The organism is Saliphagus infecundisoli, from assembly GCF_020177375.1.
GTDB lineage: Archaea > Halobacteriota > Halobacteria > Halobacteriales > Natrialbaceae > Saliphagus > Saliphagus infecundisoli.
The window spans coordinates 1-57,671 of sequence record NZ_JAIWHV010000021.1 but is presented as its reverse complement, the minus strand read 5'-3'; the positions used below and the strand labels follow the sequence as shown (position 1 = coordinate 57,671).

41 protein-coding genes and 1 pseudogene (1 of these 42 running past the window's edge) are annotated in these 57,671 nt (G+C 57.0%); 29 read left to right on the top strand and 13 right to left on the bottom strand.

The annotated features are described in order from the left end of the window. The 5 genes from LCF40_RS17550 to LCF40_RS23575 form a co-directional block, all read left to right on the top strand. Positions 1-1,148: the 3' portion of an ABC transporter substrate-binding protein gene (locus tag LCF40_RS17550; protein ID WP_224829494.1), read on the top strand. Its footprint begins 754 nt before the window's first position; the window shows 1,148 of its 1,902 coding nt (coding positions 755-1,902); its start codon lies beyond the left edge, outside the window; its stop codon occupies positions 1,146-1,148. 239 nt (positions 1,149-1,387) lie between these two features. After that, on the top strand, positions 1,388-2,404 hold the full coding sequence (locus tag LCF40_RS17545) for an ABC transporter permease (RefSeq protein ID WP_224829493.1): 1,017 nt from the start codon (positions 1,388-1,390) through the stop codon (positions 2,402-2,404). Next, on the top strand, positions 2,401-3,372 hold the full coding sequence (locus LCF40_RS17540) for an ABC transporter permease (protein ID WP_224829492.1): 972 nt from the start codon (positions 2,401-2,403) through the stop codon (positions 3,370-3,372). The genes LCF40_RS17545 and LCF40_RS17540 overlap by 4 nt, the downstream gene beginning before the upstream one ends. A gap of 1,144 nt (positions 3,373-4,516) precedes the next feature. Then, on the top strand, positions 4,517-4,927 hold the full coding sequence (locus LCF40_RS17535; RefSeq protein ID WP_224829491.1) for a helix-turn-helix domain-containing protein: 411 nt from the start codon (positions 4,517-4,519) through the stop codon (positions 4,925-4,927). After that, positions 4,912-5,034: a winged helix-turn-helix domain-containing protein gene (locus LCF40_RS23575; protein ID WP_345777860.1), complete on the top strand. Its 123-nt coding sequence runs from the start codon at positions 4,912-4,914 to the stop codon at positions 5,032-5,034. Before LCF40_RS17535 ends, LCF40_RS23575 begins: the two co-directional genes overlap by 16 nt. A 315-nt stretch (positions 5,035-5,349) precedes the next feature. Here the strand turns inward: LCF40_RS23575 and gfo6 are convergent, their stop codons facing one another. Further along, positions 5,350-6,396: a D-xylose 1-dehydrogenase Gfo6 gene (gene gfo6 / locus LCF40_RS17525; protein ID WP_224829490.1), complete on the bottom strand. Its 1,047-nt coding sequence runs from the start codon at positions 6,394-6,396 to the stop codon at positions 5,350-5,352. A gap of 160 nt (positions 6,397-6,556) precedes the next feature. Further along, complete coding sequence (locus LCF40_RS23785) at positions 6,557-6,739, bottom strand: IclR family transcriptional regulator C-terminal domain-containing protein (RefSeq protein ID WP_224829496.1); 183 nt, start codon at positions 6,737-6,739, stop codon at positions 6,557-6,559. Positions 6,740-7,163: 424 nt separating this feature from the next. Between LCF40_RS23785 and LCF40_RS17515 the strand changes: the two genes are divergently transcribed. Then, positions 7,164-7,940 (top strand): IclR family transcriptional regulator, encoded by a 777-nt coding sequence (locus tag LCF40_RS17515; protein WP_224829489.1) that lies wholly within the window; start codon positions 7,164-7,166, stop codon positions 7,938-7,940. A gap of 182 nt (positions 7,941-8,122) precedes the next feature. On the opposite strand, the gene LCF40_RS17510 is transcribed toward LCF40_RS17515, so the two are convergent. From LCF40_RS17510 to dgoD, 4 genes and pseudogenes are all read right to left on the bottom strand, one after another. Beyond that, positions 8,123-10,258 carry an alpha-L-arabinofuranosidase C-terminal domain-containing protein gene (locus LCF40_RS17510; RefSeq protein WP_224829488.1) on the bottom strand — a complete coding sequence of 712 codons (2,136 nt, stop codon included), beginning with the start codon at positions 10,256-10,258 and terminating at the stop codon, positions 8,123-8,125. A gap of 394 nt (positions 10,259-10,652) precedes the next feature. Further along, on the bottom strand, positions 10,653-12,806 hold the full coding sequence (locus tag LCF40_RS17505) for a hypothetical protein (RefSeq protein ID WP_224829487.1): 2,154 nt from the start codon (positions 12,804-12,806) through the stop codon (positions 10,653-10,655). Between the two features lie 55 nt (positions 12,807-12,861). Beyond that, entirely contained in the window at positions 12,862-14,778 is a 1,917-nt protein-coding gene (locus tag LCF40_RS23310) for a beta-L-arabinofuranosidase domain-containing protein (protein ID WP_343230308.1), read from the bottom strand. Continuing rightward, a pseudogene (gene dgoD / locus LCF40_RS23570) lies at positions 14,764-15,910 on the bottom strand (galactonate dehydratase); the annotation flags it as partial. The gene LCF40_RS23310 and the pseudogene dgoD, both read right to left, overlap by 15 nt. 230 nt (positions 15,911-16,140) lie before the next feature. Between dgoD and LCF40_RS17495 the strand changes: the two are divergent. Next, positions 16,141-18,759 carry a glycoside hydrolase family 2 protein gene (locus LCF40_RS17495; RefSeq protein WP_224829486.1) on the top strand — a complete coding sequence of 873 codons (2,619 nt, stop codon included), beginning with the start codon at positions 16,141-16,143 and terminating at the stop codon, positions 18,757-18,759. 513 nt (positions 18,760-19,272) lie between these two features. Here the strand turns inward: LCF40_RS17495 and LCF40_RS17490 are convergent. Then, the gene (locus LCF40_RS17490; RefSeq protein ID WP_224829485.1) at positions 19,273-22,314 is read right to left on the bottom strand and encodes a LamG-like jellyroll fold domain-containing protein; all 3,042 of its coding nucleotides are present in this window, start codon (positions 22,312-22,314) and stop codon (positions 19,273-19,275) included. 824 nt (positions 22,315-23,138) lie between these two features. On the opposite strand from LCF40_RS17490, the gene LCF40_RS17485 reads away from it, so the two are divergent. Further along, a complete protein-coding gene (locus LCF40_RS17485; protein ID WP_224829484.1) occupies positions 23,139-23,897 on the top strand; it encodes an IclR family transcriptional regulator in 759 nt (252 codons plus the stop codon). A gap of 480 nt (positions 23,898-24,377) precedes the next feature. Here LCF40_RS17485 and LCF40_RS17480 read toward each other — a convergent pair whose 3' ends face one another. From LCF40_RS17480 to LCF40_RS17465, 4 genes are all read right to left on the bottom strand, one after another. Then, positions 24,378-25,715: a transposase gene (locus LCF40_RS17480; protein WP_224829483.1), complete on the bottom strand. Its 1,338-nt coding sequence runs from the start codon at positions 25,713-25,715 to the stop codon at positions 24,378-24,380. Positions 25,716-26,465: 750 nt separating this feature from the next. After that, positions 26,466-28,010, bottom strand: a complete 1,545-nt coding sequence (locus LCF40_RS17475; protein WP_224829482.1) for a DnaJ domain-containing protein — start codon at positions 28,008-28,010, stop codon at positions 26,466-26,468. 30 nt (positions 28,011-28,040) lie between these two features. Then, positions 28,041-29,666 carry an Hsp70 family protein gene (locus LCF40_RS17470; protein WP_224829481.1) on the bottom strand — a complete coding sequence of 542 codons (1,626 nt, stop codon included), beginning with the start codon at positions 29,664-29,666 and terminating at the stop codon, positions 28,041-28,043. Positions 29,667-29,688: 22 nt separating this feature from the next. After that, positions 29,689-30,066, bottom strand: a complete 378-nt coding sequence (locus tag LCF40_RS17465; protein WP_224829480.1) for a hypothetical protein — start codon at positions 30,064-30,066, stop codon at positions 29,689-29,691. Between the two features lie 125 nt (positions 30,067-30,191). On the opposite strand from LCF40_RS17465, the gene LCF40_RS23300 reads away from it, so the two are divergent. The 4 genes from LCF40_RS23300 (at position 30,192) to LCF40_RS17450 (ending at position 32,924) form a co-directional block, all read left to right on the top strand. Next, positions 30,192-30,323 (top strand): hypothetical protein, encoded by a 132-nt coding sequence (locus tag LCF40_RS23300; protein WP_263623711.1) that lies wholly within the window; start codon positions 30,192-30,194, stop codon positions 30,321-30,323. Beyond that, on the top strand, positions 30,320-30,985 hold the full coding sequence (locus tag LCF40_RS17460) for an HNH endonuclease (protein WP_224829479.1): 666 nt from the start codon (positions 30,320-30,322) through the stop codon (positions 30,983-30,985). The genes LCF40_RS23300 and LCF40_RS17460 overlap by 4 nt, the downstream gene beginning before the upstream one ends. An 80-nt stretch (positions 30,986-31,065) precedes the next feature. Then, positions 31,066-31,947 carry a DUF8159 domain-containing protein gene (locus LCF40_RS17455; RefSeq protein WP_224829478.1) on the top strand — a complete coding sequence of 294 codons (882 nt, stop codon included), beginning with the start codon at positions 31,066-31,068 and terminating at the stop codon, positions 31,945-31,947. Positions 31,948-31,964: 17 nt separating this feature from the next. Then, the gene (locus tag LCF40_RS17450; protein ID WP_224829477.1) at positions 31,965-32,924 is read left to right on the top strand and encodes a DNA polymerase V family protein; all 960 of its coding nucleotides are present in this window, start codon (positions 31,965-31,967) and stop codon (positions 32,922-32,924) included. 30 nt (positions 32,925-32,954) lie between these two features. On the opposite strand, the gene LCF40_RS17445 is transcribed toward LCF40_RS17450, so the two are convergent. Then, positions 32,955-33,932 carry a hypothetical protein gene (locus tag LCF40_RS17445; protein ID WP_224829476.1) on the bottom strand — a complete coding sequence of 326 codons (978 nt, stop codon included), beginning with the start codon at positions 33,930-33,932 and terminating at the stop codon, positions 32,955-32,957. A 679-nt stretch (positions 33,933-34,611) separates the two neighbouring features. Between LCF40_RS17445 and LCF40_RS17440 the strand changes: the two genes are divergently transcribed. From LCF40_RS17440 to LCF40_RS17385, 12 genes are all read left to right on the top strand, one after another. Beyond that, positions 34,612-35,058, top strand: coding sequence for a hypothetical protein (locus tag LCF40_RS17440; RefSeq protein ID WP_224829475.1), 447 nt, complete (start codon positions 34,612-34,614; stop codon positions 35,056-35,058). Positions 35,059-35,154: 96 nt separating this feature from the next. Then, entirely contained in the window at positions 35,155-36,723 is a 1,569-nt protein-coding gene (locus LCF40_RS17435) for a TrbL/VirB6 family protein (protein WP_224829474.1), read from the top strand. A 12-nt stretch (positions 36,724-36,735) separates the two neighbouring features. Next, the gene (locus LCF40_RS17430) at positions 36,736-40,956 is read left to right on the top strand and encodes a TraC-like domain-containing protein (RefSeq protein WP_486669426.1); all 4,221 of its coding nucleotides are present in this window, start codon (positions 36,736-36,738) and stop codon (positions 40,954-40,956) included. 673 nt (positions 40,957-41,629) lie between these two features. Continuing rightward, positions 41,630-45,694, top strand: a complete 4,065-nt coding sequence (locus LCF40_RS17425; RefSeq protein WP_224829472.1) for an ATP-binding protein — start codon at positions 41,630-41,632, stop codon at positions 45,692-45,694. Beyond that, positions 45,694-46,005, top strand: coding sequence for a hypothetical protein (locus tag LCF40_RS17420; RefSeq protein ID WP_224829471.1), 312 nt, complete (start codon positions 45,694-45,696; stop codon positions 46,003-46,005). Before LCF40_RS17425 ends, LCF40_RS17420 begins: the two co-directional genes overlap by 1 nt. After that, on the top strand, positions 46,002-46,907 hold the full coding sequence (locus tag LCF40_RS17415; protein ID WP_224829470.1) for a bifunctional DNA primase/polymerase: 906 nt from the start codon (positions 46,002-46,004) through the stop codon (positions 46,905-46,907). The genes LCF40_RS17420 and LCF40_RS17415 overlap by 4 nt, the downstream gene beginning before the upstream one ends. Positions 46,908-46,912: 5 nt before the next feature. Then, complete coding sequence (locus LCF40_RS17410) at positions 46,913-48,439, top strand: primase-associated protein (protein WP_224829469.1); 1,527 nt, start codon at positions 46,913-46,915, stop codon at positions 48,437-48,439. A gap of 1,059 nt (positions 48,440-49,498) precedes the next feature. After that, a complete protein-coding gene (locus LCF40_RS17405; RefSeq protein WP_224829468.1) occupies positions 49,499-50,050 on the top strand; it encodes a hypothetical protein in 552 nt (183 codons plus the stop codon). Positions 50,051-50,435: 385 nt separating this feature from the next. Continuing rightward, positions 50,436-50,648, top strand: a complete 213-nt coding sequence (locus LCF40_RS17400; RefSeq protein WP_224829467.1) for a hypothetical protein — start codon at positions 50,436-50,438, stop codon at positions 50,646-50,648. 838 nt (positions 50,649-51,486) lie between these two features. Beyond that, entirely contained in the window at positions 51,487-52,347 is an 861-nt protein-coding gene (locus LCF40_RS17395) for a DNA-binding protein (protein ID WP_224829466.1), read from the top strand. A 337-nt stretch (positions 52,348-52,684) separates the two neighbouring features. Further along, positions 52,685-52,978, top strand: coding sequence for a DUF433 domain-containing protein (locus LCF40_RS17390; RefSeq protein ID WP_224829465.1), 294 nt, complete (start codon positions 52,685-52,687; stop codon positions 52,976-52,978). Between the two features lie 17 nt (positions 52,979-52,995). Further along, entirely contained in the window at positions 52,996-53,301 is a 306-nt protein-coding gene (locus tag LCF40_RS17385; RefSeq protein WP_224926099.1) for a DUF5615 family PIN-like protein, read from the top strand. 147 nt (positions 53,302-53,448) lie between these two features. Here the strand turns inward: LCF40_RS17385 and LCF40_RS17380 are convergent, their stop codons facing one another. Further along, the gene (locus LCF40_RS17380; RefSeq protein WP_224829463.1) at positions 53,449-53,757 is read right to left on the bottom strand and encodes a DUF433 domain-containing protein; all 309 of its coding nucleotides are present in this window, start codon (positions 53,755-53,757) and stop codon (positions 53,449-53,451) included. A gap of 289 nt (positions 53,758-54,046) precedes the next feature. Here LCF40_RS17380 and LCF40_RS17375 point away from each other — a divergent pair, with 289 nt between their 5' ends. The 5 genes from LCF40_RS17375 to LCF40_RS17355 all read left to right on the top strand — a co-directional run. Then, positions 54,047-55,162 (top strand): transcription initiation factor IIB family protein, encoded by a 1,116-nt coding sequence (locus LCF40_RS17375; RefSeq protein WP_224829462.1) that lies wholly within the window; start codon positions 54,047-54,049, stop codon positions 55,160-55,162. A gap of 1,017 nt (positions 55,163-56,179) precedes the next feature. After that, positions 56,180-56,647, top strand: a complete 468-nt coding sequence (locus LCF40_RS17370; RefSeq protein ID WP_224829461.1) for a hypothetical protein — start codon at positions 56,180-56,182, stop codon at positions 56,645-56,647. Positions 56,648-56,859: 212 nt separating this feature from the next. Further along, the gene (locus LCF40_RS23565) at positions 56,860-57,195 is read left to right on the top strand and encodes an HVO_A0114 family putative DNA-binding protein (RefSeq protein ID WP_224829460.1); all 336 of its coding nucleotides are present in this window, start codon (positions 56,860-56,862) and stop codon (positions 57,193-57,195) included. A 75-nt stretch (positions 57,196-57,270) separates the two neighbouring features. After that, a complete protein-coding gene (locus tag LCF40_RS17360; protein WP_224829459.1) occupies positions 57,271-57,495 on the top strand; it encodes a hypothetical protein in 225 nt (74 codons plus the stop codon). After that, positions 57,467-57,671 (top strand): hypothetical protein (locus tag LCF40_RS17355; RefSeq protein WP_224829458.1); only part of this gene is annotated, 205 nt, incomplete at its 3' end. The genes LCF40_RS17360 and LCF40_RS17355, both read left to right, overlap by 29 nt.

Genomic DNA, 57,671 nt, shown 5'->3' with positions numbered 1-57,671 from the left:
CTTGGACCTACGCCGTCGATAGTGGTCAACCGGCCGCTAACGGTCCGCTTGTACTGTCCGAACGGCAGTCGGACAGGTGGATCTTCGAGCAGAACGAACATTGGCCTTACGAGTATAATATCCCCGAGTACGAGTTCCGCCAAGTGACTAGCGACAACGGGATCTGGCAAATGTCGATCTCAGACGAGATGGACATGGCAACCCATCACTCAGTCACCGAAGATACGAAGAACCAGTACCCGGAGCACATGGAACACTTCACGCTCCCAGCTAACGAATGTATCGCGCCTGTGATCAACCATGAACACCCGGTCTGGGGACAACGAAACGCGCGCAAAGCGCTGGCATATCTCATTGATAGAGAACGCCTCATCCGGAATATGAACCCACGCCATAGTCTTCTGGGGCAGGTATCGGGATACACCGATGTCCTCGCCGAGGACCTCCTCAGCGAGGACGCTCGAGGGCAACTCGAAGAATACGGCGTTAGTTCTCAGCCCGAGAAAGCTGCTGAAATGATGCGTGAAGCCGGACTTGAACAAGTTGATGGCATGTGGCAAACATCGGACGGCGAAACTGTTTCGTTCGAGTGGATGGGTGCCAGCTGGCCCGACGCAACAGGAATCGCGACGACGTTAGGTACCCACTTCGAAGAATTCGGTGTGGACTTCACTGACACCACCGTCTCGACTAGTTCGTGGTCCCAGCGAAAGTCACAAGGTAATTATACGATGACGTGGCACGTCACTGCCGGGCCTGGACATCCCTGGTTCTACACCACAAACGTCCTCAATCCCCAGATCATCGCTGAAGTCGGGGTTCCACAGGAGACAGTGGAACTACCACCGTTTGGTGAACCTGATGGAGAGACCGAAGAAGTCGACTTGCGACAGTTGCAGAGCGACCTAGCGGTCGCCCAGGAAGACGAACTTACGGAATACGCACAGCAGTTCGCCTGGTTTATCAACCAGGCGCTACCTGTAATGCCCATTACCAACGCTGGACTCTCCTCTCTCATTACAACCGATCACTGGGAATTCCCGGAACCAGATGCAGACATCATGGGCATTCAGTTCCCACCCTCCCAGCTCCTTAAGGAAACCCGAGAGGACTCTAATAAAACGATCCTGCAAGCGAAAACAGAATAATTGAATCGCCGGACTACGATGGTTAGATCGAAAGGAAAACATAACTAATAAATAGTTAACATTTGATTGTATAGAAGGCAACTAGCCGCTCACAGTAAGATATAAGTAATAAACTGATCCATACTGACTATGTGCTCGCATGTTAAAGCAACCCGCTACAGAGATTCTCAAGGCACCGGCCAACAGTCACTGCTAAGCGGCACCTTTTTAGGTAGTATTGATGCTGATGAGGTGATATCATGAACGTCCGATGGGTGGGTAAACGGATTCTCCAAGGTATGTTCACAGCATATCTCGTTATCACTTTCACGTTTGTCCTCATCAGACAGATGCCTGGAGGGCCTGTTGAATATCTCAAAGCCCAACTTATTACCTCACAAGGCAGTCTCACTGAACAGGAACGACAGCGACTTAATCAGCTTGCCGAGACGTATATCAATATCAATCCCGATAAACCAGTCTGGCAACAGTACGTTGAATACATGATTTCAATTGTGCAGGGGGATCTTGGAGAATCTATCTGGTATAACCAGCCGGTCGCAGAACTTATTGGCGAAGCAATGCCATGGACGCTTCTCGTCACGGCGAGTTCGATCCTGCTGTCGTTTGTGATCGGCATCACGATCGGTGCGTGGATGGCTTACAACGAGGGGAATAGGATCGACATCGGGCTCAGCTCGTTTGCGACGTTTTTAACCTCAATTCCGTACTACGTCATCGGCGTACTTTCTGTGTATATTCTTGGCTATCAGTTGGGCTGGTTCCCAACAAGCGGATATACCAGCGGCGAGATTGAAGCTAGCCTCTCCATCGCATATATCTCTGACGTCCTCTATCATGCGGCTCTACCAATTATCTCGTTCACCATTCCGGCAGCATTCGGGCAATCACTATCAATGCGCGGTAACAGCGTCCGAATTTTGGGCGAGGACTACCTTCGGGTCGCGTCACTTCGTGGCCTCTCGAATACCCGAATTGCCCTGCATTATGTTGGCCGGAATGCAATCCTGCCAATGTACACGAGCTTACTGCTTGCTATCGGGACCGTTTTCGGTGGTGCGGTCATTTTGGAGGAGATATTCACGTATCGAGGTGCCGGACTATTACTACTCAAGGCAATCAACAATCGTGACTACCCCCTCATGATGGGAATGTTCCTGATCATCACGATCGGCGTTATCTGTGGCATGATAATTGCCGATCTAACCTATGGAAAGCTGGATCCACGAATAGATAGTGGGGAGGGGAGCCGATGAGTTCCTCTGAACCCCACAGCCAGGTATCTTCGTTTGATACAGTCTCAGATATCGAACGCTCTCGAAAAGATAGATATCAAGACTGGCTGTCTGCAAATATTGTAACCCCCATGCAGATACTCTTGTCAGATCGCAGAGGGGCAGTGGGACTGTCAATCCTTACTTTTTACCTGCTAATGGGTACGGTCGGGATCGCACTCATCCCTGAACCTGAGAACACGGGGCCGGTCCTACAACCAGCGTTTCAGAATTTCGAGCATCCGCTGGGGACAAACCGGTACGGCGCTGACATCCTTAGTCAGATCGTCCACGCGACCCCGGGAATGTTGCAAATGATGCTCGGCGGAGCCGTCTTCTCAATGACGGTCGCCATCGCTATCGGGACCCTATCGGGGTACTCGGGCGGCCGGATAGATCAGGCCTTGATGACGCTCACTGACTCGGTGATCGCAATTCCCGGTCTCCCACTGATCATCGTTCTGTCTATCGTATTCACACCGCGTGAACCATTCATTGTTGGCGTCGTCATTAGTCTTCCAGCATGGGCAGGACTCGCGCGAGCGCTGCGTTCGGAAGTGTTGAGCCTCCGTGAAGAGTCGTTCATTGAGGCGTCACAGATTGTGGGTCTAAATACTCGCACGATCTTACTCCGCGAGATCATTCCGAATCTCATGCCCTATATTGTTATTAACACCGTCAACGCTGCGCGTGGCGTAATTTTTGGATCGATCGGGCTGTACTTCCTTGGCATCCTACCCCAGACGTTTCCGAACTGGGGGCTGATGATGCAGCGGGCTTACAACGCGGGGTCCCTTTACACGTGGGACACGGCCCACTGGCTTATTCTCCCGATGGCAGCCGTCGTAATCCTCTCGTATGGCCTCATTATGCTCGGACAGGCCGCAGACAAGATCTTTAATCCTCGACTGAAGGCCCGGTACGTCAACTCCACGGCTGAAGAAAACTGACACCGCGCTTCTTCATTTAACTCAAATAATCTGCGCTCATCCCTTCTAAGCTCTGTAGCCCGGACCTCTATCTAATTGTCATTTTCACATCCAAACTGTGAGCGGTGCCGTCCCGCGCTATGTTGAATAGCCTCATTTGAAGGCGAAGAGCGTTAGTGGTAGTTGGCTAGCTATCTGGTCAGTTGTCATCAGTTGAGTCGAATGTTATTTCCTCACGTGCAGCACACCGATGGGCAATGAACCCGTACACGACCAATGAAATCACGACAATAATCAATGTCATAAGTGCCGCGATAAAGGGGCCGCTACCGGGATCAGTGTACAGAAACGAGAAGGAGAGAAGTACCAGTACCACTGCGTCGATGAGTGCCAGTATTCGAAACCACGGTAACATCCCACAAATCGTGTCCCAAAAGACATTGTCCATACATCGACTACATCGTATTACCGGTTGAACGTTTCTATCTCTGCTTACGGGGACCAATGGTGTTCAATTTTCACGACCGGTGCCGGTGGCAGTAATAGTGTGAACTGATCGTTAGCGTCAACGACCGGCTGAAATCGTCGAACTTAGGCTAGTCGGCACATCCCAATTTGGTTGAATCGTAAAGGGGACGAGACGTGGAAGCGCGGTTCACCGTTGAGGTAGGCGCAGTCGTTGCTCCGATATCGAACGTGAGGGCGGCATGGCGGTTGTCAGTCGCGACCGTGGCCCCATCGATTGGTTCGCTGTCCAGGCTCGCTATTACATATTCGTGGTTCATAGCGCTTGATCCCCGACAGCGCGGATTCGACCGGATAGGGTGCTAGAATCCGCTCATTGAGGTCCCGGCCGACGGGCGGGGATTCTCCCTCTGTGGCCGGGGCGAACTGGCAGGCGCCGTTAAGGTTCTGCCAGTCTTCGCGGGCCAACTGGGTCGCGGATACTCAGGATGTGCGTTGTCGGGCCCGACCTCGTCGGTCCACAGTGTGTCCAATGGCGGATCCTTGAGTTCCCAGCCGGATTCCGAGGAATTGGTCGATTGAGCGGAGATTTCGTCAACGAGCAGCTCCGACCCTATAGTACCTACTCTCCCGGTGACGGCCAGTCCTCTCATAGGGATCGGCTGACTAGTTCATATCTCTTGGGCGCATAGAGAGACTCATGACGACATGGGGCGGGAAGTTAGATGATGTCGATGAGGAGCAGTTGCGCCAGCAACTGCGAACGAAGACGGATGCGAAAGCGATCAAACGCCTCACGAGTGCTCTGCTGTATCGACAGGGAAAGTCACTGGCAGAGATCGAACAGCTGCTTGGATTCCCCGAACAAACAGTGTACGATTGGCTCGAGACCGTCGCCGAGCGCGAACCAACCGCGCTCGGCGACCTCCCTCGTCCCAGCCAATCCACTCGTCTCACTGACGACCAGTGGACAGAACTGACGGCGACGCCGCCAGCGTCGCCGTCAGAGGCAGGCTACGATCAACCAACATGGACACCAGCTCTCGTCCGTGAGTACATCGCTGAGACGTTCGACGTCAATATTCGCTGGTACACATGTATCGTGTCATGAAGCGGTCGGGTCTGTCTTACCAGACAGCCCGCCCGCGTCACTACAAAGCAAATCCCGCTGAACAACAGCGCTGGCGTGAGGAGTTCAAAAAAAGTGGCCGGCGCTGAAGGCAACAGGCCGTCGAATCGTTGTCATCGATCAGCACACGCAAGTGATCAAGACCACGCAATAACGAGCATGGTTTCCGGTGAACTCCCGCCCGAGACTGCCGGTCTCGGGCGGTCAAGCGTCGATCAATCTGTTAGGCGCGGTCAGCGATGACGGTGACCACTTCATCTCAGCCTACACCAGCGTATCTACCGCAAACCGGGGCGAGAGACGCTCAAAACCATCCTCGAAACCCACTCTGACTCATCAACAATCACCTACCCAAGAGCATCCATGGAATCAACGTGCGCGCTGTCTCCTTGATGTACGGAAATTTAGAGGGGAATGGTCTCGTCCATCATCACCGACTTGTAGATCGCGTCGACGATCTCGAGGTCGCGAATGCCTTCATCCCCGTCAGGTGCAGGATTCGTCCCCGTCTCAAGGCAATGGGCGAAGTAGTCAAATTCCTCGATGACTTCGTGACCCCAGTTGGTTTCTAACTCAGTCATCTGGCCGTCTTTATGGATCTCCACCGTGCGGTCCTGCGCAACGCTGAACGCCGGCGAGAAACTCACCGTCGCGGCAGTCCCAACTAGCTGAAACTCCGTCTTCGGTTGAGCCTCGAAACTTGCCTGACCGTGGGCGGTGACACCCTTGGGGAACGAGAGCTGGAAGGCGACGTGCTCGTCAACCTCGATCTCGCGCGGACTTGCCGTTTGGGCCGTCACGGTGGTCGGTTCCGCGTCAAGGACGAACCGGGACGTGTTAAGAGGGTAGATACCGATGTCCATCATCGCTCCGCCGCCAGCGAGGGTCTCGTCGAACCGCCACTGATCGGTCGGCACGTCGATGTCGAGACTCCCGCGGACAGCGACGATATCACCAAGTTCCCCGTCGCGAACCCATTCACGGAGACGTCTGGTCACCGGTTCGAGTTGCATCCGGTAGGCTGTCATCAGGGTCACACCTGCTTCATTGCACGCGTCGCGGAGTCGACGCGCGCGTTCCGTCGTCGCTTCGAGGGGTTTCTCACAGAGAACGGGCTTGCCCAAGTCAGCTGCCGACTCGGCGTACTCGAGGTGGAGCGCGTTCGGCGTGCAGACGTACACTGCATCGTAGTCGTCGACCCCCTCACCATCGTGGAACTCGTCGTACGAGAGGACGCGCTTCAGGTTGTACTCGTCGGCGAGGCGTTCGCCTGTCTCCGGCGTTCCAGTAATGCCGACGGTCGCTGTACAGTAGTCAGTCTCTTGGATCGCTGAGAGTACGACGCCCTCCGTGAAGCCGCCAAGCCCGACGAGCGCAAACCTGACAGTCGTATTGATCCCGGAGTCCCAGTCGCGGCGCGCCATTTCGTCGCGGGCCAAGTTCTGCAACATGGTCGGCTATTCTGGAGCAGAGTATAAAGCGCTAGTTGAGGCGGCGATCTCTCGCTGGGATTCACGGTTGCGTGCTGGAACAAACGAGACCGTCAGTCAGCGGTGTTCTCGTTATAATTCGACATTTTCGATGGAAGTCTGCACCAGTTCTAGGACTGTGCTAATCCTTTTTGACCCCTGCCTGGCCTGAGACACTGATAGATTCCTCTTCATCGTTGATCGTGTATCCCTGGTCTTGAACGGTCTTGATTACCTCTCTGTAGGTTTCCTTGTCGGTGATGATATGTTCAGTGAAAGGTTCGAACTCTCTATTCGACAATATCGAATTGAGTTGATCCCTGATAACGTGTTACAAGGTTCTCCTTTCACGTTCTGAACTACGGATGTCGACGTCGCTGTCGGAGTAATCCCCGCGCTAATGTCCCAGTCGGTCCTCGAGAAGTCGGCGAGGAACATGTTAGAGCCATTGTGTTTCTTAAAATTCGACGCAGTCCCTTTGATTCCGTAGCGACTGCTCAGCAGTATCAACGATCTCCTATGAAGAGCATCAGAGACTTTCATCTCATTACTGCTCGCTTATGGATGCTGATTACAAACATATGATTGTAATCCTTTCCCGCCGGTGCATGGAACTCTCAGTCAGCCACTGAGCTAGATGGGAAATGAAAACAGAACAAGGATGTAAACTACCGTTCCTTCTTAGATACACCATTGACAGGAACAGTTCCGAGTGATTTATAAGTATGGACTTGTGACGCCCATATGTGATGACATCTCAACCAAATCGAAAAATTAAAACTGTTCAAAGAGTGTTCGATATTATCGATTTTCTACATGAAAACGGCCAATCGAAACTAAGTACAATTGCTGAAGAGGTAGGTCTTGCAAGAAGCACTACACACGATTACCTGCAAACGTTTCGCAGTCTTGGCTTAATCAAACAGGACGAAGATGGCTACTACCTAAGTCTGAGAATCCTCCGGTATGGCGGCCAAGCGCGCCGGCGACATGCCGTGTACGAAGAGTCTATGCCCGAAATTAATCGCTTGACGAATAAACTACGCACAACGGTGAGTGAACATGGATTAACGTCACATCTTGCAATTCTCGAAGGAGACGAAGTGTTCTTGGTGGACTTTTCGAAGACAGACTGGGAAATCAGCACAGGGAATTACTCAGGAGGAGATGTCGATATCCACAGCTCAGAATTGGGGAAGGCTATCTTGGCACACGTTAATGAGGATCATCTTGATTCGATATTGTCGAATTCAAACTTTGAGCCTATCACTAAGAAGACAATTACTGACAAGCGAATCTACCGCGAGGAACTCGAAGATGTCCTCGACCGAGGGTATGCGATTAACGATGAGGAGGAATTCAGTCATATCAAGGGAATTGGGCTGCCAATCGTGTTTGAGGACAACGTATTGGGCTCTATCAGCGTCTCAGGCCCGAAGGCAGGAATCGAACAGAATCAAGAAGAAATCTTGGAATTACTTCACGCCACTGTTGAAAATATCGAACTTCGGCTTGAACACCACTAACACACGGTCTGCTATTTCTTAGACTATGAATGTGAAGTTCTCAATGATAAATCGTTGGTTCGGCAAGAATTACATGCATCATCTTAGAATCTAAGATCAGGTTGCAGGTATGAAAACTGCTCGATAAAATTTCGTCCCTCGTGAGTAATGCGTAGAACAATGAGTGAACCTAGGGTTGCGAGTTACACCTGCTCGAAGTCGATGCGAGCCATCGAGTACGAGGGAAGGTCGAATACTGCACCGTCGCTGACGGTGATTGTGTCGACGTCCGGCGTCACCTTCTCCGGGTCCTCGCGAGTATTCTTGTCGTACAGTTCGTCACTTCCGAGTGTGGTGAGCGTCGCCTCGTTTTTAGGCTCAAACCCATCTATCTCTAGGGTAACTGATACTGGATCATCTTGACTCGTGCGATTCACGACGATAACGTTGAGAATCCCGCCGTTGATGGTTGCCATCGCGTCAACTAGGGGCACGTCAACGGGTTGGATCTCGCGGAAGGTCGACTCAGTAGTGATCGAGTCGCACTCAAGCTCAACGGCGACTGGAGTCGCACCTGCCTGCACTGTCCCGATCGAGCGCCCGTAGTGGCACGGATCCGCCCAGACACGCTCGCCTTCTTTCTGCAGCCCGCCGCCGTGATTAACCGTCGCTGAATGGGTAAGGAGTTCAGTAAATTCACCGAGCCGGATCAAGTCGTGGCGCATACAGGCGTCGTAGATTGCCTCACTGATCGTCGTCGGCGTCGGCATGGTCTCTGGCGTAAGCGAGGCGCCTTCGTCACTGGAGCTACCGCCATCTTTGCGGCCGACGCCCTCCGCACCGGCGTTGAAACTGGCGAACAGCTGGAGTTCCGTGACGTTGAGTTTCGGATTTTCGACACCCGCCTCGTGCATCTGCGTTTTGAGGTCTGCGTACTGGTCCGTGAGCTGGTCGGAGTAGCCCATGAACGCGTGGTACAGCTCGTCCGGATCGGTCTCCTCGTCGACCTGCCCTCCGGCAAGCGGGTGTGAGGAGATAGCGCGGACGTCCTTACTGCATTCGTCCAATAAGACCTGGTTCCAGGGACGTTCCTCATTGGCCACGACGCCACAGGCCGTGACCAAGATATCGGAATCGGCCTCAAGCATGGCCTCGCGGAACTGTCGGTAACGGTCGGCGTTACCTTTTGGCGTCGTCCAGTGGACCTGCCATTTGCCCCAGAGCTCGTTTCCGATCTCCCAGTAGGTAATATCAAATGGCTCTGGGTGACCGTGTTCGGCGCGGAGTTGGCCCATTTCTGTATCCGTCGAGCCGTTGCAGTACTCAACCCACTTTGCGGCCTCTTCGGGGGTCCCGTCCCCTGCGTTAACACAGATAGAGGGTTCACAGCCGACATGCCCACAGAGCGTGACAAACTCGGCGGTACCGAAGAGATTCGGTTCGAGCCCGTCCCACGCCGGATTGATGCGCTCCGGTCGCTCGTCGACAGGACCGATCCCGTCACGCCAGTCGTAGCCAGAGACGAAGTTGCCGCCGGGCCATCGAAGCAGCGGCAGGTCTGACTCTTGTAGGTACTCAACGACCTCGGGATCAGCATAGTCAATGTGGTCACCGGGATACAACAACAGCCGCTCAACGACAAGGTCGGTCGTGTCATCGGCGGTGAGCAACACCTCGTAGACGGCATCAGGATCGACATCGTCTGGTACTTCGAGCGTCCCCTCCACCGTCTTCCACTCCGTACCGATGTCGAGTATCGACTCGTCACAGAGAGTCTCGTCGGTTCGAATGGAGATGCGAGCAGTAGTGGACGCTGTGGCCCGGATCTGTGTCCTGAACTCGTACTCGCTCACCCGGTGTAAGGGGAGTCGCGTCTCCTGAAATACACCGGCACCGGTTTCGTCAACCTGGAGCCGCTGGGCACGGTTACCGTTCGGGCCAGTGTCAGGACTGGTCAGTACATCACCTGCGGGCTGCCAGCCAAAAGCCAGTGCGTCCTCGTAGGCCCCGAGCAGCGCGTCGGGATCAGACTCGGGTGGATACGCCAGGGGCCTGCCGTGGTCCCGGACCCGTTCTTCGATCCGTTCGCGATCGCTCTCGCTGACGAAGCCTCCACTGGGTCGGCGTTCGACACCTCGGAAGTGCCACTCACCGAATGTCGGGTTGAACAATATCTGGGCTTCCTTCCCTTGGTATATGTTATTGCCGAGGTGCTCACAGAACTTCCCATAGAGCTTTGGCTCTACATGGAAATCGGCTCGCTGGTTTGCGTCAACGGTGATATGCGCCATCGACGTGTCGTCGGTCTCAGAGTGAACTAACAGGTCGCTATCGACCATATCTATCGATCAAAGTCGACCGTGAAATAGGTTTCCCTGGGAATCCTATCGATTATCTAATTGTCGTACGATAAATAGCTATGTTTAACCGGTACTGATAGATTGAAATTGAACTGAACGGAGTTCGCCGGTGGAGGTGGAAAATACTCTTCGAGAACCCCACGTGGACATCACGGATTCCTCTGATGTGAAGTTTTTGGAATACACCGTTTAGCTAAATTTGATCTAGGTTGATATCTATTCTGATTGGTGTCATTATGGCTGATTCTCCCCTTTTTCTATTGAAATATAGTATAATTATGTATTTTCTGCCGGATTTCGACTGTAGGGACAACAGACGAAAAATTCGCCGTTTGAAGCCCGTCGATCCAGCTATCTAAGTTTCAGATCAGTCTCAGATCTGCCGCGTGAGCTTCATGAACGATGCCGGCGGGAGCTCAACATATCCATCCTCGAGGGTAAACGTCTCGATCTCAAAGGCGTCTGGTTTATTCCGGGACTCTTGAACCAAGAATGGATCGTCGTCGACCGGACGGTACAGCGTAACCTCAGTGCTGCCGCCGCCGTCGTCGAACTCAACGCTCGTTTCATACGTCTCGCAGAGCGAACCATTGGTCGCAAACGTGTGAGTGGTGCCGTCATCACTGACGATCGTCACGGCGTCAACGAGCGCTATATTATCAGCTGGCAGGCTCCAATTACCGGTTTGGAGGAAGGGGCGGTCTGGACTTTCGACGTTCGTATCAGCGACTGCCCACTTGGCGTCGCTCTCCAGAAGGGGTTCGGCCATCTCACGCTGGATATACGCGCCGGGATGGGGTGGCGCCGGTCCGTGCGGATCGGGGTGGGGGTATAGAGTGTAATCAGTCCAGTGCCCCATCTGGACATACTCTCCATGGCGGATGAACGTCTGGAAGGTTTTCGCAGCGTAGGCGGCATGAGCCATAGTCCCCGTCTGCGCAGCCGGCCAATCTTCGTTGACCGCTGGCCCGAGGTTCCACTCACCGATCGTTAGGCGGCAATTGGGTGATCCGTTCTCAACGGCGAGATCCTCAACGTCCGACAATAGACGGTCGTAGACCTGTGGAAAGTTAACAAGTATTTCGTTGTATCCGATGGGGTCCTCGCTGTGTTCCTCACACCAGGTCTCACGCGCTTCCGTGTTGTTACCCTTAATCCCGGCAGTGTAACGGTGGAGGTCAATCCCCTCAATGGCATCACCAGCCTTCTCGAAGAGTACCTCATTCCAGATTGGTGGTTCGCTCTCATGACTGTCCGCTGAGGCACCATCGTAGACGCTGGTGAACCAGGGGTCAATTGCACTCGCGTCGACTTCGATATCCGGATCAACTTCTCGCATTGCGTCGCGATACTCGACATACCCTTCGGCATAGGTCGCGGCATCGGTATTTCCGACCTGCCAGTGGCCCCAAACTTCGTTTCCGACGCCCCAGTATGTTACATCCCACGGCTCTTCATAACCGTGTTCGGCTCGAAGCGCACCCAGCTTGCTCTCTTCAGGGTCGCCGTTAATGTACTCAACCCAGTCAGCCGCCTCTTCTGGCCCCGTTGCGGACCAGAACGGCACTGTGATATAGGGTTCAACATCAGCCAGTTCGCAGAAGCGGAGCCACTCGTTAGTCCCGAGATAGTTGGGTTCTAGGCCGCCCCAGTTGACGATCGGGACAACCGGCCGCTCCTCAACGGGGCCGATCGTGTCCCGCCAATGGACTTGACTAGCGTAGTTTCCACCAGGCCAGCGGATCGTCGTCACGTCGAAGTCCCGCAGTAGGTTGATCGTCGCGGGGTTGTAGATTCCCTCAACGGCGTCTCCGGGGATCAGGGTCGACCAGTCAAGGTCCAGGTGGCCCGGTCCGTCGGCCGTGATCGTCAGATCGTACGTGCCGTACTGGGGCTCTGCGTAGCGCTCGTCGATCGCAGCGTCGAGTTCGAGTTCAACCTCCACACACTCCCACGAGCCCGTCACTGGGACCATCGCTGACACTAGGGCATCGCCGTCGGGCGCGGTTAGCGCGACGGTGCACTCGTCGATGCCCTCGCTGCGGACGGTCACCGTTACGTTGAACATCCGGGCGCGTTCGTCAGGGAGCGCGACGCGCTGGAAGACGCCCCCCTCGTCACTATTCTCGAACGAGAGCCGCTGGAACCGTGGCTCCGTTACTTCCTGGGGTACGGGGTAGCACTCCTCAGGAACCTCCGGGCCGCCGTCGAGCGCGTCGTCGCGGTGGCGCCCGTGGATCCCGCCGGTCACCTGTTCATACGTCGCCCCATCACCGGTTGGCTGCCAGGGGTAGGCGATCCCGTCGTGCTCAGCAATATCATCGAAGACGATGCCGGCCATGGGCCCCCCACCGGAGGCGTTCCACACCTCGAAGGAGCCGTTCCGGAGGTAGTCCTCGTAGACGCCCGGGTAGATGGCGCTGTCGAGGTGTTCCTGGAATTTGCCGAACAGCAGCGGTGAAACGGACCACTCGCTCGCGTCGTCAGTATCGACGGCTATCGAGACAGTAGATTCTTCTCGACTCATGCGCTAACTGTTGTCGACCCTTCTCTTAATTGTACCGGCGATAAAGAGAGCCAGCTTATTGGACCCAAGGAAACTCGGTGACGCGGAGATTCGTACAGCCGTAGGGAATCAGCGTCAGCGACTCGCTGTCTCCACCCCCCCTGACGACGCCGCTAGGGACGGTGTCCGCCCAAGCGTAGTCGGAGTCCATACCCCAGTCGGCGACGAGCTGGCCGTCGACGCTTGCCGTGACCGGCGCGCTCTCGGGCGAGAAGGGGACGTTGCCAGGCTCGTTGAAAGCGACCGACACCGATGACGCGGGGTCGTCGAGGTTGAGTTCGAGGCCGTAGTTCCACGGCTCTGTCGGATAGAACTCCCAGTCGGCGTGGGGAATCTTGCCGCCGATCTGCTTGCGTTCGGCGTCAATTGGGAACGAGAACGTCAGCGGGCCACGGTGGATCGTGACCGCACCGTGGTAGCGGCGCTCGACGCGTGTCGGCGTCTCGAAAGCCACCTTAACCGCGTCGCCGTCAGTCCACCTTCGCTCGACAGTATGATAATCGGCCGTCGCCTCAATCGTCTCGGTCCCGTGATCGGGCGTTGTGACTGTGGTGGTCTCGACCCACCACGGAAGCCGGATTGAAAGCGCGAAGGTCGCTGGCTCATCCGTCTCGACGGTGAAGACGACTGACTCCCCGAAGGGATAGTTGGTTTCCTCACTGACCGTAATTTGCTGGCCGTCGAGGTCTGTCGTCACCGCGTTCGGTGCGAAGGCGATCGTGGCGAGTTCATCGCCGTCACGCATCCAGAGGTGAGACGCGAATTTCGGCCAGCCCTGGTGCATATTGGCGGTACAGCAGCCGAAGTTCGGCGCCAGTCCGAAGACATTGGCCTCCGGGTCGTTGAACCAGTCCTTCTCTGCGACGTTGCAGATCACCTGGTTCGCTTGCTGGTCGTACTGCTGGGTCCACATGTCGGGCGTGAACGTCGCTGGGAGGCCGTTGAAGGCGAGGCGTTCAAGGCGGTCGCCGAAGCGGGCGTTGCCATGGATAGAGGCGAGAACTTCCAGAGAGTACATGTACTCGACAACGCCGCACAGTTCGGTGCCGCGCGAGGGGTGCTTGCCACCGAAGAACTCGTCACCCGAATACAGGCCCGTCGCCTGGCCATGGTACCTATCGAGCGCGTTGATAGCCTGCGCCGAGCCGACCCGGTCGTCGGTCTTGCCGGTCAACAGGTAGCGGACGCCGGGCGCCTTGATCCCCATCGCGTTATTGACGACGTGTGCGGCGTGGTCTGTTTCGTCGCGTTTGGTCGTATGGGGTCTGCGGAACCCATGAAGGCCATCGAAGTGGTTGCCCCATTCAAAGCCCTGTTCCGCGGCTGTCCTAGCCAGGTTGAGTAGCCACGGCTCGTCAGTGCGCTCGGACAGCCACAGGACGCTCACGACGAGATCAGCCCAGCGGTAGTGACCCCAGCTCTCGAGGGGGTTGTCGTCCAGTGCCGTTGAAAGATACTCGCAGAACGACAGCATAGCGTTGAGAATCCGTTCCTCTCCACTCACCTCGTAGTATTGCCTGAGCACCTTTAGGACGACGAAGCGTGGCCAGGGGTCGTACTCGTACCCCTGGTCGCGGGCCTGCTCGGCGGGTCCGATCCAGCCGTCGTCGTCCTGGCTGTCAAGGAAGGCCTCGACCCACATCTCGGACTTCTTGATCAGTGCCTCGTCGTTGAGGAGATGGGCGAGCGGGAGGAGGCCATCGACGTAGTAGGGGCCCCGTTCCCAGCCGCCACGCTCGCCGCCGAGCCACTGACTATCGCCTATATCGGACCAGCATTCGTCGAGGTGGCCAGTGAGGCCGTTGGCCTGAATCTCGAGTTGCTGCCGTAACCAGCCGCGCGGTTCGATAGCACCCAACGGGAGTAAGTCGTACGCACGTTCGACCGGCCGTATTCGGGTAGCACTCATCTGTTCCCACCACTCCGCGACAATGTTGTCGCCATGACGCCAGACCGGGTTGTGCCAGTCCACGTTCGCTTCGGTCTGTTCGCGGACGTGGACTTCGTCGATCTCCACCCCCGAGCCAAGATCACTAGGCAACTCGATGTAGCCCTCGCCGTACTTAAAGGCAGCAGGATTGCCGAGGTAGTCGAGAACGTTGTTGGTCTCGTAGTAGTGGATGTCGAGGCTCTGCTCCTGAATGAACGCGTTCGGCGAGCAGGCATCGACCTGGAGACATGACGCGAGCGCGATGAAACCGAGCCGACAGTGCGCTGGTAGCGCACTGTCGTAGGCCTCGACCATTGTGATGATCTTCTTCGCTTTGATGATCCCGCCCGCGTGACTGAAATCGGCTGGATCACGTCGACAGTCCCCTGCTCGAAGACCTGTTTGTATTCCCAGGGCGAGTACATTCACCCGCTCGTCGCAACCGATGTCGTCGCGTGCTGGGCAATGTATGGCAGAGCATTGTTCTGTGCCGACAAGACTGACTCTTCGATGAAGAAGGGTGAGTGCGATTCGAGCGCCGCGATGAGGCATTTGGCCACTGACTTGTCGACCCAGCCGTGAAAGTCCACACCGATGACGACCTCGTTACCGACGGTCTCGCGGACGATCCGGAGCCGCTCGCCCACTGCTTCGACCGCCTGCGAGGTTTTGACGCGGCGGAATTCGGCGTCGTATTCATCTTGAGAGTGGTGAAGCCGTCAACAACCTTCTCCCGGGCCTGCTCGGCAATGTCGGCTGGCCGGTCGCGCCGATCTACTGGTAGACTCGCATCCGATCGCATGCGGCCCCGCCCAACAGTTGCGTGGACGGGCGCACCGAACTGCTTGTCCTTGATGTCCCATAGCGCCTGGTCGATGCCGGCGATGGTGCTCATCAGGGCCAGCCCACCGCGATCGAAGCTGCCGCTGTAGATTGCCTGCCAGTGATCCTCAACATCGGCGGGGTCCGTACCGGGCAAGTAGTTGTCCAGCAGTTCCTTGACCGCCGTCTGGACCGTCTTCGCCCGGCCCTCAACGGCCGGCTCGCCCCAGCCAACGAGTCCGTCGTTGGTTTCGAGAGGGAGGAACAGCCATTGGACCAGAAATTTGTAGAGTTCGAAGTCAGAAATTGTCATTACCTGGGACCCTCGACTAAACGTCTTCCCGCCCTCGATATAATTGTTTTGCCAACCGGAATGCTTGTGAGGAGACGACTCAGCTGAACTGGGACACGCGGTCCTGATTCGTCCCGCCTCACGGGCTACCCAGCCGCCCGCTCAGACCCCGGAACCTGCGGACACTGCGATGGCTGCATCGGCTGCCTCGACCAGTAAACTCAAGTAATCGGTTCCTATCTTTCTCGTATATGGTTACGACCCCGGAAAATCGGGATCCAGAGTTATCGCTGACAGGAGACTGGGAGTTCGCTACGGACGAGAGCGGCGACGTGGATCGCCTCGATCCAGCGGGAGATTGGGACGATGCTCGGATGGTGTCGATTCCCCACTCCTGGCAGGAGGAAGACGACCTGCGCGAGTACACCGGGACCGCTTGGTACCGACAGGTGTTCTCCATCGACGGCGTCGACGAAAACGAGCGGCTGTTGCTCACCTTTGGCGCGGTTGACTTCGAAGCGACTGTGTGGATCAATGGCAAGCGCGTCGGCGAACACTGCGGTGGCTACCTCCCCTTCACGCTCGATGCCACAGACGCGGTCGAGGCCGGCGGGAACACCGTCGTCCTCCGGGTCCACGACCCAGAGGATCTCTCCGAGATCCCGCATGGCAAGCAGGGTACGCCGTGGTACACCCGCGTCAGCGGTCCGTGGCAGCGCGTCGACCTCTTTACCGTTCCCGAGACACGGGTCGACGATGTCCGCGTCAAGCCCGACTTGTCCGACGACACCGCGACCGTCGACCTGACCATCGTCGGCGGCGCACCCGTCCCAGAAGCGCGCATCGAGATTGAACGCGAGGGCTCCACCGTCGCCTCCTCTGCTGTCACGGTCGAGGATGGCGCGGCCTCAGTCACGTTTTCAATCCCTGACGCAGAGTACTGGCGGCCCGACTCCCCGGCCCTGTACGACCTGACGATCAAACTGGATGGCGGGGAGACGGTCGACACCTACGAGGACTACTTCGGTATGCGCAGTGTCTCGTTCGAGGATGGCGAACTCTTTCTCAACGGTGAGCTGTTCACGATGCGGGGAGCACTCGATCAGGCGTTCTACCCGGACACATACTACCGACCGGCCGAATTGGAAACCTTCGAGCAGGAGATCGAGGCTGCGAAGGAACTCGGGTTCAACCTCCTACGCAAGCACATCAAACCTGCCCATCCCAAATTCGTTGAGCTGGCCGACCGTATGGGGATGCTCGTCTGGGAGGAACCCGCCAACCCTATCCGCTACACTGACCGCTCGAAAGAACTCGTACGCGAACAACTCCGCGGGATGATCGACCGCGACTTCAACAACCCCAGCGTGATCATCTGGTCGCTTTACAACGAAGAATGGGGCGTCGGCGGTCACGAGGACGACGAGTTTCTGTGGACTGATGAGGAGAAACAGGACTATATCGAGTCGCTGTATCACGAGACAAAGGACTACGATCCGACGCGGCTAGTCTGTGACAACTCGGGATGGGCGCACGTCGCGACAGACCTCAACGACTACCACGAGTACTTCGTCGTGCCCGACCGCGTCGATCCGTGGCGCGACCGACTGGGTGAGATCGTTGAGAACCCCGCGGGCAACTATGGCGATGTCCGAACCGATCCCGAAGAGGCACCGCTGCTCGTCTCCGAGTTCGGGACGTGGGGACTCCCGGACGTGCCGAAACTCCTTGAGGCCTCAGATGGTGAGCCCCACTGGTTTGAGCACGACTTCCTCGAGGGCATGAAACGGCCAGGTGATGTCCAGGCGAAGTTTGACGCCAGCCACTTGGCCGACGTGTTCGACTCGTTCGAAGCGCTCGGAGACGCCTGGCAGCGCCGGGAGTTCCAGAGCATCGAGACAATCATCGCTGACATGCGTGCCCACAAAGGGGTCAGCGGCTACGTGATCACCGAGCTCACCGACATCGAGTGGGAGTTCAACGGGATCCTCGACTACGAACGCCAGGAGAAGGCCATCTACGACGACTTCTCACGGATCAACGCCCCTGTTATGCTCCACCTCGAACCATCGACGCCCGTCGCCTGGAACGGAAACCGTATTACGGCGGATCTGCTCCTCGTCAATGACCGGACTGAGGCGGTCGACGTGACGGTGACCGTCGACGCTAGCGTCCCCAGCAGCGACACCAAGCGGACGTACGAGCTCTCGGTCGACGCTCACGACGCGATCCGTGTCGCGGACGTGCTGGCCTTCGACGCACCGGTGACGAACGACCTCCGGCAGTTCGAACTCACCGCAGAGGCCCCGGATCTCGATCAGCGCGTCGCGCGTTCGGTGACTGTCGGCCCGAGCGCCGAACCGGCTGACACCCCTGCCGTGTACGCGGAATCCGGCCGGCTCGCCTCCGCCCTCGCCGAACGGGGTTACGAGGTCGCTAACACGGCGACGGATGCAGATGTTTCGCTTGTCACCGACGAGTCCGTGGCCAACGGCCCCACGCTTGTCGTTCCGGACGCAGACGGCCGGGTGCCCGTGGACAGCGGCGGCTCGTTCCAGTATCGCGGACTCGACGAGGGCGACAGCTGGAACCTCTGTGCGTCGTTGCTCTACCAAGACCTCCTGCCGGAGATCAGTAGCGTTCCTGGCTGGGCGTTTGAGGAACTCTATCCGTACGGCTACGTCACCGATACCGGACCCGACGACGACGTGTCTATCGGCTACACGGAAGGTTGGCTCGAGAACGGCGGCGCGGTCGTAATGACGCGGGAGGATCGCACCATCTGCACGCTCAGGGTCACCGACAGGTACGGGAGTCACCCTGTTGCGACGGCGATCGTCGACCGCCTAGTCGCCGAATTAGCCGAGTAACTATAAACGCGGCTCGGTGATGACCACGGCGTCGCGTCAGTCGACGACTACCGAGCAAGAAGAGAGATGCAACGACCGGCCGCTGCCGATCAGTTTTCGTTATAGCTCAGCTTTGGACGTTGGATTCTCATATATGAGGGGTCGAAAAGGGACGAGAAACCGGCGTTTTCACACGTATTCGGAAAGTTAGCCGAATCTTATTCCTTTTACTGGAGCCGCACTGACTTGAAAACTAGCTCGTTCTTTACACTGAAGATCGACTCACTGGCTCGCCGAATATTTGAAATCACCAGAATACCGCTTCTCGTGCCCGTTTTTGCGATACACATGTAACCTCTAATTGAAAAAGCTGAGCTACGGAAGACTCTTCTGGCATAGGCACCACGAACTCTATCGCCTCGGTTCTTCAATCTGTAATCTGAAGGGTGTCACCCCGGCTGTCTGCAGTCGTGCGATCGGGGCACGGGAAAGGGCCAGCAACACGATTCGGGGCAGGAAAGCCCGGGCGATTCGCTATTGACTCGATTCGTAGAGGTCGCGGACAGTCGCATCATCGAGCGACGACTGGTAAACGCGGACCTCGTCGATCGTCCCATTCCAGAAGTCGACGGCATTCCCGTCGACCGTTGCGCGCCCGACGAGCAAGTTGCCGCTGCTGGCCGTCGGCTCGCGGTCGATAGCAGCGACCCGTTCGCCATCAACGTAGAGCTTTGCCCTGCCCTCGTAAGTGTCGTGGACGGCGGCGAGGTGGTACCACTGCCCGGCTTCGACGGTGGGGCCGCCGAATGCGCGGCCGCCGAAAAAGCTGAAGCTGAACTTCCCTTCGGCGCCGAGGTATTGGAGGAAGAAGGCGGTGCCATCGCCCATCACCTGGCTCACGGCCGTCTGAAATCCGCTGGCATCATCGAGTTTGACCCACGCCGCAACGCTGTAGTCCCAGGTGGTATCCAGGACGTTCGTATTCGCGTCGACGTAATCGCCGTTCCCATCGAAGGCGAGCGCCGAACCGGCTTTCCCGCTCATCCACTGCGGATCACCGACGAGCGTGCCGTCGTTTCCGCCGGCGACATCGGTAGCGGTGTCGCCGCTGCCGTTGTCAAACGGCCACGACCCCACGAGGCGAGGCTCACCGGCCACAACCTCGATCTCGACCGTCTCGGTGACCGTGAACACCTCGTTTTCGTACTCGAAGGACACCTCGACGGCGAACTCGTAGATGTCGGGGTCGACCGAGTCTTCATCTACGGTGATCATCCAGTGGACCGTCTCGGACGACCCTTCGGGGATCGCGTCGAACGTCGTCGCGGTCTTGGCCTCGCTCGAGAAGCCACTCGGCAGGACGCCTACGCTGAACTCGACGTTCCGGGCCGCAAACGAACCTGCTTCCTCGCGCTCGGGATTCGTGAGCATCCCGAATAATTCGAAGCCTTCGTCGGCGCTGATCGATGCCGGGGCGTCGACGGAGGGATACGGACGCTGGTCGATTTGCTTCGAGGCGTCGATCAGCGCCTGATTCGCCTCCCTGATCCGGGAGACTGCGTCGTCAGAGACGAGGTCCGGTTTGAATACCTCGCGGTCGTAGGTAACAACTCCCTGATAGTGATACTCGGTGTCGGTCGTTTGGAGATTGATCGCGCCGCTGAAGCCATCTTCCATCATGTACTGCCAATTGTTCTCGGCGCGGGTGATCAGGTTGTCGACGAGGACCGCAGGCGTGTTCCCGCTCGGGCTCCCGTCGTCCCATTGGTGGCCGTCGATGGGTGTCCAGCCAGCCGAGGACTCGCCGACAACAGACATCTGCGTGTCAGTCGGTTCCGGCAGGGGCGTCACCTGGCCATAGTTGTGGTTGTCGAGCATGTCGCCTTTGACTTCGCCATCGACGAACATCGTATCGATGCCGCTCAGGCTGTTGATCAGGCGTTCACTGTCCAAGTTCCGGACGAAGTCCGTCGTCGAACGGATTCGGTCGTAGTTCGTCTTGCCGTGGCCCCAACCCTCGTTGACGGGAATCCAGACAGCGAGCGACGGGTGGTTGTCGTTCTGCGCAATCATGTCCCGAAGCTCCGATCGGAACGACTCTTGGGCGTCCTCGTTCCTGGCGGGCTGGCCCAGGGGCTGGTTCGGCACGTCCTGCCAGACGAGCAGTCCCAGTTTGTCAGCCCAGTAGTACCACCGCTTCGAAGGGATCTTGATGTGTTTACGGTAGGCGTTGAAGCCAAGGTCCTTCGCGAGCTCGAGGTCGTATTTGCGGGCATTGTCTGTTGGGGGCGTGTAGAGGCCGTCGGGCCAGTAACCCTGGTCGTAGATACCGTTGTGGAAGACGAACTTGCCGTTTAGCGTAGGACGGACCACTCCACGTATCGACTGCTTGCCGATTGAGCGCATACCGAAGTAGCTTTCGACTACGTCGACGGCCTGGCCGCGCCCGCTAGGACTACTTGCTCCTCGGTTTACCTTCTCGTCGTCCCTAACGTTATTTCGGCCATTGGCGTTACCCCGACTATTGTCTTCCTTTTGCCTGCTCGCACTGTCGTAAAGCTCTACTTCGAGGTCGTAGAGGAATGGATCGTCGGGCGACCACAGATGAGGATCCGGAACTGGGAGCGAAAGTTCCTCGTTCGCCCGACCGGTGATGCTACTGACTTTCTCGTCGCCGTCGAAAGCGGTGGCCTTGACAGTTGCCCTCTCGGGAGCGTCGACGGTAAGCTCTAGCTGTTCTTCCTCAATATTCGGCGTCAGATCCAGACCTTCGATGCTAGCATCAGGGACCGGTTCGAGCCAGACCGTGTCCCAAATGCCCGATGAGGGGGTGAAGAAGATGTCGCGGTCCTGTTCGACCTCCTGCTTCCCGACCGGCTGCGTGCCGGTATCAGTCGGGTCGTAAACCCCGACGACGAGTTCTTGCTTGCCTTCGTCGGTGAGGTAGTCGGTGACGTCAATAGCGAAGCTGTCGTAGCCGCCACGGTGGATGGTCACTTCCTCACCGTTGACATACACCGTCGCCTCCCAGTCGACACGCTCGAAGTGTAACAAGAGCCGTTGTGAATTGGGATTGTTCTCAATCCCCTGCCCCGGATGGGCCGTCGGTACGAGCCAATCGTGAGGAATGGAGAATGTGGTTCGATACCACATTCGGTCCTCATGGCGCTGGACTCCCGAGAGCGACGATTCGGGAGGGAAAGGTACGAGAATGTTCTCGTTAAGTTCCTGACCGGTAGGTGCTGACTCACCTTCACTTGCGCTCGAAAACTCCCAGACGCCGTTGAGATTTCGCCATTCCTCACGGACGAGCTGAGGCCGTGGATACTCGTCGTGCACGGTAGCCGGCGAAACTTCGTTATACCAGGGCGTCGCCATATCGAATGGGACATCCACTGGTTCCCACTCCGAGGCGTCCAATTGTGTCGATTTTGTAGTCGTTTTACTTTTCCCTTCGCTCGCTTGTGCACCGGTGATGGCGGTGCTCGTCGCACCTATGATTCCGACACTTGTCAGAAATGTCCGTCGATCAACCGATAGGCCAGATTTGTCCACGGATCCGTCGTCTGTGGCCATCGTTTGCTGGCCTACCGAGTTGGCCGGGAGTTCGGATTGCGAGTCTAGCGCTTTTCGGGCAGTGGCGCGGGAATCCTTTGCAGCTTTACGTTGCTCGTTCTGCTCGCTTTCTTCGTGCATGCTTATGATTGGGTGTGTAGTCGTTTACTGTCCCCCTGCATTTCGTCGCGGACCGGTCCAGCCGATCGCTACGTCCTCGTCAATCGTGGCTAGTGTTGACAGTAACCTTTGCAAGGAAATAACCAACACGTAAAAACCTATCGATTTTAATTATAGTTCTAATATGATGATATATTGTTATTTTTATAGAAAGATAGGCCGTCTACGGCTAACGACAGAACCGGTCTACAACGCTATCGGTACCAGCGCCAGGGGTTGGACACATATCTGGAGAATCATCTCGCCAGAATGAACCTCATCATGACTAAGGCTACGGGGGCCCTATGAATCTGAGCAAGTCTCGGAAGCCTCTTGGTGAAGTGCTTCGTGATCACCTGGAACAGATCAATTTTGCCACGATCTACCACTTCGGTAGAAACTTCCTCACGGAACCACTAAACTCAGTTTTGAACGTTGGATATATTATATGTATTCGGAAGACGTCGGATCTGTTCCTCCTCTGATAGAGTCAGAATCTATGCAAAAGCGGGATGGACCTTTCGAGCGAAGACCAACCCACTGGACCGCTGAATTCTCAAAATTATCCGAAGATCGTTTTTCGTAGCCGTTTTTCTTTATATAAATTTGTCCCTCTAATATTAAGCAAGCTAGTAATATGTTTCGATAACCGAAATAGTTATTGTGATTTGGATGAGAGTCAAAGTATGTCAGACGGATCGACAACGATCAACGCGGTCGAGACGTCCTTTCAAATTATTGATGTTCTCGCCGACCACGGCCCATTACGAGTAACGGAATTGGCTGAGGAGACAGGCGTCCCGAAGGGGACAGTCCACAAGCACCTGGCGACGCTTCGGGGAGTAGGCTACGTGGTCAAGGAAGAAAAGGTTTACCGGCTAAGTCTTCAATATCTTCGAGTTGGGAAACGGATTCAAAAGCGATCTAAATTATTTCGTTTAGCGAAACCAATTGTTGATGAACTAGCCAAAACAACACGAGCAACGACAAACTTGATGATCGTCGAGGAAGAACGTGGAGTTTACCTCTATCGAAATGATGGTATGTCAGTTGAAAGCGATCCCCTCCCTGCTGTCGGCGGTCGGGTCCCTCTTCATGCAACGGCCGGCGGAAAGGCGATCCTCTCACAGTCGTTAGAGTTGACCGAAAAGCTAATTGAAGATCATGGTCTTCAACAATTCACGGAAAAAACGATCATCGACAAACAGGAACTCAGGAACGAGCTACGCTCAATTCGAGATCAGGGGGTGGCTTTCGAAAGGGGTGAACACGATCCCGCTGTCCAATGCGTCGGGGCGCCGATCGTGGTTGATGACGAACCAGTCGGTGCAGTCAGCATCTCAGGAAATATCGACCGCATGATCGGGAAGAAACTCGAAGAAGACCTCACGGGGCTTGTCGTCAGCACAGTAAGCGAGATTGAGATCGCTCTCCTCCGGCAATAGCAAACCGTTTCCCGGTCCGAAACGTATAAGGGTATTACATTCGTATGGTTGTGATTCAATTACCATTAGTTAGGCGTCACACGCTGTTGTAGAAGCCGCGATCGAGGTAGACAGCCTTGACACGGTGTAGTCACCTATGGAAACGCTGCTGGCTAAACAAACCACAACTGTCAATAAAATGGATCGCTCGTATTGATGTCTGCCGCCCCCACAGCTGACAGGCAGTCGATTTCTTGTGGAGTGCGGCACTGCTAGATACCCTGTTGCACGTTCAAAATCAAATCGCCAGACGGAACGATCGGGCCTGAATCCGGACTCCATCAGTAGAGTTGGTGAAACGATGGAACGATTTTTGATAGAAATGGCTGAATCGGCCGGTAGATCAGCCTGATTGGTCGAGCTTCTTTCAGAAAAAACAGCCGCCTGAGAGCGATGCCTCTCAGGCGGCGACACCTGTTTTTTGGACAGATGGCGCGACCGTCAGATGAGCCGACTCGGTGACCGTATCAACCCTGGTTTGTTCTGCCGTTGTGCAGTGAGAGACGCTGCAACCAGCGCTACTGCCGAGAGAACGACGTGAGTCTCAACGTTGTTCTTCTTGCGTGCGCGGACGCGATCAAGGCCGGTAAAGGACTTCAGACGCGAGAATACGCGCTCGACACCTGCCCGCAGGTGTCGATGCATCCGTTCTTTGATTGCCTGAAAAATGTACGTCTCCTCGACGTTTCCGACGGAAACACCGTACTCCGAGAGTTGCTTCTGTGGCAGCCGCTCCAGAGCGTCGTAGGGACTGTCGATCTCCTCGCCGTGTTCCTTGAACAGTTCCTTGATTTCGTCCTTGATCGTTGCTAACGGCGACGATCGGCGAGGATTGATCGCCGTCAGCAACGGACAATCGAGCTGATCCTGACAGAAGTCGCGGTTATCCTGACTGTCAAAGCCGGCATCGGCGAGGGCTGCCTGGAGATCGTCAGTGTCGTACCGCTCGTTGAACTCCTCAACGAGCGGTTCGAACGCCGCACTGTCGTTCCTCTTGCCGGTCTCCATCGTGATGGCGACCGGCAGCTCCGTTGCCGCATCCACCACGAGAAACACCTTGTACCCGTAGAACGATCCTTCGTGTTTCCCCCAGCTCGCACCTTCAACTTCGCCATTTTCGATCTCATCACGCGTATTCGCCCACGCCGCGATGTGCGTTCCATCGATCACGACGAACTCACCGCCATGTTCGTGATCGGCAAGCAACTCGCCGCACATCGACTGGAGGCAGTCTCGGAGTTCATCGGGATGAAGTTCATCGAAGGCCCGCCAGAGCGACGTCCCATCCGGGACGTCCTCTGGCTCGGTGTAGTCGAGAGCCTCTCGAAATGAGTGATTGCGCTGAAGACGGCGTTCGAGGGCGTCGAAGGAGTCGCCCTCGAACTGCCGCAGGACGAGTGCGGCAGCTCGTTCGGGAGAGATTGACTGAAGTTCCGAGACAGCGACCGAGAGGAAGGTTGCAACGAGTTCGTCACGGTAGAGGTAGCCGTCGTCAGCAGGATCGTCGGGAGTGACATCGGCTGGCTGGTCGGTTTCACGCTGAGCCAGCTGGTCGTCCCTGCGGGACGGCCAGCTGTGGGTGTAGACGGTGGTGTCTAGCCATTCCGTGGCGTGTACTTCCTGTTGGTCAGCGAGCTTCTGGAGTGGGCGGTAGGAGCGACGACCGAGAAGGTCGTTTGCTTCGGATGCGGTCAGCCCGGATGGACGGCGGAACGCGAGGTGTTTGAGCGTCGGCTTGGCGTCTTCCTTGCGGTGGAAGACGGCGACGCCGTCATCCACCTCGGGCCGCCAGAACCCGTCGTGAGTGGATCGGTGGCCGACGATGTGCTTGCTGGCGACGTACTCGTTGTTGTGGTTCAAGGAAGTGTAGAAGGGGGCTTGGGAGGCGATGTTAGTGATGTACCACGCCGGCACGTCGGTGCCGGCGCGGAGATCGTCCTTGGAGGCGACCTCGCCGTGGGTTTGGAGGTATCCACGAACGGTGATCTTATGCGAATAGGCGGTGTTGTCGCAGGCGTCGGAGGTGCTGGTACTCATAGCACTACTCCGACTTCTAGTCTAGTGAAAGTGACTATTCCTGCAATTAGTGACTGCTGTACGATATTTCCGAGCTGATTTCGAAACCATGCAACGGGCTAAAGAAAGGCGATACCCAAGAGAGGCAGAAGAAATTCCATGTCTCCTGCTTGTGCTGCTGTTAAGACCGTCACAAAGGGGTTTTCCAAAGTGAAGTGAAGGAGAATGAACGTTACCCCTACAGCAAACGTTGCTGGAAGAATCGGTAGAGGCGGAGTTCTTGACATTTCATTGGGGTTCTCTATCATATCTCATATCTGTTAGACATTACTACTTAACATTACCCGTTGTTTTCCAACCAACTCTATTGAATTCAACAGTGCCATCGAGTGTGGGTGAGGAGGCTACCACTCTCCAGGCAGGGCAGGCCGAGTGCCTCGGGTCAAGCTCGGGGGGTCCATAATTATGGTGAGCCGTGAAATTTGCTGGTCAAATATCGGCACTAGCAGGGCGTCAGATCCAGGGTTCAAGCCAGCGGCGGAGTTCATACGCGCTCGCAAGCGGAACCGGAAGGACCAGCAGCCCACCGAGGAAAACGACAGCAACGTCGACGTTTGAGATCGTGGCCCACCCAATGATCGCGACGGGCAGCGTCACGATCAGATTCCACACGCCAGGCCGGATCGAATAGCCGTGTTGATACCGGTCCCAGCTTGGCGCCCGCGCGAAAAACCGGCCCATGTAGAGCACGCTCGCCAGCAGACACCCCAGCATCACCATCCCGATCAGAAACGTCACGAGTGTCCCTACCTCAAGCGGGCCAACCAGGACCTGTGGAATCCAAACCGTCTCAGGAGCCTGTGAACTGTCCGTAATGGCATCTGAAAGATTCACATTCCAACCCCACGTTGTGAATGCAAACAGGAACACGAAAACTGGCGTGAACTTCATACCAAGTCCCGCCCCACGAAGCAGCCGCTTGTGCGTACGGATCGCCTCGAGACAGACTCCCAGAAACACACAGATGGGGGTCAAAAACAGGCTGAAAATGACTAGCCCGACGATCGCGGAGAACATCCACCCGAGTCCACCGAACGGTGCGCCAGTCAGATAGCCGATGAGGACCAGAGTGAACCCGGCGAGGTTTGCGATCACCATCGGGTAGACGGGAGCAGTCATCCCAGGATTGAAGCTCGGCTTCGAACGGGGCTCTCGAGGTTCGAACGAGAATGGCCCAAGCCATCCATAGCCAGCGTGGCTGAGGACGACTGCGGCCACCACTACGGCAAGTCCCTGAGAAAGAGAAAGCGAACCCAGGGTTCGATCAAGCCAGATGAGGACTGGGACGGCGAAGCATGCCGCGATCAGGAGCCGAATCGACGTCGGTGCGAGGAGCCACCGACGTGGTTCGCCGATGACCGCACGGAAACTCGGAGGCGAGAAGAAGTGTCGGAACGGCGCGAATCGCTTGGCTGGGTGGCTGAGCCACTGGTCGATAGTGTAGTATACTTCCCAAAAAGTGGCAAACACAGCTCCGATGTACGACTGACGACTGTCATTGGTCTCTGTCCGTGATTCGGTTTGGTCGCTGTCATCATCCGCATCCTCGTCAGCCGTTCGTGAGCCTGTGCGTGAGCGCGTTCGGGTTCGTGACTGGCGGCGCTCCTTTCGGTGGTTTCGGTTCTGATTCGTCCGATGATTTCGGTTCTGGTTCGTGCGGTGGTTTCGATTCTGGTTCGTCCGATGATTTCGATTCTGGTTCGTGCGGTGTGGGTCTGCTTCGGTCTCTGTCTTCTCGCTCCGAGTGGACGTGTCTTGGTCGCGAGTACGGCGGCGATCGTATCGTGATCGTTTCTTTGAATCGGTGAGGACGGCTTTGGCCTCATTGATCAACTGTGTCATCTCTTGGGCGTTCTCAGCATCGCTCAGATCCGGGTGGTGTTTCTTGATTTTCTCCCGATATGCTGCAATAATAGCGTCGTCGGTAGCGTCCTGGGTGACACCGAGGATCTCGTAGTAGTTTGCGTCGGGATCAGGGTCGGGATCGGTGCTGGACATTGGCCGGGGTGGGTGTTGGGGAGCTGTTGCTTATCGGAGGACGGGGAGGGTTTGGCGGAGTTTGGATATTTCGTGTTGTGTCAGTGTCATTGTCGGTTGGATTTCGATCTCGGTGCCAATGTTGTGGTCGATATCTTCGGCGCTGGCGTGGAGAATCCCGTTTTCGTCGAGTTGGAACTCTACTTCAATATTCGGCTCCCCCCTCGGACGGGGTGGGATCGGTCCAATTTTGAACTCGTCAATCTGTTCGTTCTCGTCCAGCGTGGGACTATTCCCCTGATAGACCGGAAACCTGACGTACTCTTGATTGTCATCCAACGTTGAGAATCTGTCCGTGGCGCGTGCTGGAATCGGTGAGTTTCGGTTGATTAGCACGCTGTAATAGTATTCTCTCGTTTCCAAATCTATTGTTCTGACGCCGAGTGATTGTGGCGTGACGTCGGCAAGAACAATATCGTTCGTGTTGGCAGAGGTCGTTTCGAGTGTTCTGTTGGGTTGGTTCTTTTCCAGAGAGGGGGTCTGTCCACCGCTTCTGTCATCGGCTGGCACGGGAAGGGCGGTTTCGTGGATGATCGCCGCCTGGGCTGCTGCGCCGAGGGCAACTGCTTCGTCAGGATTCACCCGTTTCGAGGGTGGGTGATTAAAGAACGCTTCAACGTAGTTCTGGATTTGAGGCATTCGGGTTGCGCCACCGACGAGCAGCACCGTGTCTATCGCTGCTGGTGTATAGCCTGCATCCTCGAGGAGTTCCGCACAGCACTCAATCGTGGTCTCGACGAGGTGATCCGTCATCGCTTCGAACTCATCGCGTGCCAGCTCGTATTCGACGTTGTGTGTCTCTCCATCGATCTCGAGGAACGGGATGGAGATGGTCGTCCGTTCTCGCGCGGAGAGGTCGTGCTTGGCCTGCTGGGCAGCGTCGAACAGTCGTTCGAGTGCGATCGGGTTGGCCTCGGCGTCGAACGCGATCGAGAGTTCGCGTTCGATCCGCTCGATGAGCCAGTCGACAATCGTGTCGTCCCAGTCATCACCGCCGAGTTGGGTCTCACCGTTGGTCGCGACGACCTCGAAAACGCCACCGCCGACGCTGACGAGCGAACTATCGAACGTGCCGCCACCGAGATCGTACACGAGGACGGTCTCGCCCTCACCGCCTTGAAGTCCGAAAGCGAGACAGGCAGCGGTGGGTTCGTTGATGATCCGATCGACAGTCAAGCCTGCAATCTCCCCCGCGTGTTTGGTTGCCTGCCGCTGATCGTCGTTAAAATACGCCGGAACAGTGATCACCGCGTTCGTAATCGACTGCTCGAGATGGTGTTCAGCGTCTTGTTTTAGTTTCTTGAGGATGAGTGCGGAGACTTCTTCGGGCGTGAGTTCTTCCGTGGTGTTCGTCAGGGTATTGTCGAAGACAACGACCTCATCGCTTCCCATCAGCCGTTTGACCGAGAAGACAGTTCGTCCTGGATATTGGACGGCCTGGTTTACAGCTGGAGTGCCAACACGCGCTTCAACGCCGTCATAACTCACGACAGAGGGTGTAGTCCGCTCACCGCTGCCGTTTTCGAGGATTGTGAGATCGCCTGTGCCCGCCTCAGCAAGGGCAATTGCGCTGTTGGTTGTTCCCAGATCAATCCCGATTGCAGGTGTATCACTCATGAGTTTAGTGGTGAGGGGGGTGTCAGCTGGTCGTGTCCTTTGGGTCGACGGGGGCGATGTATTGGTTCTTCCAGGAGTCCTCTCCAGATCTCCATTGCCAGTAATAATACTTATAGCCAGGTTTCGTTTCCTTAATCGTAATATAGGCTCGACTAGCAGTGACGTCGTCGTAGTCGGCCGGATCGGTCGAAATTCCGCGTGCTTCGAGTTTGGCCTGTTCGTCGTCGCTGATTGAGTCCTGTTCTTGAGCGTCGGTGAGTTCTTGTTCGCGTTCACGCTTCCACCGGGCGAGTTCACGAGCGTACGCACTCACTTCTTCGAGGCGAGTGGGTGACTGCCGTTCGAGAGGCTCGAGGAGAGTTTTTGGGAGATCAGGCGATTCGGGTTTGTCTTCGGCCATCGTCCTTGGCGTTACCCCACGAGATCTAGATTATTAATCGTTGTGGGGTAACCATCTCAGTACTCATCTCAACGTTCTCTCACTCCAACCGAACACTTATGTAGAGAAATATAAGATAGGCCAATATGAATCGATGGCGGCTGCTCACCGTCTCAAGTGCGCCGCTGGCCGGTTTGGAAGTGGCAGGATGCCTTGACTCGGGAACCGAGCAGATCGTCTTCGATGAGACACGACTCGTGGAGGGAGAGATTGAATGAGTCAGTACGACTCCCAGATCAACTCTCGCTATGACGATCCAGAGACGTACTCGGGGAAGAATCCGCCGGACTGGGAGGCACGCCGCAAGACAGTGTATCGACGAGACGACTGGACGTGCCAGAACTGTGGGCGACAGAGCGGACCCCACGCTGGTGACGACGGCGAACGCTTGCACGCTCACCACATCCAGGCGTACGCCAACGGCGGGTCGAATCACCTGTCGAACCTCGAGACGCTGTGCGAGCCCTGTCACCAGAACAGCCACGAGCACAATATCTTCCAGGACGGCTGGGTCGGCGACGGGCCGATAGTGTATCGGATTGGGGCAGTGCGAGCGAGCCTACGAGGGATTCTCGCCGCGCTCATCATGTCGGTCTGGGTTGGTCTGTTTGGTCGCTTGCTCGCCTATGGAACGGGAGTTCACATCGGTTCACTCGAGACCGAGGCGGTCTGGATCGGCATCCCGACAGTGGTCGTGTTAGTAGTCGTTCTTTCGAAACCGCTATTCATCACCACGGTCCTCGGACTGGGTGCGACAGGGATATCAGCAATCGTCTTGCAGGGTGTTGGGGTGAGTCCTGCACTGCTGTCAACGGCGCTGTTAGTGTGGCCTCCCGTTCTAATCGGGGTGTGGGCACTGTGGCGAGGTCATCTCCGATGATGATGGCCACGAGTCACAATATTGGGGGAAAATTTATCACCAATAGATATCTAGTATCATAGAACAGGTAAAGCGAGCCAATGGCACTCACAACGTATATTCCAGGGATGGAAGCTGGCCGGACACTGCGAAATACGGTCGTGTTCGTACTGTACGTCGTCTGCTTCCCACTGGTACCAGCGGTTCTCGCGTTCGCCGTGTTCTCGAACTACAACAGAGTGGCAGATCGGCTCGCACGGCGCGACACGCCCGGCTTCTCCCCCGGCGGAGGGGTGATGCCGGCAGCAGTGACGTTTTTCGCCCTCACAGTGGTGGTCCTGCTGGTCATAAGCCTCGGTGTCGCGCCGTTCGTGGTGCTCGGGGATGCGGGTGGCTCTGACAGTCCAGCCGAGAATGATACCGAGGGTGACGCCGACAAACTATCAGTTGACCAAGAGGCGAATGAGACGGACGCTCTCAATGATGGGGGGTTTGGTGGGGACTCGTTCCTTGGTGATAGTGAGGGAGGTTCGGGAGAGGAACTTTCAGAGGACGAAAAGGCCGCTAATACGCTTGCAGTATTTGAGGATATGCTGAGAGAGAAAGGGTATGAAGTGACAAATGGAGCAATATCTGATGGTGTTATGCATATTGAGTATATTTCTTATGCAGAAGAGCGTGAATCCCTGTCCGAAGAGATTGTCGATATCACAGTTGAATACGTTATGTTTGATAACATTCTCCAAAACGAATTTGCCGAGGAATACGATGGGAAAATGAAAGAAAAGACGGACGGTCTTCGCGTTACGATCTCAGATTATGAAGGAGAAGAGCAAGGATCTTATTCAGTTGATGGAGAGTGGGCTCGAAATTATTATTCGGGTGACATTTCCAATGAGGAGTTTCAGGATAAGATCGAGGGGACCATGCAAATCACCAACAATTTTGAGGAAGACAATAACGACAACAACAGCAGTAACTAACGATGGACGGAGGACACTTGACAGATCCAGAAACCACAACGCGCCGTAATTGGATCTTGGGAGTTGGGTCCCTCACAATCTTGAGTGGAACGGTGGGATGCCTCGGACTTGGAGATGACGATGAGGAGGCTGGGGAGCCGGAGAACGAGACAGACGGCAATGGGTCAGAAAACACATCGACCCAACCAGATGGTGAAAGAAAGGAAATCACCGACACCGAGTCACCAGACGACAACCAAAGCAACGATACTGGATCGGACGACGATGAGGGAAGTGAATCTGACGATAATGACGACTCGATACTCGAGGAAGAACCCAACGACGACGAATCGGATGACGATGATGAGAACGACTCCGAGGGCGATCAAGCAGATTTAGACAACGAACCGGACGACAATGAGACAGATACCGAGGAGGAGAACGATACAGCTGAGGAGTCCCAGGAAAATCTGGACAACGACAGCACCGACAACAGCAGCACCGAGTCAAGTGACGACGAGAACGATTCCGAAAGCAATCAAAACGAGTCTGAGGAAGAGAGGGAGTTTGAGCAGATCATCATCGAGGCGTTGTCCTATCAAGTTGACTACCCTGCTGATTGGGAGATGGTCGAGACGGACGAGAGTATCCCGGTTATAATCGCTAACTCCAACGAAACTGCATGGCTCTGGATTGACATCAGGGAAACCTCTCTCGATCTTGAGGGGGATGTCACCAACTACCGACAGAATTTCGAGCCCAACCCAGGTTTTGAAATCCATGAAGACGAGCCGATGACACTCACGAGCGGTGAGGACGGCCATCGGTTCGTCATCGAGGTGACTGAGAGCCCAGAGAATCCACTATTCGCTCACGAACTCTTGGTAAATGAGCATGGAAACGAGTACTTGACTTCCGTTCAGGTTTCGCGACCAGAATACGACGAGGAGTACGCTGAGTTGGCAGAAGAAATCCTTGCGTCAGTTACTCTTCGCTAACACATGAAGACCGTCTTTCCAGAAAGGATGTCAGTCTGAGTTGACGATAACGTTTTGAAGATTATCGGTGCCCACGCCACCAACGAGGCGACGAAGGCCAGCCTCCCAGCCGACAGTGTTGATCTCGATATCGTGGACCTCGAGGGAGTTTGTGTACGGCGAGACGTAGATCGCATCCGTGTTTTCGTGGAGCGTAATTGTTGAGTTCTCGACGACGGCTGGGCCGGCCGGTGCCGATCCGCCTTCGCCGCGCGTCCCGAAGCCGTACGTCCCTCCAGCCCCGCCGCCCTCGGCATACGAGATCTCGACTTCACAGTTGCGCACGAGTTGCGGACCATCCTGAAGTAGGATTCCACGCGGGTTGATGTAGACACCCTCCGGCTTCTCATCGATGAGGACGTGGCAGTTCTCGATCACGGAGCCTGGATACGGCCCGTTGAGGGCTTCCTCTTTGTTGTCGGTTCCATCCAGCCATTCGACGGGTTCCCAATCATCGCCTCCATTGTTCCGGATTTGGGACCCACCGCCGTTCCAGACGGTACACCCCGAGACGATCTTTCGGCCGGTGCCCCCTCGAGGATAGACCGTGTTATCGGGCCAGGGGCCACAGACCATGTTGCGGATCACGGTCGTCCCCTGTTGATCGGGATGGCCCGTAAACCCCGTCGAGCCCCAGCTTTGCCCGAAATCGGGATGCTCAGGTCCCTCATCGAATCGGCGCTCTTCTCGCGTGTTGATCGTATCGATGTAGTGGAGCCCGCCCCCGCGCATATCGACCGAGTCAACGAGAGCCACCGAGTCGGGCGTGGCGCTCGCGACGCGCAAATTGGCGAACGACCCAAGCGAATGAGTCCCCTGAAAGACGATATTCCGGATCTCAGCCTGTCCATCGATGAACGCATTGAGGCCCTGCATTCCTGCGTTCTTATGCCATCCCCAGTCGAAAATGAGGCCGCCGAAGACGAGATCGCCATGTGGGCTCGTTGGGGTCCCGATACGGAACATCATCGTAGAGCCGGTATACTCGCCCCGATCGACAGTGTGTCTATTGATTGCTTTGACCTCACCATGCCGGATAGTCGCGTTCTGGCCGATTAACCCAACGTTCGAGGTCCTCGTCCGTCGGAACGGCCGATTCATCTTGTATTCGCCTTCCGGGAGTACGATCAGCCGGTCGTTATCCCAGGCTTGTCTGAGAGGGGCATCGATCGGCTGTTCGCCCGATGGGTCCGCACCGAAATCGCCAACGAGATTCACAACTTCGGAAAACTGCTGTGCATAGTCCTCGGGAGAGATTACAGGTGAGACGTCTCCGCCCTCCATTGTGCTATACCGTTGTCTTCGCTGTTGCATTTGGTCGCCACAGCCTGCGAGGATTGCTGCCCCTGTGGTAGCCCCGATTCCGGCTAAGACTTTTCGACGAGCCAGTGTGGAGGGTTTCACACAGTGTCTCCTCTTAGTTTGAAGAGGCTCTACTGCTAGATTCTTTATACTTATTTATGATTTCTTATAAAACAGCGCAAAACTAATAGCTAATAGTTGAACTGCTAAAAGTAAAAGATAGTATATAATTAATCATAGGGTCTGACTATAGATATATTTTAATAATTTATAGTGTGTATTAAATTAGTAAAATGGACTGAAATTACCCTAAATTATTTATACAATTGGCTAGAGTGGCTCTTGCATGGGACCGGATGACAATTGCCATGGGAGATTAACCCAGGCAACGAAACGTGTCCTGGTTGGCCAGAGTGTCGCAATAGCTCAGATCACAGTATTCGTCGCAGCGGCGGTGCTCTTGATCCAGCCAGTCATTGCCCAGTCAGCGCTCGAGGAAGCTAGTACTGTTGCTTGTTCGGGCGCGCTCGGACAGGCCATATTCCTCTTCTTTGGGTTGCTGACGTTGGTCCTCATCCTGATCGGGTTGGCTCAAATTGCGATCGGCTTCTTGGGAACTGGCCGTGGCAGTGGTCGCCGAGGCGAGCGCAACACGGTTGTCAATGGCGTAATTACGCTCGTCGGGGGCTTATTCCTCGGATCTGCAGGCGCAGTGCTTGATTATGTCGGTGTTAACCTCGACAGCTGCCTCGAGGGTGGCGAGATACTGGTTACCATGCCATTCGTGTTCTGATTCCCAGGCATGGGATCCCAACTACCAATCGATACACGGTGGATACTGATCGCGGTTTTGGGTCTCGGACTGCTGAGTATCCCATTACTTGGTGGTGTGAGTGTCGCCGAGGCTCAAGAGAACGAGAGTAATGAATCGGAGGATGATGGATTCGGTGCGGAGCCCGATGGCAGCTCGAACATCTCAATCGACTATGGTGGCGGGGATTCTGAAGACGTGGTGGTCGAAGACACTGGTGAGGAAGAAAATAGCTCGAATGAGAATGCATCTGAGGTGGATGATGGCGGGAGTGGCTTTTCCCCGATAGAGGATGCCAAAAATGCTCGAAACGCGGTCCTGGATCGGGGAAGAGATGTTGCCGAAGAACATGTTCCGGGGGCTGAAAGACTCGGTAACATTTACGACACGGCGAAAGCCGCAGAGGAAACAATAACGGGCGGAGCCGATGCAGTACATTCGCCAGGCGAGTGGGCTCACTCTGTGGCGGTGTATTTCACCACGGCAGCACTCAACGAGTTGATTGCGCTTATCAACGCGTTGCACGCGTATGCTATCCAAGTTCCCGCACCTGGTGAGGCGACGGATCCCTCGACTTGGACCGAACCTGAGAGTGGGTTCTGGCAGACCGTTTATTCCGTGATGTCGTGGCCGCTTGTCCTCGGTATCATGTGGCTCATCACGCAGTTCGGCATTTCGTTTTCTTATGATAGCGCCGAAAAGAGACGGCGATCGTGGAAGCGGGTCGGGTTTGCAGGGCTGATGATATTTGGGACGTTCGTGTTCTTCCCCGGTTTACTGCATTTATTTGCCGAATTAGCTCAAGAAATCTATCCCGATGGTGAGCAGTTCATCAGCGTCGACGGCGCGGTTCGATTCGGGCTTGGCGTGATTGTATTGGCTGTCTTAGTATTCTTCAAGGGGATCATCGTCATCGCAGCCTTAGTCGCGATCATCGCAATGAACTTTCTGACGTATGTCGTGGGGCTGTTTTGGCCTTTGATGTGGGCTGCATGGGCGTCTCACGGTCAAGCTCGTGCTTACGGCAGCTTTGGGTTGTTCATCTTTGGGGGTCTTCTGGCTCTCTCGATCATCCAGTCGATCATCTTACGATTCCTCATATTCCTCCCGCTGGGCGAATCGGTCGCGGGAACTGCCGGCTCGATCGTGTTAATCGCGTTCGGGGTCGGTTTCGCACTCGCATATCTTCCGTGGAAGTTCCTTCAGAAGGCCCAGCTCGCCGCATCGATCAAGATGGGAAGGGAACCAACGGAAAAAGCGTTGGATCGAACAGTCCACCGGGCGCCGGGAGAAGTCAAACGCATCGCCTCGGACTTCTATGATCGCGGGTCTGGCGAACAAACGACCCTCGATCAATATTCTACTGGTAGCGGGTGGACCAGTGGGATCCGCGATCGGTTTGGCAGGAGTAGTGGGGGATCCAGCACGGATAGTGGTGGCTCTGGCGACGGTGGGTCACCCACGTCTACCACGGGTGACGGCGGGGGCTCGTCGTCACGTAGTGGGTCCTCTGACGGGAGCACCGGGCAGTCAGTCGAGACGAGCAACACGAACCAGAACAGTGTCGACCCGATTGATGCCGATTATGAGCACCAAACGTTCGACGAAATGGAGAAGGAACGCATCGATCGGATACTGAACTCCTAACCACCCAACCCAATGTCAACCCAATCAACGGTAAGCGGCTCAGAGGAAACGAATCGAGATCCAGCACAGTTGGCGCTTCCGTACGTCGACTCGTCAATCAAAATCCAGGGATACGCCCTCAAACATCTTCTCTACGGCGCACCCGGGGGATTCGTCTTCTTTTTCGGGATTTTCAGCTCGCCATTCATGAGTGGATCCGGGCTGTTCTGGACGACGGCGGCAATCGGGGTTCCGTTGGCAGTGATCGGGATCCTGATCTCGGCGACGACGGATTATGAAACAACGACCGGGCTCGACCGTGCCCGTGCGGGCCTTCGATCAGTTGTCCTTCGCTGGCAGTATCCACAAGATCACGTTGAGTCATCGGTTGAGCCGATCCACGGTGTCAAGCGCATCTTCTCGAATGGGTTTGCTGAGATGGAGGATGGCCGGTATGTCGCGATTGTGCGCGTAGATGGTCGGCATACTGAACGGCAGTCCTCGTCAGCGGCGAACGAGATGGTCAAAGACCTCACGCTCGCTATCCGCCGCGAGATGGATGGCCCGTTCGATTTCTTCATGACGACGTTTGACACCGACGTTGACGAGATTACGGACAAGTACCGTGAGCAATACCATAGTGACCGGTTCGGTGGTGACGAGTGGGTCATCGCCCGAGAGTTGTTGAGAGATTACGTCCAATTCGAGAAGGAGGAGGCCGAAGGATGGGATGCTCGCGATCTTCGTTCGTATATTGTTGTCGAGGTCGACCCCTTTGATCTCGATGACCGATTCCAGGAGGATGATGGCTCACTGTTTTCGCTCAGGAGTGGTGGGTCCTCGAATGTTCGCCAGCGCAAGCAGATGCGGCGTCGATTGCGGGATCGGGTCGCCTCGGCGAAGGCCGTCGCGGGCTCGGTGAGCGGCTGTTCGGGAGAGCTGATTGACCCTGCTGAACACGCGGTCCTCCTGGCGAAATACTGGGCCGGAGTCGAACACCGGGAGTTCAGCGACGAATCAGCGTCGCAGACAGCGAACCTTTCGGTGTGGCCTGATATCAAATCGGCCGAATCGGGTGCTCACGAGCACGAGCAGGCGAAGAAGGAGAGTCACCGACCGGGAGCGGTCGACGCACATCTCGATGAGCAGGCTCGAACCAACGTGGAGGCAACCACCGCAGGTGAAGACCTCGGCGAAGAGGCCGATGGGCAACTATCGCTCGATGCGGTTGCAGGCATCGATGAGGTTGAAGTCGCGGGCGATGGCGGAGCGACCGGGGTAGAGCCGACGGACAGCGTTGTCACTCAACTGCTCCAATCACCCGCTGAAGCTGGACCTGCCGAGGATGTGATCGACGACTCGGAGACAGCATCAGAGACGACCACGCTTGCTCGGATTCGAGAAGGGTTGTTCCATCCGGTGGGCAACTCGGAGACGGACGGTGATCGTGGTGTAGACTCTTCGCCCTTGCAGGACGCCCTTTCTCCGCGGACTGTCGACGTCCACGACGATTATGTCGAGGTCGGCGATCAGTACGCACGGACGTACTGGCTGACTGGGTGGCGCAAACGCCCGCCGTCAAATATCTTCAAAGCGTTGCAGACGCTCGGTGGGGTTGATTTCGATTTCCGCATCCGCGCACGCCCGGTCGACAAGGCTGACGCGATCGAGCGACTCAAACCACGGATTCAGGATATTGATGCGGATATCAGTGATCGGCAGGAGGTCGACGATATCGAGTCGTCGGTGATGACCGAGGACGTCCACTACTACCAGGCGATGTATCGGCTTCTCAAGCAGACGACAGTCCGACCGTTCGAGCTCAACGGCTATCTCACTGTCCGGGCCGGATCGAAGCGGGCGCTCGATCTGGCCGAAGAACAGATCGAACAGGGGTACGAATCACCGGAGACGCTCACCCTCGATGTCGCGAAACGCCGCGCACTTGAGGAGGCTGAAGAGCCAGTGTTGAACGCGGTCGAGGACACCCCTGCGGAACTGTCCGCGATATCGTCGTCGAGAGCCGACGAACTGTTTAAATCGGGCGCTCCGGGTGCTCGCGACCAGTACAATGAACTCTCGTGGAAGGACCACACGACGATGGTGTGTGATGGGGCGCTCGGTGCCCTGTTCCCATTTGCCCGGTCGAACATCCAAGACGAAGATGGCGTGGAGTACGGCCGCTCGGAACATCACGGACAGAAGATCGTCGCGAGCCAGTTCGAACGAGGCGGGGCTGGGCATAAGCTCACGTTAGCGGACTCGGGATCGGGGAAGACATACCATGCAGGCAAGCAGGCCCTGCGCTGGTGGCTTGGTGAGGAGGATCGGACGGTCGTGTTGCTCGATACGATGGGCGACTTTTACCAGCACACGGAGGCAGTCAACGGCAACCGAATCATCGTCGACGGGAATACGACCATCAACCCGCTGTTGATCCAGGAAACGCCCGAGACGGTAATGACGACCAAAGACGTCGATCCGTTCGGGATGGCCCGCGATTCGGCCGTGAGCTGGGTCCTCTCGATCATCAAGGCGCAGGGCGGTGACCCGGATGATTTCAAACATCTCGTCAGCGAGATCGTCACAGAAACCTACCGCGAGGCGGGAATCTACCCTGGTCAGCCGGAGACCCACGGCCGGGAGAGTCCGACGATGGACGACTTTATCGAGCAGACGACGGCAATGCTCGAGAACCCCACTGAGTACACCCTTTCGGGCCATAATATCGAAGGGGAGGAGGTCAAACAGGAGGTGCGGCAGTTCCTCCGCAAGCTGGTCGGTTTCAAGAAGCACGGGCGCTACCAGCACTTGATCGGGGAGAGCGAGGTGACCCTCGAGGAGGGCGAAGTCAACTACCTGGACCTGCAGCAGATCGAGGCGCTAGGTACGGCAGACAAGTCGACGATGCTCCAACTCCTGTTGCGCAACGTCTACGAGATGGTCAAGCGCGCGCCCGAAGAGACGATTTTCGTCATCGACGAGGCGCACTATCTCTTGCACAGCGAGGAGATGTTGCCCTGGCTCCAGCAGGCCGCACGCCACTGGCGGCACTACGACGCGGGGCTGTGGTTCCTCTCGCACCGTGCAGACGAATTCATTAGCGGGAACGATGACGAAGCGGGCCACAAAGACGCAATTCGAGGGCAGTGTACGACCACCGAGTTCTTCCGGTTAAAGGACCTCGATCGGTCGGTCGCTGACGCGTTCGGGCTAAACGAGAGCCAGTATAATTTCGTCACCAGCGAGGCAGTGACGGGAGAGGCCGACGTTGGGTATACGACTGGCATCGTCGGATTCAGCGATGAACAAGAATGGTATACGTTTCGTGTGTCCTCTGGGAGTTTCGAGGACGCGTTGTTGAGTTACGACGCGGAGACGCACGGCGCGTTCCACCACTACATGGGTGCTCACGTGAGCGACACCGAAGCCTTCGATCGGGCTTTCGGAATCTCTGACTCTGACACGAACAGCGATGAGCAGGTGACAGACGACAGCGAGGGGGCTGTTAGTAAGTCAGCCGACGCCCGAGCCGACGAGAGCGAAGACGAGGAGAGCACTGAGGCGGGGGGCGACGAACACGATACCACGGACACGAGCGACGGGCCAGGTCCACTTGAGTCTGCTCTCGCGGCAATTCACGAGGAGGATCAGTCGGCGGTTGGCGAGACTACTGACAGTACCGCCGGCACTGCAGACACACTCTCCGCAGGTGATGACTCGATCGGGACGACGACCACAGAGACAGATGGTGAGGACGAGTTAGCAAAGGAAACAGAAGAGCGTGAGACGCCGACAGAAGACAAAACTGGAGACGAAAACGGGAATGAACAGGAGGAACGCAGCACCGAGAACACTGACGGAGAACCAGACGTCGAGACACTCGAGGATGAGAGTGAAGACGCTCCTACCGAACGAGAAAACGCGCACGAACCGTCCAGCAACGAGAAAGCGGGTGACAGAACAGAAGACGATCGCCAAGAGGTCACGACGATCACGGGTATCGGGGAGTCCTACAGCGGTCAGCTCCGTGAGGCGGGGATCGAAACAGTAGAGGATCTTGCCGCAGTCGATCTCAATTCTCTCGAGAAGGAGGTACTCATCTCCTCGACGCTTTTAGAGAAATGGATCGGTACTGCTCGGACCGAGTTCACCACCAGCAGTGACACTGCTGCTGATGGGGCGCCAGGCAGGCCAGACAGTGGTGGATCAGCCCCTGGAGACGTGGAGGTGAGTCTCGATGATGACGATTAGGACAGCAGTTCCTCGAGCGCGACTGGTCTGTGGGACCCGTGTTCACCCGTCTGCAAGTTCATGAGGTGAGATTTGAATGACCAATCCAATAGACAACAATCCAACGGACGACCAAGCGGACGACGATCGAGCGAGTGCGTCTGCCCACGACGGGACGGACGACACTCCGAATCTCGAGTGGATCGTTGCAGAAGACGACCGAGTAGCTGACGTTGCCGACCTCGACGTTCGGTGGGCTGGCACGCCGCTGGCTCGGAGCGGTCTTCGTGCGTACGTGGGCGCGATCCTCCTCGTTGGGCTTGCAGTCGCCCTCGCGACTCCCAGCGTTGCCGGATTCGCTACGGGGCCGGCCCTCATCGGGCTCGCGCCGGTCGAGCTGGGGCTGGTCGTGACGAGCGTCACCCTCCCATTGTGGTGGCTTGGGGCGATCCCAATCACCCTCGGAGTCACGGGCGTTGTCGTCGGCCTGCTTCCACTGGTACGGTCGGTTCGAACCGAATACGTTCTCACCTCAGACACCCTCTACGCGCGCACGAGAGGGATTCGACAGGATCAGTTTGCGAAGCTCGCTCTCGAGCGTGTCGTCGAAATCACTCGTCACCAGTCGCTCGTGGGACGACTGCTTTCCTACGGGACGATCACGTTCCGGACGGTCGAAGCCGAGATCCCAAAGGTGGTCTGCAAAGGCATCCACAACCCGAAGGAGGTCGAAGCGAACGTCCTCACTCTCGACGCGTCCACTGACTCTCCGCTCGATCGCAAACAGGAGTACGTCCGCGTCATTCCCTCGACGGGTGAACGGGCGCCCTCAGAAATCGTCAATCAAATCCGCCCTTTGCACGCCCTGAACCCGACCGAAGAATCGTTCTGGCAACGGATTAACCCGTTCGCCAGCCCTGACCCGCTGACGTTCGATTTCACCATCTACAGCAACGGCACGGATGCGCCAATCGAGTTCTACTACTCGACTGACCAGCACCTCTCGACGCTCTATGATCGGCTCAACTCCGCCTACCCGGATACTGTCGAAATCGAACGCGTGACCGTCGATCTGGCCGAGAAACTCGTCGCTCCAGAGCAATACAGCTACGAGGAGTTCGAGACAGCGCTGGAAAAGGGGGCGCTTCAGACCTCTGTCGAAGAGGTCGAAGCGATCACCCGCGTTCACGGCGATCAACCCCTCGCTGCTGATGGGGCCGGTATCAGCGACGGCCAGGGGACGGGGACGGTATCGAGAACGGGATCGGAGCCGGAGTTGGGGTCGGAGTCGGGAGCCAACACCCCGCTTGGAGGGAAACTCCCAAGCGTTGATCTTGACGCACTTCGGAAACAAGAGGAGGAAGAAAACCGCGATCCAGGCTCACTGAGATTCGGACTCGACACCCCCGTTGATACCGGCGAGGGCGTTCTCGCGCGACCCCATCCAGACGACGTTGAGCCGTATAGTCTGCGATGGACTGGCAGTGGCGATCCAATGACGCCGATCAGGCTCTTCGACGAGGAACTTGATGACGAAGACTTCACGAAAGATAGCTCACACGCCCCTCTCACTGTACTGATCGACCACTTCGCAACGACCGATCATCCGATCGTCTTCCAAGCCGCGTTCGAAGGTGAACCGGATTCGACTCACAGTGGTAATCAACGGATTGAGCGTATCAGAGGCGACCGAGAAACGTGGGGAGATGTCATCATTCAAGCTATCGAAGACCTCATCTATGGCGCCGAACCCCAGCAAGAGCACCATCCACAGGAGTCTCAGCCGATTCCCGAAGCCGATCGTGATCTGATCGACAACCTCCAAACAGAAGACTTGGGGCATACGTTCACGGCTAACCTGCGGGTCGTAACCGTCCCCCCGAAGTCGGCGAGCAGTGACACGTCCGAGCTCAAACAGTCGCTCCGAAGCATCAGCACGGTGTTCGACCCGCTGGAGGGGCGATTCTATGGCATTGAGAGCGAGAAACTATACGACAAGGGGTTGGTCGCCCGCCGTAGCCGGACGTACTCGCGGCGCTGCTTCAACCGTGTCTTGAATCGAGACGTCGTGACTGGCAAGCGACTCGGTCGCTCGACGCCCGACCTCCACCTCGATCCGAACGAACTCTGCAACATGATCATCGTACCGAGCACGGAACACCTCACGGACGAGGCCACCAAGGAAACCCACGCGAATCCAGAAAGCCGGACGTCACTCCCCGGCTTGGAAGCCGCCCAGCGTCGGCAGTACACGACAGGAATGGTGCTCGGCGAGGATCCTGCTAGCTCCATTGATGGGCCACTTCGCGTGCCGCCGGACCAGCTGAAGCGCCACTGGCTCGTCTGTGCGACGACCGGCGGTGGGAAGAGCCAACTCGTCAATCGGATGCTCCTCTCGCTCAGCGAGACGACGCCAGGGCCGAACATCCTCTTCGAGCCGAAAGGCGACGGGATGTGCACGAACTACCTCATGGGCCACTACAAGCGGCATGGCTCACTCGAGGACGTCTACTACTTCCGTGAGCCCGAAACACTCCCAGCGGTCTCGTTTTTCGATCTTCGACCCGCGCTCGAAGCCGGCCATGATCGGGAGACCGCGGTCAAGGAGAAAGCTGACCACTTCCACGCGTTGATGCGGATGATTATGGGTGCAGAGCGTCACGAACAGGCGTTCGTCGCGAACGAGATTCTGACGTTTCTCATCCACGCATTATTCGACCCCGTTCACGGGGATGACGTATTCGGGCTGGACGATCTGGTCGAGGCCGCAACGCGGATGCAGCGTGCGCGAGAACTGCCGGACGTTTCGGGGATCAACGACGATATCCACGAGTCGTTAGCCAGCCAGTTCAACAAGGAAGACCACCAGTTCCATACGTCGATGAGTGCGGTTCAGAACCGGCTCAACCGGTTGAAAGAGGACCGCAACCTCCACTGGATGTTGCGCCACAGGCCCGGTCGTGAGGCCGATGGCGATAGCCTCTACGGGTTCCACGATCAGGACGTCCATTTCGATTTCCGCGATCTCCTCAACGAGGACGTGACGATCCTGTTCGACCTCGGCGACCTCACGCTCGACGCCCAGCGTGGGTTGACCACGGTCCTGTTGAGTAATCTGTGGCACTCGATTCAGCACCGACGGCGGTCGTCGCCAGACAATGTGGTGAACGTGATCCTCGAGGAGGCTGCGCCGTTCATCGCGACGGAGTTAGTCGCCGATCAGCTCCTTCCACAGGGTCGTTCATCGGGGCTGAGCATGGGACTCGTAATGCAGTATCCCGAGCAGGTCAACTCTTGGGACGATGGCAACAACGGCGCGTACGAAGAGCTGTTGACGGAGGTGCATACGAAAATGGTCGGGGACATCTCGATCACGGACCGGTTTGCGAAAACGTTCACGCACGACGATCTGTCCGTTGAGGATGTTCGCAACCGGATCAATCGGATCGCGTCAGGCGAGTGGTTCACGAAGCTCGCGAGTCCGCGCTTCGGTGAGGATCGACCTGCACCGCTGACGTTGCACTCGCTCCCGATCATCAGTGGTCACCCAGAGAGCGACGAGCCGCTGTCGGCGACCGAGCAGGCACGCTTCGACGACGAACTCTTGCCGGAAGTCGTTGAGCGAACTGACGACAAGTACGGCTTGGACGTGCCCACGCACGAGGACACGCTCGAGTGGTCGGAGTGGGGCGATTCTCCTTCTGGGACCGAACGTAGTGTTGGATCGCCGCCAGCACCAGATGCAGGATCGAGATCAGAATCGCCGCCGGGGTCAGACCCAGAGTCGGAGACAGAGCAATTGGGGACACCGGGACTCAATGCAGAGCCGGATTCCGAGTCGGACACGCAGTCAGCTGAATCTGCGTCCGAAGATGAAGGCGATGAGATGGACAGTCTTCCCGAACAGTCGACGTTCGAGGAGATCGAAGACGGCGAAGACGCCGACTCGAGAGAAGACACCGAGAGCGACGGCGAGTCGCTGGACGAGGCGGTGGGGAGTTCGTTCTTCGGTGGTCACGAAGAGGCGACGGATACCAGCCCGGTCGACGATGCGACGCTTCGGAGGCAGGGGCTTTCTCGCGATGACGCAACGTTCCTGAAACGTGTTCTGGATTCGATGAACCGGGAGCTTCCAGACTATACGCTCTTGGAGGGGATGGACAAGTTGGAAGAGGACCTCCCTGGGCTCGATGTTGAGGTACTGATCGAGAACGGACTCCTCGAACAAGCCCGGGTGAATCGGCGACTGTACTACACAGTCCTTCCTGAGGGGAGGGAGCTACTCGATGAAACGATCACGGCGGAAGCTGGCGTTGGCGATCTCGGAGAGAAGACACCCCACAAAGTCGGTGTTGAATTACTAAGTCGCTGGATCGGCGCGGTCGATGAGGTGGGTCGGGTTGAACGATATTTCGAGCACGGTCCAGAGACGATATTCGACGTCGCCGGGTTCGATGCTGATGATACACTACTGTGGGTTGGCGAAGTTGAAATGGCGTCGAACAATCCTCAGGCGATTATCTCTGACTATGACAAGATGGCGGCTGTTGAGGCAGATGCCGTCTGGGCATTCCCCGCTCTCAGCGAGGCTCGAGCCACAATCGAACTGCTTGCTGACGAAGAGCGATTGCCTGGGACCGTGACTGGACGCGCAGCTCGTGAACTGTCTCGTATGCAAGAGTCTGTCGCCGGCTTCGAAGAGGAGGGAATGACAACAATACAAACTTTCAGGAAATTAGACGAGGTGGTGAACGAATAATGCCACTCACCTTGCTCCAGAGCATTGTTTCGGACTTGGACATAGTGTCAGCATATCTTTCCCAACACATTCCAATCTACACCTATGGGAGATTGATGGAAATCGGGCTCAGCCACATCTTTGTCGCGCTCGTCGTCTACGCACTCTTATTGTTCGTTCTCTTCACTTTCCGAGTGATCGTTGGCTCAATCCTTATTCCGAGTTGGACGCCGTTTCCACGACGAGGAGATGGTGTCGTGGTCGGAGTCGTTGCGCCCTTGGCGGCAATTGTCGCGATCGACTTCCTCCAGTTCGCGGGGGTGGGGTCATGACGTGGAGAGAAGCCACCCGAGACGAGATTTACACCTATTACGACCAAGAGTTTCCCGAGTACACAGACGAACTTCCGGCGTTCATCACAGCAACTGGTCCGAAAGAGTTCGGACTCAGCTTCCGCGATCGGCATCCGATCCGCAAAGACGGGCGGCCCGACCGAGATTTCATCCGACGAGCAACGTGGCGGACGGATTCGACTGGTGACCAGATTTCACAAAACTTCGATGAGATTGAGGACGTTCTGTCGTTCATCCGCGCCCCCGCTCGTAACGATCCCTTCGGCAACAGCGAGTATGCGCTCGCTGATCCCGATCTCGTTGTGAAATCCGATCCCGTGTCAGCGGGTGTGTACTACGGGCTGGATAATTGGGAGCGTCCGTGGGTGATCGCGGTCGATATCGATGCAAAAGACATCGCTACAGCGCGAGCCGACCGGGAACTCGACGAGGAACTCCACTACGATGCCCATCAAGACGACCGAAGTCGTGACGAGATGCTACTCGCCGAATCCGGTATCCACGCGGCTGACCCAGCAGGCTATCCCTACGCGTTCGAGGATCTCGATCGAGCACTCGAATACGGCTTTGAAACGCGCGATATCTTCAAAGACGAGCTCAGTGCCGAGCAAACGATGGTCGTCTATTCCGGGCAGGGCGCTCACGTCTACCTTCTGGATGACGACTCCGAACACGACTACGACGAACAGAGTCGCGAAGTGCTCAACGATTTCCTGATCGAGCGCTACGAGATTCCGATTGACCCCGTCGTGACCGCCGACCGAAGTCGTCTGCTCCGGGTTCCCTATTCGCTGCACACGGAGGTATGTCGAATCGTCCAACCGATCGACAGTCCCGCGTTCGATCCACGGACAGACGCCCGGCCGCAGTTTCTCGAGTGATCATAATGGTTGACCCACGGAACTCCGAACGAGATGCCTACCTGGTCGCCGCCGTCCCAACCCAGTACACGACGGGCGAGATCGTCCAACTGTTCGCCCGTGGCTACGATCGTTACCTCGTCGACGGCGAACCTGATCCCGAGACAGTGCTTTCGGATGTCGAACGGTTCGTGACTGGTGCGTTTGAACCGGCCCAACGCGACCGAACCCTCGAGCGATCGTTCGTCGATCGGCCTGCGACACTCGTCCTAGTCGCAACCGTTGGGACGATTTGCGTGATGGGGCACTCCCGCTTCGAAAATACGCCCGTTCGGCGTAACCAAGTCATCCACCACATCCGGGAACTGTTCGCGAACAACCTCATCTCACTCATCCGAGAGTACGACGACCCCACACTCTACCAAGACATTGCGGAAGTCCTCTACGGGAAACCACCCAGCGAAGACGGGCCACATCCAGGCCGAGTCTGTACTAACGTCACGACGATGTCCGGGTTCGACATCGACGAGACCGAGGAGGACGCTCTCTACATCGAAATTCCGATGGCGGCCGCCTCACGGGCCTGTCTGACCCGCACAACCGACGAAGCAACCAGCGCCGAGGAAGCGGGCGAAATAAGGACACGGCTCGCGAACAACAGCCTCTACATCCCGATCGAAGACTTCGAGGAAGACTACCAGGAGTACGCCGAAACCGAGTTCGCTCGCCTTCGCTCGATCCAAGAAGACGAACTGGGCGAGGACGAACGCAGTTGGCTTACAGGCAACGAAACAGCGATTAGCGACCGGATCGAACGAGCCATTCGCGGCGGCCATTACGACAAGCTCTGGCAGAATTGGAACCAGGGGCAACGTCTCGTTCGGCTCCTGCGATCTGCGATCAGTGCCAGTCCGAACACCCAGGTCGGCGAGTTCCACACCTCGAGAGATCTCTACAACGCTCTCGAAGCCTACGACCCCGAGACCAACGGCGAGGAAGCACAACTGCAGCAGTTCACTAGTCCGCGAACGGTCGGAAACACCCTTGCGAATAATGACTCACAACAGTCGATTACGATCGACCGGTGCGGCCGGGTCAACACCTACCAGATCGCTCACGCGAGTAGCGGATCGCGCCCGGTCGAAGTCGACAATCTCGAAGACCTGTTCGAACTGCCGTGTCTGGCGGCCCTGGATGAACGCCTGCACGAAGAAAAACCCGTCCGAAAAGATCTCTTCAATATCGTCCGGATGGTGATGTGGCTCCCCCAGTATCAGGACACATCTCTCGAGGAAACCATCGATGATCTCCAGGATCTCTTCAGCCGGTGGCCGTGGCACGATCCCGAGATCACTGAGTACCAGATCAAATATGAAGCCCGTCGTGGAGAGCGCGGGATCGGTCCCAAGGGTACAACACCGCTCCCCATGAACTGCGATAACGACGACATGCAACGGTACTGTATCGGGCAGGACCAGTGCCCCTACACGATCTACGGCAGCCTCCCGTTTCCCGACGATATGTACGATAGTGTAGAGGAAAGTATTGAATGATTTGGGAGACTTCTAACCCAACTCAAATCACCAATTTCCACTTCACTATTCTATACAACTATCCTGCCTTTTAGTGTCAATCACAGGCCAAATTATAGAGTGCTTGTTGAATGTCTGGCAGTCTAATATCCCCTTCGGAGAAACTTCACTCACTAATGTTTCCATAATTCTTCTCATGGAAAAATAAATTGAATCACCCTATCCACCGCATACTCATATTCACTACAACATATATTAAGTTCTATATTTCAGGTGAAGATATAAGGGGACGTGAATCACGATTTGAGGTCTGAAACAGCTAAAAATAGCGGGTGCAAACGATTTTGATGGTGTCATCCGGAAGATTGCCCGCACATGTGAATCACGTCAGTACTGTCTCGAACCGGGATGAAAGTGGTTACTGCCCGAAAAATGCTGTCTCAGGCTCGTGGTGACCGTTTTGGCCGAAGAAGGACTCGTGAATCACGATTTAACGTCCTTAGATTGTCACCACGGGCCTCTAGTCTATTCTGCATCCGTTAAATCGGCTTTGCACACCCGAAAATCGTCCAAAGGAAAAGGGGGGTATGCAGAAATAGAAGTATGCGCGACGGGGTGTGAACGGTGGGAGGTGAGAAGGGGGAAGAAATGATGATGTATCAGAGAGCGTATGGACACGAGAGCGGGGGTGATGGGTGAGAAGGACAGTGGCCAGGAGTGAATGAGACATGGGAGAGATACAGGCCGAAGGGGGTGAGAAAGAGAGGGGTGGTCAGCTAAGCGACCGGGAGTAAGAGGTGGTGCTGGAAGAGCGTAGAGCACCAGCATCTCTCCGCACAGCAGAGGGGGTGAAGCACGGCGGTGAAACAGCGGAGAATCAGGAGGAAGTACCAGATATCAGAGGAACTTGGAATGGCGTGGAAAGGAGGTGTGAGACAGGGTGGGTGAGGTGCAGTGAAGAGTAGACCAGTGAGGGAGTTCGGGGACTCGAGGAGCGGGGAGAAACGGGGAGTAGTTTTGATGTGATCGTACTCAACCGCACGGTGGTGTCGTTGCCCCTCAGAGAGGGGTAGAGGTACAATGGGATGGAGCGACCGACACGAGACGGAGGACGAATCGGACGACGCATCGGACGACGAGGACGAGCAGGTTCTGGAGGAGGAATTCGACGAGTGGGTCCAGGAAGGCAACGAGTCGGGGCCATGGGGTCGGAAGGAGGCGCAGTCAGAGCCAGACGGCGCTACGAGGACTCGAGAGGGACCACGCATGAGTGAGGACTCGTCGATTCCCGGCTCGCCCTCGCGAGCGGTTTCAGAGGATCCGCTGGCAATGACGCAGTGTCCGCGGTGTGACAGTCGGGAGTTCGTCTCGAAGAAACTGGTCTACGAGGAGTTCCACTACAGCGAGGGAGGCGAACTCGACTATCATCAGAATCGGGTTCGTGCAGAGTTCGAGTACACGTGTGTCGGCTGCAACAAGCGGTTTCACGAACTGCCGAAGGGGGCTCGAGGGTACTACTCGGAGGTTGAAGTCCTGAAGCAGGACCTGCGGCGGGCGATCCAGGTGCAAGTACGGACGTGGCTCGGCTCGGTGAGTGACCGACTCCGAGGGCTCTTCTCGAGAGGCGATTAGGGGAGACGAGTAGCGAAGGCGAGTAGCGACCAGCTAGCAGCGGCGTCACGATCTCAGCGGTTCAGCGGGTTCGATCGCGACGTCGTCGGCTGTCGAGAGGGGAGTACGCGCGGCGATCGGACGTCGGACCACTCTGCGAGCTGCCCAGTATCAGCACCGCACAGCACCGCCCACCCACGAACCCCTCCCCACCTCCAGGGTCCGGGGCTGCTCGCTCCCTCCAGAGTCGGTCGCTGCGCTGCCGGGCTTTCCCTTCTGCTTCTGCTTTCACTGTTGCTCGTGGTTCGTTCTGCACCGGCAACTGCTGGAGAGCATCAACACTCGCACTACTACCAGAACTCGCGCTATACCATCACCACTCGCGCTACTTTCAGCACCAGATCGAGTGCTGTGTGAGGAGATCATGATAGGGAGGAGAGAGGGCTCTTGTGGAGTGAATGGTCGTGACTCAGTATCCGGTGTTGGGGGTGTTGCCCGTGTCGATAGGGCCGCCAGTGCCACAATCGTCGTTATCACTGCTGCTGTGAGGAGGATTGTGAGAGCCTTCATCGATGTTCAGATGACTGATGATGTGGGTGATCGTGAGTCGTCGGTGTGATTCGTGATCGATGGTGGTCGTCTCGTCAGTAGGCGTGATCGCGATCGTGATCGAGATGGAGGAGGGGGAAGGAGGAGAAGTGGAACATCTCGAGGGAGGGACAATGGAGTCTGAGTTGAGGTGACGGTGCAGACGACGCCCGAAAGCCCTCGGGCGCTCGGCATCCCGCGCCTCGCTGTGCTCCTCACTGCGTTGCGGTGCTTGCGTCGTCGGGGGACGACCGAGACGCCCTCGCCCTTTCGCAGTCCGCCAGGAGGGGGAATCAAGAGCCGGCCGTTTTCGAACTGTTCGACTGGTGTGTATGAGACGGCACGCCCCGCTCGCCGCGTGCCGCCCTCCGCTCGCTCGCGACCGACCATTCCGGGCATGCGCCGCCGACTCCCGCACGGCACCGCTTCCAGCTCACCACCCGACTGACCGGCACAGCGGCGTTCCGGGCTGAAATGGATGTGGTCTCGACGCCAGCATTAAGCGCGCTTTCGGTTGCGTCTCGGTCACTCCTCGCTACACTCGCTCGGTTGCTCGCGCCCGACGGCCTCCCGCACCACACCGCCGACCGTCGGGCGCTCACTGCCCGTCGCATCGTTGCGCGTCGTCGTTCGGTCGACGGACGCGAGAAGCGGCTTAAAGCTGGACGCTCACTTCGGGCGGGTCGGCGCGCGGTGCTGGTTGGGTCCGCTCCTAAGGCGCGCTCTCGCTCGCGCCCAGGGGGCGCTCGCGAAGGCGCAAGCGAGAGCGCGCAGACGAGTCTGTCGGGCGGTGACGTCGTTGAAAACCGCGATGTATGAGCATCGCGGTGTCGGGCGCGTGAGCGCCTTCGGAACCCGAGTGAGTTCCAATGTCTAGTAACAACCCAAGCGACAAGGACGTTTCGGCCGATGAACAGGCGGACGAACAGAAGGGCGGACGAGCGGTCGATGAGGATGGGTTCGAGGTCGTCGATGAGACGCCGGAGTTCGCGGCGTCGGTCGATCAAGAGGTGCACACGAAAGTCGAGACCGAGCACCCGGAGACGGTGGTCGGTCGGGAGGAGAACGAGTACGGCCACCTGCCGTTGGCCCAGGAAGAGGAGATTCGGGCTCGGGAGGAAGAGCTCGATCGGATCAGCGCGAAAGCGGCGTTCGGCCAGCAAGAGGGGCGTGAAGAGCGCACCCATGAAGTGGTCGTCGAACAGCGCCGGGAGCGGCGGATCGAGCGGGTCGATCCTCGGTCGGAGCTCGAGCAGACGGAGGTTGCGGAGGTGAACACGCAATCAGTGCGGATCACCGAGAGCGTGCGCAGTGGGCCAAGTCGGGCGGCAGTCAGCCGTGGGCTGGCCGAGAAGGTCGAGAAGGGAAAGTCAGTGATCGACGCGACCCTCGAGCACCTGGACGAAGTGAAGGCTGAAGCGGGGACGATCGTGGACATCGCGGACGTTCCCGAGGTCGAGACGGGCGAAGTGGACGTGCAGGGAGAAGTGATCGAACTGTGGGAGCCCTCGAAGCCGTCGATCCAACAGGTGGGATTGATCGCGGACGACACGGAGAAGATCAAGTTCACGGTCTGGAAGAACTCCTACCAGACGAAGGTGAGCGAAGGAGAGACCGTGCGGCTGCGAAACGTCAAGAAAAACTGGTACGACGAGACGTGCAACCTGGCCGTGACCGGGTGGAGCCGGGTCGAGTTCCCCGAGCACGGCCGGTGGTGGACCGAGGAGTAGCCGACACTCCCCTCTTTTTTGGCGTAGAACCACACGCTCGCTTCGCTCGCGTCCTCCCCACCCTCCTCGCTTCGCTCCCTACGGTCGCTTTGCTCGTCCCTCGCGCGCGGACTGCGCAAGCGCAGTCTCGCACGCGCCACGGCCCCGCAGAGATGAAACATCCTGAGATCGGTGGTCGGCGGCTGACCTGCTCAGACGGAAGTGTTGGTCGGTTCTCCGAGAAGTGAGAGAAGATACAGACGGTCAATCAAATCGATGACGGTGTCCGTGTGTTGACCGAGACCGATCGTGGATCCAGCCCTGAGGCTTAAGCACCTGTACACCAGATACTACTCCAATGAACGAAATCGTCACGGACGAGGAAGTTTTGGGCGGGGATCCTCGCCTTGAGGGAACTCGAATCGGTGTGATCCATGTCTATCGCCAGTACGAGCAAGGCGAGACACCCGAACAGATCGCCGCGAACTACGAGGGAGTCACCGTTGCTGACGTCCACGTTGCGTTAGCCTATGCGTTTGATAACTCTGAAGAAATCCGCCAGATCGAGGAACAGGAGCGTGAAGTCCTCAAGACAATCCGGGATCAGCGGCCCGAAAAGCCGAACGCCGAGCACCTGAGCGAAGAGGTATAGCCTCAATGCGCTTTCTGATGGATGAAAACGTCCATCCAGCACATATCTCTGCGGTCGAATCCGTCGATCACGACGTCCGTCGCGTCGAAGAGATGCTTCGAAAGGGTGCTTCAGACCAAGAAGTCCTTGAGGCCGCTCGAAACACGGACCGGATCGTCCTCACCTATGATCGAAAGGACTTCTCCACCGTAAGCGATCACTCAGGCGTCTTCATCGCAGACGAACTGATGGAGCCCCATGAAGTGAGGCGAGCCATATCGGACGTCAACCGTGCCTACCCGACGTTAGACAATGTTGTCGAATTCCTAACTGATTGGGTATAGCCGCCCACTCGGCCTGTCTCGCTCGCTTACGATCTTTGTCGTCAGTCAGGACCACGTAGCCGTGCTCGCGAGCATGGACACCAACCGTTGGATCCTCTGTCCCCTTTCCAAGGGGTGGTCTCGATATGAGTGGTATCGGGACCTCGCTCAACCCGTCTCTTCATGATCGACCGCTAACTCTTCAATCGTCGGTGCACCAGCATCGCGGGCTGTCTGTTCGCGATTCTCTCGTTGTTCCTGGATTGACGCTATCTCGTCTGGGTGTTCGTAATAGTAGGTGAGTGCCGCGTAGACGTCGGCAACATCGAGGTCGTGCATGGCTGCGACTTCTGCCGCTGGAAGCCCACGAGTTTCGACGAGCCCCTGAACTCGGAGGACGGTGATACGGCGTCCATCCACCCGTGGTTCACCATCCATGACGTCGTCGCGCACGATCCGGGCCGCCTGCTGTGCCATACGTGATGGTTCGGACGTCATCAACAAAAAATCCTCTACTGACCATCATTCGGGCGAGCTCGATCGGTTCGATATCGCTCTTTTCCTGTTTTCTCACGGTTCAGCACTGCAATCGACACAGACAGCCATTGGTGTTGGATCATACCCCCGAAAGGGGTGAGGGAGAGTCGAAATGGCATCACCAGTCTCGTCTCAACCGACGAGTCGGATTGTGAGTCGGCGCGATCCGACGACGGGCGTGTCGGAAGCAGACGCGACGGCGTGAGTGCCGTTCTCCCCGTGAAATCCCATGTCAACGAAGCGCTTTGTCCAGTTTGACGAGCCGGCTGTACAGCAGTCCGAACACGACACCGTCGGTTCCCAGGTCCAGGCGAACGCGGACGCTCACGCGGCGACGGAAACAAAAACGGGTGAGCACGAACCTGCGTCCCAGTCGACGTGTGTCGAGTGCGAGGGACGGATCATCACGGCAGAACAAACGTCCTACTGCGAAGTGTGCGGGTTGGTCGTCACGGCCGATCACATCGATCACAGCCCGACACGGCGTCGACACGGGCCACGCACCGGGGGCGGTCCCGCCGAGTGGAGTTGCGAGTCGGTCACCCAGCTGCGGATCGACAAGGGACTGCATACGACGTTCTACCTCACCAGTGACGGCTACGGGAACGCGCTCTCGAGCGCGCAACGAGACAAATACGACCGGCTGAAGCAACGTCACAAGCGCTTCCAGGTCGAGAGCAAGCGCGCGATCCGACTCAACGAGGCGCTTCGAGACGTCCAAATGATCGGCGGCAATCTCGGCCTGCCCTCTCACGTCGTCGTTGATGCTGGACGCTTGGTGAAACGGGCTGGCGAGGCAGGCGTGCCTGGTGCGTGGACATCGTGGGAAGGAGTCGCCGCTGGCGCCGTGTTGCTTGCAGCGACCGACGCTGGGGTGGATCGCCCCTCTCGAGAAGTCGCCTGCTACGGGAAAGTGAGTCACGTCCGGCTGTGTGCAGCGGCGCGCAAGATTCGGTGTCACGTCTCAATTGACACCCCACCGATACGAGCAGACGCGGTTGCTACGGTCCTTGAGACGCTCGACAAGAGCGCGATCGATAATGGGGCCTACCTGCGTCTCAGGGACGTTGCACAGCACCTGATGGAGATCGCGGACGAAGAACCGATCGGCGCGGGAACCCCGCGACTGACCGTCGCGGCAGCCGCGGTCTACGCCGCAGACCGGTTGCTCGGTAGCGAGTGGCTCACCATGCAGCAGGTCGCTGATGCGATCAGCGTGATCGTCGAGACGAGCAAAGACAAGATCAATCGGTATTCCTCCACACTCCGGACGGAATACGCCAAGCAAGACGAAGCGACCACACCGAGCGTCCTTCCCGATCGAGAACGGGGCGCGGTGCAGTAAGAGAGCCTGTATAGTGGTCGTTGAGAACGCGTGGTGTTGATCGCTCCCCATTATAGGATGGAGAGAACCACCCATGCCACCAGATCCGTCGATCACGCTTGATATCGAGACTGCAATCACCGTTGGAAGCTGGCTCCACGGGATGAGCGAGCACGAGTCACTCGAGCCAGCGGTTGCCGAGCCGCTGGCCGGCCTCGCAGCTGCGATCGGGAGGCCGATCCGCGACCAAGCTGTGGCTGAAGATGCACCCTACGAACTCAGCATCATGACGGCCATCCAGTCGACCAGCCCGTCGCACTCTCGCAGTGACACTCGTGGTCCACGTGCAGACAGACCTGAACCGCTGGATGAATGTGAAGACCCTCACGCTGGACGTGGCGACGAGGCCAGACCAGCCGAGCCGCCTGACAGAGCCCCGTCGCAGGTCTACGGCGAGCTCCCAGAGCAAGCCTGGGACGCCAGCCCTGCGCGGGGGGACGCTAACCCGGACCGCGATCATACAGAATCGGCGGCTCACGACTCATCATCACCTGTTCACCCAGACCGTGGAACGGGCGAATCGGGACCAACAGCGTCCTCGCAGTTCGTCACAGCGTATGAGTGTGGGGTCTGTAGCGGCGTTCACGAGATGGAAGCGTCAGTGAAAGTGTGTGCGTACGTGGCGGACTGTCCAGTGTGCGGCGCTGTTAACGCCCGATTCACGGCGATCGAGATTCCAACGCCGCGTTCGGAGGACTCTCGCACGGACTGATCCAGTCGTGCTCGTTCTGTGTGGACGGCCTCCTGCTCGCTTCGCTCGCATCCTCCCCACCCGACTCCCTTCGGAGCGCACTTGCCGAGTGCGCATCCTCGGTCGTCCCTCGCGCGTTCAGCGCGCTAACGCACGCTTTCATCGCGCGCCACCGCTCCGCCCTCTCACAGAAAGGGGTGGACGGTCCGGCTTCGGAGAGAGTGGTCGTGAGAGCACACCGCCCGGTGGCGTTGTTCGACCCCCAGGAGGGGTAGAGGGTTTCAGAGATGTCGATACAGAACTCAGTTAGTCGATCCGCGACCGTACAGGGGCTCGAGACGACCGAAGGCATCGACGCGCGATTCGAGGCGTGGGATTGCGAGCAGGGAAGCGTCCGTCCGTGGGCACTGGGGCGACGGAAGTGCGTCCTTTCGTTAGTTCGGTTTTTCGAGGAGGACATACAAGAGGGAATACTGTCGACGCCGATGGAGGTGACGATCGCGCCGACATCGCTGTACCAGCCGTCACCGAGCTGGCGCGAGCGGATCCGTGGAACGTACCAAGTAGGAGTGTACCCGAACGCAAACCCGGACTGGGGAGAGATCGAAGCGGAAGTCCCAACGTTGGAGGAAGCACTTGAGGTTGCCGAGGAAGCGTGTGCCAATCTCGAGGACCAGCACGAACTACTGACAGCAGGAGAGAGGAAGACGGACCTGGTGGTAGTAGCGTCACGTGGCCCGAAGCCGATCGCCTGATCGCGGTTCCGGGAGAGAATCAGTCGAGGTGATGTGAGTTTTCAGTGGATCGGTTGGACCATCACCGTTGAGGTAATAAGACACGGTATGCCACAGCCTGGTTCAGATACTGGTAGTCAACCGGACGATCGCATAGCACAACGGCTGGTTGATAGGGTCGGTTACAACGATTCACCGTTCGGTCGCGGCACCGTGTTGCGATCAACAGTGCAATGACTTGTGACCGAACCTATGAGCAAGACGAATTTGCGACTGATCTGAATGCACGAGAGTACACGGATGTCCTCGTTCTCCGGCGAGAGAACGGGCGAGATGTTCTTACTGAGAGCCGCCTTGGATTACTCCAGTACCTCGATCAGCATGGTGAGAACATTGCATCGGTGAGTGACCTCGCGCGCCGACTGGATCGCGACAAAGGCGCAGTAAGCCAAGACCTTCGTTGTCTTGCCGAACTCGACAGTATCGAGTATCACGGAGAGGGAGATGGTGAAGCAAAACGACCGGTCTTGAAGCACAACCACGTTGTGATCGAGCCGGTTGTATATTGAAGAAGCAGAGAACACAATATCCACAGAAAATATTAATACTGGCGCTCTCGTAGTGTCGTGATGAAGTGATCCACGATGCCAACAGTAACCGTAAACGTCGATGATGAACTCAAAGAGCGAATGGAGTCTCATCCCGAGATCAACTGGTCGGAGGTCGCACGCAATGCCTTCGAGGAGAAAGTTGAGGACTTCGAGTTGATGAATCGGCTCACTGCTGACAGTGAATTAACTGACGAAGACGTCGACGAAATCGCGGAGTTGATTGATAGTAATGTCGCCGAACGATTGGCAAGCAGATAAGCCGCTCATTGTCGATACGAATACTGTTCTGTCGGGACTCGTCGGCGGAGTTACTCGCAAACTCCTCCTTGAAAGCGACCGCGAGTTACAGTATCCCGCACAATCGTTCGACGAAATTGAGCGAAACAAAGGCGTCATTCAAGAACGAGCCAACTTGTCTGCAACGACGATCGATA

Coding starts and splice junctions, on each gene's coding strand:
- LCF40_RS17540 (WP_224829492.1), top strand. CDS start 2,401: ATGAGTTCCTCTGAACCCCACAGCCAGGTATCTTCGTTTGATACAGTC.
- LCF40_RS17455 (WP_224829478.1), top strand. CDS start 31,066: ATGGCACTCACAACGTATATTCCAGGGATGGAAGCTGGCCGGACACTG.
- LCF40_RS17505 (WP_224829487.1), bottom strand. CDS start 12,806: ATGAGTCGAGAAGAATCTACTGTCTCGATAGCCGTCGATACTGACGAC.
- LCF40_RS17405 (WP_224829468.1), top strand. CDS start 49,499: ATGGGATGGAGCGACCGACACGAGACGGAGGACGAATCGGACGACGCA.
- LCF40_RS17385 (WP_224926099.1), top strand. CDS start 52,996: ATGGATGAAAACGTCCATCCAGCACATATCTCTGCGGTCGAATCCGTC.
- LCF40_RS17390 (WP_224829465.1), top strand. CDS start 52,685: ATGAACGAAATCGTCACGGACGAGGAAGTTTTGGGCGGGGATCCTCGC.
- LCF40_RS17360 (WP_224829459.1), top strand. CDS start 57,271: ATGCCAACAGTAACCGTAAACGTCGATGATGAACTCAAAGAGCGAATG.
- LCF40_RS17370 (WP_224829461.1), top strand. CDS start 56,180: ATGTCGATACAGAACTCAGTTAGTCGATCCGCGACCGTACAGGGGCTC.
- LCF40_RS17395 (WP_224829466.1), top strand. CDS start 51,487: ATGTCTAGTAACAACCCAAGCGACAAGGACGTTTCGGCCGATGAACAG.
- LCF40_RS17510 (WP_224829488.1), bottom strand. CDS start 10,258: ATGGTCGATAGCGACCTGTTAGTTCACTCTGAGACCGACGACACGTCG.
- LCF40_RS23565 (WP_224829460.1), top strand. CDS start 56,860: ATGACTTGTGACCGAACCTATGAGCAAGACGAATTTGCGACTGATCTG.
- LCF40_RS17465 (WP_224829480.1), bottom strand. CDS start 30,066: ATGGCCGAAGACAAACCCGAATCGCCTGATCTCCCAAAAACTCTCCTC.
- LCF40_RS17475 (WP_224829482.1), bottom strand. CDS start 28,010: ATGTCCAGCACCGATCCCGACCCTGATCCCGACGCAAACTACTACGAG.
- LCF40_RS23575 (WP_345777860.1), top strand. CDS start 4,912: ATGTATCGTGTCATGAAGCGGTCGGGTCTGTCTTACCAGACAGCCCGC.
- LCF40_RS17440 (WP_224829475.1), top strand. CDS start 34,612: ATGGGACCGGATGACAATTGCCATGGGAGATTAACCCAGGCAACGAAA.
- LCF40_RS17380 (WP_224829463.1), bottom strand. CDS start 53,757: ATGGCACAGCAGGCGGCCCGGATCGTGCGCGACGACGTCATGGATGGT.
- LCF40_RS17420 (WP_224829471.1), top strand. CDS start 45,694: ATGCCACTCACCTTGCTCCAGAGCATTGTTTCGGACTTGGACATAGTG.
- LCF40_RS17485 (WP_224829484.1), top strand. CDS start 23,139: ATGTCAGACGGATCGACAACGATCAACGCGGTCGAGACGTCCTTTCAA.
- LCF40_RS17495 (WP_224829486.1), top strand. CDS start 16,141: ATGGTTACGACCCCGGAAAATCGGGATCCAGAGTTATCGCTGACAGGA.
- gfo6 (WP_224829490.1), bottom strand. CDS start 6,396: ATGTTGCAGAACTTGGCCCGCGACGAAATGGCGCGCCGCGACTGGGAC.
- LCF40_RS17515 (WP_224829489.1), top strand. CDS start 7,164: ATGACATCTCAACCAAATCGAAAAATTAAAACTGTTCAAAGAGTGTTC.
- LCF40_RS17535 (WP_224829491.1), top strand. CDS start 4,517: ATGACGACATGGGGCGGGAAGTTAGATGATGTCGATGAGGAGCAGTTG.
- LCF40_RS17490 (WP_224829485.1), bottom strand. CDS start 22,314: ATGGCCACAGACGACGGATCCGTGGACAAATCTGGCCTATCGGTTGAT.
- LCF40_RS17430 (WP_486669426.1), top strand. CDS start 36,736: ATGTCAACCCAATCAACGGTAAGCGGCTCAGAGGAAACGAATCGAGAT.
- LCF40_RS17460 (WP_224829479.1), top strand. CDS start 30,320: ATGAGTCAGTACGACTCCCAGATCAACTCTCGCTATGACGATCCAGAG.
- LCF40_RS23300 (WP_263623711.1), top strand. CDS start 30,192: ATGAATCGATGGCGGCTGCTCACCGTCTCAAGTGCGCCGCTGGCCGGT.
- LCF40_RS17470 (WP_224829481.1), bottom strand. CDS start 29,666: ATGAGTGATACACCTGCAATCGGGATTGATCTGGGAACAACCAACAGC.
- LCF40_RS17445 (WP_224829476.1), bottom strand. CDS start 33,932: ATGATGTTCCGTATCGGGACCCCAACGAGCCCACATGGCGATCTCGTC.
- LCF40_RS17415 (WP_224829470.1), top strand. CDS start 46,002: ATGACGTGGAGAGAAGCCACCCGAGACGAGATTTACACCTATTACGAC.
- LCF40_RS17545 (WP_224829493.1), top strand. CDS start 1,388: ATGAACGTCCGATGGGTGGGTAAACGGATTCTCCAAGGTATGTTCACA.
- LCF40_RS17375 (WP_224829462.1), top strand. CDS start 54,047: ATGTCAACGAAGCGCTTTGTCCAGTTTGACGAGCCGGCTGTACAGCAG.
- LCF40_RS17410 (WP_224829469.1), top strand. CDS start 46,913: ATGGTTGACCCACGGAACTCCGAACGAGATGCCTACCTGGTCGCCGCC.